Raw genomic sequence first — 43,816 nt, 5'->3', positions numbered from 1 at the left:
TCGTTTGAAGGATAAAAAAAGAATAGGGATTCAGCCTCAGGTTGAAACTTAATACGAGATCAAAGGGGTCAATTTTACTTTGCCATTTGTAAGGTAAAAGGGGTCAATTTTAGAATGCCGTTGACACTTAAGTGAATATCCATCTTTACAGGTAATTGTTAATGATTCAAAAGTGTTCATATGGAGAATATGGAATAAGTATATATGGTAACTACTGTAGCCAAGTTCTAAAAAGAAACTTGTATAATTCATGACTTTAAAGTCAAAATAACGATCTAAAAATAAGGATATAAATGCATGGAAGCGGAAAATTTAACACAGGCTGTAGCTTGGGCCGTGTTGTTTAGTGGTGTTTTTCTTTGGGTGGGTATGCTGACCGGGGTATGGAAATATTATCAGATTCATCATTCAGCACAGGCGCGGGCCCATTATTATGTTGATATTGCGCATAGAAGTAGCTTGCTCTATGCACCAGCCAGCCTGATTATTGCAATTCTAGCTTATTTTTCAGTTTGGAGTGATGGACTTAACTTTACTTTTGTATTGATCAATCTTTTCTTTTTTAGCTTTTCAATTTTAAGTTATGTGTTACATGGCTGGCTGAAAGATACGACCAATCAGTTTAAGCAACCTCATCAAATGGGACGTTGGCATTTGCCAAAATGGATACTAAGCAGTGCAATGATTTTTCTGATCATTGGAGAGTTGGTTGCTACAACAGGATTATTGCTTGGTACAATGATCGGCCTAGTGAAAGTTTTAACTTGATGATTGGTGATTTTGGTATAAGTTCTGGATGATTAATTATTATTAAGATGGGTGATAGTTCACCCATCTTTTATTCTGTAGAAGTATTTTGCTTCTGTTGACGGTATTTCTGATCGACCACAGCCCACACATAGAAAGCTACCGATACAATAAAAGCATACATAAAGAATTCAGGTTTTAAGTTGCCTTGAATTAAACCATGAATAATGAGTGTCACAATCAGAGCAACCGTAGTACTCAAGTAAGTGACCATATTCTTATTTGCTTTTAGAGCGTTAATGAAGATTTCTTTATTGAAATGTAATGATAACATCTCCACTCCTCCGGTTATATATTGACCTAAACCTAATTGTTTTAGTCAGATTAGTTTCTATTGTTGTACTTGGTATTTCGATTCATTTCAATAGTTGATGTCACTATTTTGTCATAAAAATATGTTAGACATAAGTTTATAGCCTGATTTTATTCAACATATAAATGCTGGATATTTCTTCTGAATATGCAATTATCCTCCTCATACATTCTTACTAGTTAAAAAGATGTCAAGATACTCAACAATAGTGAATATAAAAGAAGCAATATTGATGCCAGTCTAGAAGTGTATCAAGGTTTGGGACGGGATACGGCAGGATCAGTCTAATCGTGACTGATTGAATTTTATATGTTTAAGCAACCATGTTGGATTGATGAGGATGTAAACAATAAAACCCAGTTTGGGTAAAACATGATGTTTTATTGATCACGGTTAAAATCAGGTTTGGGTAAAACCAGATTTTAAGCACATCAACTCAGTTATTTTCTAACTTTATCGATGACGATAGCAATAATCAGCACAATAATAGATGGAATCAGCCATGCTAAATTTTGTGCATTTAACGGTAGATTTTGAATGAAACTAGGTAAGTAGGCTTCAAGTCCTGCAACTTTCAGGCCGTCAAAAATACCGAATAACAGGGCCACTGCAGTTACTGGTGCAACCACATAAGCAGGCCTGTTGAAAAATTTCCACAAGAAGCTCAGTAGAATCACTGCAATTGCTGGTGGATAAATGGCACTTAAAACAGGTACAGACACAGCAATCAGTTTGGTTAAACCGAGGTTTGAAATGATGAAAGCGAAACCAACCAGAACAAACACTAAAATTTTATAAGGAACTTTAGTCAGTTCAGAGAAGTATTCTGCACAAGCACAGGTTAAACCAATCGCTGTTACCATACAGGCCAGGAAAATCATGCCGGTCAAGAATACAGAACCAATATCACCAAAAGCATGCTGCACATAGGCATGCAGGATCACTGCACCATTTGCTGCATTTGGAGCGATTTCATGGCTGCCTAAACCGAGTTTAAACAGGCTTAAATAAACCAAGGTTAAACCTGCACCAGAAATCAGGCTGGCAATCACGGCATACTTGGTCACCAGTTTTTTATCTGTTACACCACGTGAATGAATTGCGTGAATAATAACAATACCAAATACCAATGCACCCAAAGTGTCCATAGTTAAGTAACCATTGACAAAACCTTCAGAAACTGGGGCAGTCGCATAGTTGTTAATTGCTGGTGAAATGAATCCAGCAGGAATGACAAATGCAGAGATACCTAATACTGCCAAAGAAATAATCTTTAAAGGTGCCAGGAAGTGGCCGACAGTATCGAGCAGTTTGTTGGGATATAAGGAAATAACAGTGACGACTGCAAAATAAATTGCACTATAAATCAGCAGACTGCTACTTGATGTACCAAAATAGGAAGAGAAACCGATTTCATAGGAAACTGTGGCTGTACGAGGTGTTGCAAATAGAGGACCAACAGCTAAGTAACATACAATGGTTAAAATCAGGCTGGCGATTTTACCCAGAGGTGAACTTAAATTCTGGATTGATCCTTCTACACGTGAAAGTGCCATAATGGTGATAACAGGCAGGCCAACTGCAGTAATAAGAAAACCTAAAGCAGCTAACCATACATGTTCACCCGCTTGTTGAGCGACAATTGGTGGAAAGATAATATTGCCCGCACCAATAAAAAGTGCAAAAGTCATAAAACCCAAGGCAATAATATCCCTTGTACGGAGATTCGTCATAAATGGGGAGAGGAATTAAAAAAAAAGCGATTTTAGAGGATATCCGAGCTTTTTTATAGTTGCTTTTATGCGACTTATAAATTTTAGTAATTTAATCCTCCACTAAAATGAGCAACTGGGAAAATTTAAGTCTATTTATATATTTGATTAATGGGTAAAAAATAAAAAAATATAAAATATTATTCTTTTTTAATTATTTAAGTAATTTTTTAATTTTCAGTTAGGGTTATTTAAATGTATATAAATTAATCACACAGTTGGCTAAAAAGGTTCAAAACTCCACTGTTTATCTACTCATATTAAACAAAATTAATGTAAAAGGACTATAATCATAAGCCTTATTCCTGAGGATGATGCAATGAAAGCTTCCACTATTACCATTAAAACTGAGCAAGATTTAGAGAAACTCCGTATTTCCGGACGTTTGGCTGCTCAGGTTTTGGAGATGATAGGGAAGTATGTCAAGCCTGGAGTAAGTACGGAATATCTGGATGATATCTGTAATGATTTTATTGTGAATACCTTAAAAGTGATTCCGGCCAATGTAGGTTATTATGGCTACACCAAAACCACCTGTATCTCTCCAAATGAAGTGGTGTGTCACGGTATCCCATCGCCAAACACCATTTTGCAGGATGGCGACATTATCAATATTGATGTGGCAATCATTAAAGATGGGTATTTTGGCGATACCAGCCGGATGTATTATGTCGGAAATGTAAAACCGGAAGCGAAAAAACTGGTTGAAACCACCTATGAAGCCATGGTAGCCGGCATTCATGCGGTGAAACCGGGCGCAACTTTAGGCGATATCGGTTTTGCCATTCAATCGGTGGCTCATCGTGAAGGTTATAGCATTGTCCGTGAGTACTGCGGTCATGGCATTGGCAAGGTCTATCATGAACAGCCGAATGTGCTGCATTATGGGCAGCCTGGTCAAGGTCTGATCCTTAAAAAGGGCATGGTTTTTACCATTGAACCGATGGTCAATGCAGGCAAGGCGCGTGTCAAAGAGCTTAAAGATGGTTGGACCGTAGTGACTGCTGACCGTTCATTAACCGCCCAATGGGAACACATGGTTGCTGTAACAGATACCGGTTTTGAGCTTTTATCTCCTTGGCCAGAAGGTACCGGTTCATATCCTGAAATTTAAACGAGAAAGATAAAATGAAATAGATTGTTTATACTTTGGTATAGAATTGTTGGTTTTATGTTCAAATTAAGTTTTAAAATCTATTAATTTTAATTTAAGTTGTTGATTTATATAATAAAATTATTTTTATTATTATTTTGTAATATATTTTATATATTAGATTTGTATATTTTTTCTTTGTATTATACAACTATAGATTCTAGCTGTAGTTTCTTATTTTTCCTTATTTAAAGTTTATAAGCTTATCCACCTCGGATAAGCTTTTTTTTGCCTAAAATTTTGTATTACTCAAGTGAATTTTACTTTTTTGTGATCAGTCTAGCCGTTTGTAGGGTGCAAGCAACAACTCAGAGGCATCGTCCGCTGGCTTGAAGATAAACCTGATTGTTTTTCCAAGCAGAGGCATAAGTATTAATACTTGCTGAGCTGTTCCACCAAATAGTCGATAAAGACACGGACCGCGGGGAGCAAGCCACGGCGTGAAGGATAGACTGCATGGAAAATACCATGCGGTGCTTTCCAGTCCGGCAGTACACGCACCAGTTCACCACTTTGAACATAGTCCTGAACAATGCTGTCAGGCAATAGCACAATGCCGCAATTTTGTCGTGCCAGTTGTGCCAGCATCATCAGGTCAGACCCCATCACCACGGGATTGACCTTGATTTTCTTCTGCTGTTTTTTATTATCGTGTACAACAATATACTGGTCTAAATGCTCATCCGACATGCTGAGAATCTGATGATCGCTTAAATCTTCCGGCTGTTTTAAGTCACCAAATTCATTCAGGTAGGCCTGGCTGGCAAACAGGTGCTGTTCGATATTTTCAAATTTGCGTAAAACCAGATTCGGGTCATCATCCAGATTGGAACGTACCCGGAGTGCCACATCAATGCCTTCATTGATAATATCGACACGGCGGTTACTGACAATGAGCTGTACCTTAATTTCAGGATAGGTTTTCAGGAATTTCGGTAAAATCTTGGCAATTTCATTTTGCGCAATTGAAACAGGCAGGCTGACCTTAATCACACCGCGTGGCTGAATGCTGAGATGGTCGACCAGATCGTGGGCCGCTTGTGCAGCATTCATCATGACTTGGGCATGGCGGTAAATATTCATGCCAATGTCGGTTACGGCAAAATGGCGGGAACTGCGCTGGATCAGCCGCACACCTAAATGTTCTTCCAGATTGTAAACGCGGCGGCTTAATTTTGATTTTGGAATATCGGTTGCGCGTTCTGCTGCACTAAACCCTCCATGTTCCACCACTAAGGCAAAGCAATAAAAATCATCAAGATCGGTCAGCATTTAAGAATTCCATTTATGCAACAATAAGCAGATTAAAAAATTATTGTTGCATTATGTCAATGGCTGCTGTGTCGTTTTGCTATTGAACAGAACAGTTTAGTGCTGTTGTCCTAACCATTCTTTTAGATGTTGCATGCCTTGAGTAGCAGTCATCACAATTTTCTGGAATTGTGGCGGGAGCCGCTGCCGGTCCGCCTTGGGGTCAATATAGTAAGCGCTACAATGCGCTGGAATTTCATAAATTAAACCTGCTACGGGATAAACCTGCAGGCTGGTGCCAATCACGATAAAAATATCCGCATCCTGTACGCAGTCTTGTGCATCGGCATAAGCAGGCACAGCCTCGCCAAACCACACCACATGTGGACGTAAAGGATAGCCATCCTTGCTGAAGTGTTTACTCAAATCCAGCTCAGAGCCTTCGACCGGATAGAATTCAGTGCTGTACTCAGCGTTTGGACCGGAGCTTTTCGCCAGCCGGATATTGCCATGCAGATGAATGACCTGGCTGCTTCCAGCGCGTTCATGCAGGTCGTCAATGTTTTGGGTAATGACATGCACATCAAAAAACTCTTCAAGTTCGGCAATCAGCAGATGGGCTGCATTGGGCTTGGCAGAGAGAATATTTTTGCGCCGTTGGTTATAGAAACGCTGGACCAGTTCCGGATCACGTTTCCAGGCTTCAGGTGTGGCGACGTCTTCGATTCGGTACTGCTCCCATAAGCCATCACTGTCCCGAAAAGTGTTGATGCCACTTTCGGCACTCATGCCAGCACCGGAAAAGACCACCAGTTTTTTCATTTTGGCTGCTGACTTGATTCAGCTGTTTAAGGTTGATGAGCTGCATTGGCTTTCAAGAATGCGCTCATTTCTCGAGCAAACTTTAGCGGTTCGCTAAGCAAGGGGGTATGTCCAGATTTTTCAAAACGGACTTGTTTGGCATGGGCAATGCTCTGTGCAATCAAGGTTTGACCTTTCACCGGATAAAGCCTAGATTGTGTGCCACTGAGAAAAGTTACCGGACATTGCAGCTTTTGCAGGGCTTCGCGGTAATCTTCCTGATGGTACAGATAGTTGTTGATATACCAGGCCATATAGTCGACCCGGTGAGAGGGCAGTAATAAGCTTTGCAATCGCGACTGGTTGAGTACCCATTCAAAGGCTTTTAAACTGTATCTATTGCTATTTTGCAGGCCAATAAACTCTAGCCAGAGCTTGGCAAGCTGTCCGCGGGCTTGGCTATTCAGGTCTTTTATATATTGAATGTCTTGATGCTGAGCCAGCAACTGCGACAGCTCGGTCAGAATAGAAATAAACAGCTGATGCTGTGGACCAAATAAGCCATAATCCCAGCTATCATCTACCGAAATTTTAGGGGTCTGGTCAATATGTAAATAGGCTGCGATCTGTTCGGAAAAGTTGCCATATTGCATGCCATGCATGGCCGTGGTTGCACCCATGGAATAGGCGATCACTACAAGATCATTTAAATGAAGCTGTTCAATCAGGCTGTCAATATCACGCCAGTGACTGGAAATCGCATCCAGTTCGGGAATGGCACACCCTTGTGAACCTCCAAAACCGCGCCAGTCCGGAATAATAAAGCGATGCGTTTTAGCATGCCGGTAAAGAAACGGAAGCCATTGCCAGCTTTGCATCCCCAGACCTGACAGGACCAAGACCGGTTGTCCTTGTCCAAACTCGCGGACAAACAGTTGTTCATTATCGGGCATCAGGTAATGTGGCATGCGTGTGTCCTTTTTTTAGTTCTTATGTTCAAATGCTTTTAACTGTGGAATCATGGTTTCTAGCCACTTGATCCAGCCCATTTCCAGGTCAATCCCCAGTTGCAGAATCATTTTATGAATAAACAGGGTCCGGTCCTGATCCTGTGCATGGGCAAAATCTTTGGCAAAAATCGTTTGGTAAATTTTCAAATTTTGTTGATGCAAGATCAGGTGCCTTTCCAGTTCAGGCAACACCGTATTGCCACCGAGTTGAGCTTCTGCACGCAAACGCACCATTAAGTCGTCACGCAATTGCGCAGGTGGACTTTGTTTGAGCATCCAGTCGGCCAGTTCGGCGCGCCCCAATGCTTCAACCTGATAGGTCTTTTTGCGGGTATTGGAACTGTGATCTTCAAGCGTGGAGATCCAGTTCTTTTGTTGCATGGCGCTGAGTTCACGGTAAATCTGCTGATGGGTCGCATTCCAGAAAAATCCCATGGAGCGGTCAAAGCGACGAGCCAAATCAATACCGGTACTGGGTTTTTCAATCAGGCTGGTCAATAAAACATGGGCTAAGGACATAAACGGCTCAGTCAATAAATCTTTACAGCTTCATTATGCAACATGTTGCATAAAAAACAAATCTGGAATATAAGTTATGCAACAAGTTGTATTAAAAGATATTTGCCAGCTGAGAAAGCACGCCAAGGAGATTGTATGTCTAATTACCCGCATTTATTAGCGCCTTTAGATTTAGGCTTTACCACACTTAAAAACCGCGTTCTGATGGGATCCATGCATGTCGGTCTGGAAGAGGCTCCACGTGGTTATGAGCGTATGGCGGCATTTTATGCAGAACGTGCACAAGGGGGTGTCGGGCTGATTGTGACGGGCGGGATTGCACCGAATGATGCAGGCCTGACTTTCGCGGGCGGAGCGAAATTAGACTCTATACAAGAAGCGGAAAAACATAAGGTGATTACCCAGGCGGTGCATGATGCCGGGGGTAAAATTGCCATGCAGATTTTACATACCGGACGTTATTCCTATCAGGCCGACCTGGTTGCACCATCTGCGATTCAGGCACCGATCAACCCGACTAAACCGCATGCCTTAACCAGCGCAGAAGTACAACAAACCATTGCTGACTTTGCCCACTGTGCAAAACTGGCACAGTACGCAGGTTACGACGGCGTAGAAATTATGGGTTCGGAAGGCTATCTGATTAATGAGTTTATTGCGGCACGGACCAACCATCGTGATGATGAATGGGGCGGCAGCTATGAAAACCGTATCCGTTTCCCGATTGAAATCGTACGCCGTACCCGTGAAGCAGTAGGTGAAAACTTTATCATCATCTACCGCTTATCCATGCTGGACCTGGTCGAGGGCGGATCTACTTTTGAAGAAGTGGTGCAACTGGCCAAGGAAATTGAAAAAGCCGGTGCCACCATTATCAATACCGGGATTGGCTGGCATGAAGCGCGCATTCCGACCATTGCCACCAAGGTCCCGCGAGCAGCATTTACCTGGGTCACAGAAAAACTCAAAGGATTGGTCAAGGTTCCTCTTATTACTTCAAACCGTATCAATACCCCGGAAATGGCAGAACATGTGTTGGCTTCGGGTCATGCCGACATGATTTCCATGGCGCGTCCCATGCTTGCCGATGCCTTCTTTGTGCAAAAAGCAGAACAGGGCCGCAGTGATGAAATCAATACCTGTATTGGCTGTAACCAGGCCTGTCTGGACCATATTTTCTCGATGAAAATTGCATCTTGTCTGGTCAATCCACGTGCCTGTTATGAAACGGAGCTGATTTTTAAGGAAACGACTCAGACTAAAAATATTGCAGTGATTGGCGCAGGACCAGCGGGTTTAAGTTTTGCCACTTATGCCGCTGAACGAGGACATCAGGTCACTATTTTCGAAGCAGCCAATCAAATTGGCGGTCAGTTCAATATTGCCAAGACCATTCCAGGCAAAGAAGAATTTTATGAAACCTTGCGTTACTTCAAACGTAAAATTGAATTACAGCCTAATATTAAACTGCTTTTAAATCATCCTGCGACCTATGAAGCATTAAGCCAGTCCGACTTTGACGAGATTGTGGTAGCGACAGGTGTCACTCCGCGTCATTTAGAGATTGAAGGGATTAATCATCCTAAAGTATTGAGCTATATCGAAGTATTAAAAGAACGTAAGCCAGTCGGTCAACGTGTCGCGATTATTGGGGCTGGCGGTATCGGCTTTGATACCGCAGAATATTTAACCCATGAAGGCGATAGCGCCAGCCTGAATCCGGAAAAATTCTATAATGAATGGGGTATTGATACGCGTTATGAAAATGTTGGTGGATTGAAGAACGCACAAGTAGAACAGTCCAATCGTGAAATTTATTTATTGCAACGTAAGGCAAGTTCAGTGGGTGCGGGCCTGGGTAAAACCACCGGCTGGATTCACCGTACTGGCTTGAAACACCGTGCAGTGAAAATGCTGGCAGGAGTCAGCTATGAAAAGATTGATGATCAGGGCTTGCATATTGTAGTGAATGGTCAGCCGACCGTTTTAGAAGTCGACAATATCGTGATTTGTGCCGGTCAGGAACCTTTCACCGCGATGTTCGATCAACTGAAAGCGGATGGTAAAAATGTGCATTTGATTGGTGGAGCCAAAGAAGCGGGTGAACTGGATGCCAAGCGTGCCATCCGTCAAGGGGCTGACTTAGCGGCTGTGATTTAAAAATATTGAAACCTACTTTTACAATTTTTGTTTACAAATCAGGATTTCTGGTGAAGTAGACAAATAGATATGTAATTTTTCCCTCTCCTTTATTAAAGGAGAGGGTTAGGGAGAGGATTTAATTATTTAATATTAAATAGATGAATCTCCCTAAATCTCCCTTTTTCAAAGGGGGACTCTTTTTATTTAAAATATAAAACAAAAAAAGGAAGCTAAAATGACAATCGAAACCACAAAACAGGCAATTGCGCGCTGGCATGAAATGCTGCAAACAGGCGACATGTCTATTCTGAATGAATTACTGGCTGAAGATGTGGTGTTTCGTTCACCGGTAGCATACAACCCTTATCCGGGCAAACAGGTGGTCTTTTTTATTCTGAGTAATGTGATCCAGATCTTTGAAAACTTTAGCTACCACCGCGAATTCTATACCGAAGATGGAATGAATGTGGTGCTGGAGTTTTCCGCCAATGTGGGTGAAAAAAAACTCAAGGGCATTGACATGATTCAGTTTAATGAACAAGGTCAAATTATTGATTTTGAAGTAATGCTGCGTCCGAAGAGTGGTCTGGAAGCATTGGCGGCACAGATGGGGCAGCGTATGGCTGCTTTTATGCCTAAAGCATAAAGCGTATAGTAAAGGTATGAACTGTTAATGGAATGACATGTACTAAGTATTTTGCGTTACATCATTTTTGAGGTAAACCGAATATGAAGTTTGTGGTCAATAAAATCGGTCAGTTGGTGCAAGAAATTGTCGATCAGATTACGGGTGCGGCATTGCCTACCCTGTACTATGATCCACAAGGTGAAGCAGGGCAAGTGCTTGAAGTTTTGCCCCAACTTAAACAGAAATACCGTCCAACGCCGTGGCTGTCAAATACACATCTGCATTTGATCTATTTTGATTTAATTAAAAAAAAAGCGGTGCAACTCCAATATGAGGTTATTGAACAGTTAAACATGTCTGATGGAGGGATTACGGCTATTGCTTGGTATGGACTTCATGTTGCTGAAGATACCCCAACTATTGTGTTGATGCCTACCTTGATGGGTACACCGGAAAGTATGGCCGAGCTGGTGCGTGACTTGCATCGACATACCGGATGGCGTGTAGCCTTATGTTTGCGCCGTGGCCATGCCAATTTACCTCTGCCTGTTCCAAAAATTTCCATGTTTGGTTCGACTGATGATTTACGTGAACAGATTCAATATATTGAAAGCAAATTTCCAGATTCGAGTCTCTATGCGGTTGGTTCATCTGCGGGCACAGGACTATTGGTCCGCTATTTAGGAGAACAAGGCGAGCAAACACCGTTTAAGGCAGCATTTGCCTTGTGTCCAGGGTATGACACTGAACTGGGTTTTCAAAATGTACATCCTTTCTATAGTAAAGTGATGACGAAAAAGCTATTTGAATCCTTTATTCATCCTTATAGCGAAACATGGCAACAAACCGCCTCCTTGCCCAAAGTGCTTGCTGCCAGGAATTTATTGGAGTTTCAATCTTATTATTTTGAACTGGCAGGCTATAGCAGCTTTGAAGACTATAATCAGGCCACCAATCCGATTCATGTATTTGAAAATGTCAAAATTCCGTTGATGATTTTAAATGCGGAAGATGATCCTGTGTGTCATATCCGGAATCTGGAGCCTTATAAGGAAACCCTTCAGAAGATGCCAAATATTGTGGTTGTGACCACTAAAAAGGGCAGCCACTGTATTTTTTATGAGGGCCTTAAACAGCCTGAATCTTGGGCAGCACGTTTGATTGCAGATTATTTGCGGGTATACCAGTAAAGTAATTTTCTACATGTAAGGATCGATAGGGTAAAAACCTGAAATCTTTTAATACAATTGTAATTTGTAACACTGATATATTAATGAGACTTAAATCAGTATTTCTGTTATAATAGCTTCAACAATAAAACTGACATGAAAATGTTCTCGTTCAAAATTGGTATACGAGAAATCTCCTCTCATTCGAGTGATCCCAAGTTAAGGTTGTTATTTTGAAATGCCAATGGTGGCTTTTCTATCGGTATTAAAAAATTGGTGTAAATGTTGAATAAAACTGAAAATTTAGTTGCAAAATCGGTAAATGGTCGTGAAATTGTTGTGTCGTTAATTCCTTTTAAAAAAATGCAAAATACCCGTGATGGGTTTACATGGGTTGAAGTAGGCAAAAAAGTCTTGCTTGAATCCGGTATTGAAATTGATTTGAATCTTGATGGCCGCAGTTTCTATACGGGTGTAAATGAAATGTTCCGGCTTAATGCGCATGTAAATGCGGTGTAAGGGTTAGAGCAATACGAAAACCGTCTTTAAGGCGGTTTTTTAATGCTTGAAAATTTTACTTAAGCGTGTCTGTTGAACAAGTTAGGAAATATTTTCTCTATGGATCTCTAGACAGCAGTCAGTGAAGAAGAGAGCAAGTCGACAAATTGTAAAAAAAATTGAATCTGAGTCCATGGAACCCCCTAAAAATAGGTAGTAAAAATTAACAGGAAAGTTCAATCATATATTATGACCTGAATATTTAAATGTAAGTAAAAAGTTAAAGACTTAAGATTTAAATTGTTGAAAAATAAATAAATATTAAAATAAAGGAAATGTTTTAAAAACAAGCGACATATTTTGCAATGAATTGTTGTATTTGTAATGAGAGAAAGTGTAGATTTTAAAATGTGATATTTATATGTTTAGTATTTTTTGATACATTTATGTCAATAATTGTTATTGTCTGACAAAAAATATCTGTGTATAAAGAGAGTTCCACAATAAGGAAGTGAGAGTGGGTTATGAAAACAATAGAACTCCTTGTAACTTCATCATCTGCACTGATGCTGATGTTTGTGATTTATGCATTTGGGCAAATGTTTAATTAATCAGAAAAAGATATTTCATAAAAAAGCACCCGAGGGTGCTTTTTTCGTGAGTAGGATTTTAAATGAAAATTTTCATTTCTTTATATTCTGTCCCATGCATCTTTTACAGCATGTTTCGCTTGTTGCCACTTTAAGCGAGAGTTCGCCTTAAACTGTTCCCATTTGCTTTCAAGATCATTTTCCGAGTCTTCAAAACGGGTATTTTCGCCGTATTCAGAACGTGAATTTCTTCCAAATTTATAAGCAGAGGATAAATCCTTGTCATAATCAATATCGGGAATATCACGCTGTAAATCTTGATAATAAGGTCGACTGGTATAATTTTCACGCCAATACCGATCAGACTCATTATTTGACGTACGGTTTTGATTTTCTAAAGTGGGATCCGTCATTTTGTGTAGCTCCTAATTTTCGGAATCAATAGAATAGCCAAGCAATGAAATACGATTTCACAGTTTAAAATGTGAAATTCAATGTTCAATCAATGCATTATTGCTGTTGATTATTTTGGTCATTCTGATTTTGTCGAAAATCTTGCTGTTGACCAGTTTGCTGACGTTGCTGATCATTTTGCTGCTGTTGTTGCGGGTTACCTTGTTGCTGACCAGTTTGCTGGCGCTGTGGGTCATTTTGCTGTTGATTAGGTTGTTGTTGCTGACCAGACTGTTGACGTTGCTGGTCATTTTGTTGCTGCTGACCCGGCTGTTGATGTTGCTGATCATTTTGTTGCTGTTGTTGAGGCATATTGCCTTGCTGTTGGCCAGGCTGTTGACGTTGTTGGTCGTTCTGTTGCTGCTGTTGGCGTTGTTGATCATTTTGTTGTTGGGGTTGATTTTGATTAGTCATCTCTACACCTCATATATAATATATATTTTTAATAAAATCTGTTTAACCAGATACAATTATTATTAGCATGAATATTTCATTAAAAAATAAAATGGATGTTACATAATGTTTTAAATGTAATTATAATAATTACATCATATATTATATCTATGAAATATATCGGTTATTAGGTGTATTGATATTTACAAATTTAAATTTTAATTATTATTTTATTAAATTTTTTTAATAATTTTAATGAGGCTTTTACATATTTGTTGAATCAGTTTATTTAATTTTTCTGTTTTCTTTCCTTTACACAAACATCGGTAATTATATATTTTGTTTTTGTATAAAATTGAATAAAAAAAAGTTCCCTCAGGTTGTTCTGAAGTTTCAGAACCGCCAGGTTTGAGTAATCCTGTACATCCTACATAAATATCTGAGGTAAACATATTCTTTGCTTTTTTTACCAATTCTTCAGTAATTTCAATAGATTCAGGTGTATATTTTGCTATCAGTTTTGGAGAGATTTTCAGTATTTTTTCTTTAACTTTCAGGTCATAACACACTAAACCTCCAATTAGAATTTTGCCAGAGAATGGAGTCAGGGAAAATAGGTAAGCTAAATAACCTGCGGAAGCGCTTTTAATGAAAGTCACTTTTAATTTTTCTTTAGCCAATAATTCACAACATTGAGTCATCATATTTTTTTCGCTTTATTTTAATTTCCTATTCATATTCTAAAAAATAAATAAAATATAAACAATAAAATATTTTTTAAAAGGTGACTGGTTTCTCATTTTTTTGGGAGCATGAATATTTTAAATATTTGATATATAAAACCTGATTATTTTTTGATTCAACATAAATTAAACGAATAATAACAATTATAGGCTTTTTCCATGAAACCCAAGTGAATTAAGTTTATATGCTAATTACCGCTTGGAGAATAAAAAATGCCAGTAGCAGTAAAAAAGCAATTACTAGAATGGGTTGATAAAAATCATCAAAATTATTTTGATTTGGTTACTTTTTTTCTCAATGGTGAGGTTTCTATTCAAGAAAAGGAAAGAAAAGCTTCATATTTTTTAAAAAAAGAAATCCAAAGCTTAACTTATAACTCCATCGATTTTCCCCCTGATATCAGTAAAATCCAGGACTGGATTCTAGAAAATAATAAGTTTCAATGTGCTGAATATCAGGCTTATTTAGAAAAAAGAAATAGGGGGGCAGGGCGAGAATATTTTAAAAATGTGGGTCAGGCATTCGAATTTCTGATTAAGGTTGCGCCGGTAAAGCGGGTAGACGGTTCATGGTTGTTTAGTATTGTCCATTACTGGAATGATCCAGTGTTCAGAGACTTAATCCAGATTTATCTGGAAGAACTCGGTTTGGGACTCGCCACATCTAATCATGTATGCTTATTTGATGATCTTATCTTAAATTTGGGGCTGGAACATTTTGTACTGGATCTGGAAGATGAATATTATCATCAACCTGCCATTCAACTCGCGCTGGCTTATGCACCCCCCGAGTTCATTCCGGAAATCATCGGTTTTAATCTGGCCTATGAGCAACTTCCGTTACATCTGCTGATCACCAACTATGAGCTACAAGAATTAGGAATAGATTCAAAATATTTCAATCTGCATATCACCATCGACAATATTGATAATGGTCATGCACATTTATCCATTAAAGCTTTTGAAAAAATATATAGTAAATTCAATGATAAAAAGTCTTTTATAGAGAAAATGAAGATTGGCTTCGCTTTGAACGATAAAGGCTTGTCCTCCAGGCAAATTATTAAAAATCTCAATTTAGACGCCTTGGTAATTAAAATTTTAAAACGAAAAGCCTTGATCGGTAATGTCATTCACAATGACAAATGCAAGTTTAATAACAAAACGATTAATTCGTGGCTTGCATCACCAGACTCGGTAGAAGAGTTTGTTGAGGTACTCATTGATAAAAAATGGATCAAGCTGGGTTACGATCCTGAAGAAAGCCGCTTCTGGAAGCTGATTAATCAGGAAGAAGGGAAAATGTTTGGCGTATTTACTGCTACTGAAAAGCAGATCATTTATGACTGGATTGCAGGTGAATCTGCTCAATATGCCAATTTGAACGCTCGAAGAATCAAATTGGAACATAAAGATAAAAATAATTATATGTTCAGTTTTTTATCCGATGGGGAGCTTGAAGATATTCAGCATCAGATTTATGAAACTGGCAACCTTGCTATGAAGATCAATAAACTGCTGCCTTATTTAGCTCCTCATGCCCATCATCGTGAAACAGGACTCTGGTGTACCCAACGTTTGGTCGACTTCCTGTTTCCCTTTTTAAGCAATCAGAAATTCACCAATTGATGTCAGCCATAACATCCACGCATTCACGTTATCGAACCCATGTTTATATAATAGAAAAGAGGCGCAAGATGAATCATAAAGCCAAGCAAAGTGAAGTAGCAGGCACTTGTACTGTAGACAAAAAAAATGAAAGTGCAAAAACACAGCAGTTAGATGCTTCACGCAGTGATGCTACAGATCATGCACTGACCACCAATCAAGGCGTAAAGATTGCAGATAATCAAAACAGTTTAAAGGCAGGTGTAAGAGGTTCGACCTTACTGGAAGATTTTATCCTAAGGGAAAAAATCACCCATTTTGATCATGAGCGCATTCCTGAGCGGATTGTGCATGCACGTGGTGTAGGGGCACATGGATATTTCCAGGCTTATCCGGGCAATGAACAATATACCAAAGCGGGCTTTTTGACAGACTCCAGCATACAGACGCCCATTTTTGTGCGTTTTTCTACGGTACAAGGACCCCGCGGTTCTGCCGATACCGTACGGGATATTCGCGGTTTTGCCATCAAGTTTTACACTCAGGAAGGCAATTACGATTTGGTCGGCAATAATGTTCCGGTTTTCTTTGTGCAGGATGGCATTAAGTTTCCGGACTTTGTACATGCCGTAAAGCCTGAACCACATACGGAAATACCAACCGGAGGATCAGCCCATGATACTTTCTGGGATTTTGTCTCCCTGGTACCGGAGTCTGCTCATACCGTGATGTGGGCAATGTCGGATCGAGCCATTCCCCGTAATTTACGTTCGATTCAAGGTTTTGGCGTCCATACCTTCCGTATGATCAATGCCGACGGAAAAGCCATATTTGTCAAATTTCACTGGACACCGAAACAAGGTTTAAGTCAGCTGGTTTGGGATGAGGCACAAAAACTGGCAGGTAAAGACCCGGATTTTCACCGTCGGGATTTATATGAAGCGATTGAGTCGGGGAATTATCCGGAATGGGAGCTCGGTATTCAGATTGTCGCTGAAGAAGATGAAATGAAGTTTGATTTCGATTTACTCGATCCGACAAAAATCATTCCCGAGGAATTGGTTCCGGTCACGCCAATTGGTAAGTTTGTTCTTAATCGGAATGTTGATAATTTCTTTGCAGAAATTGAACAGGTGGCATTTTGCCCGGCCCATATTGTACCGGGTATAGATTTCACCAATGATCCTTTGTTACAAGCACGTTTATTTTCTTATACAGATACTCAGTTGAGCCGCTTGGGTGGCCCAAACTTTCATCAGTTGCCCATTAATAAACCGGTTTGTCCTTTTCATAACAACCAGCGTGATGCCATGCATCAAACTTATGTTCATCGCGGTCAGGCCTCTTATCAACCGAATTCGATTGATAACAACTGGCCAGTCGAAACACCACCCGCTGCACAGGATGGCGGTTTTGAGAGTTATCAGGAAAGAATTGATGATAAAAAAATTCGCCAGCGCAGTGAGTCTTTTTCAGACCATTTTTCTCTAGCGCGACTGTATTACCAGAGCTTGGCACCGCATGAACAAAAACATGTGGTGGATGCCTATACTTTCGAATTAAGTAAGGTACAACGCCCGCATATCCGTCAACGTGAAGTGCAAGAAATATTGGCCAATATAGATCTGGATCTGGCCCAACAGGTCGGTAAAAATTTGGGTATAGAGGTCACAGCTGCACAAAATCCGGCAAAAGCGTCATCAGTCGAAAAATCGGCACGTCTTTCCATGACAGCATTTGTTCCTGACGATATCAAAGCTAAAAAAATAGCCGTGCTGGTACATGATGGAGTGAGCCAAGCGAATATCGATGCGATTCAGCAATGGGCTATGGCTGAAAAAGCAGTTGCTCATATATTGACGCCAACGCCGGGCCCTGTGATGAATCAACAGCAGTCTGCAGTTGTATCGGATGGTATGCAAAAAGCAGAGCCTTCGATTGCTTATGATGCTGTGGTGATTGTGGATGGTGATAATTACCAGCAAGCGTTAAAAGACGGCGTGACAAAACATTATCTTTTGGAAGCCTACAAGCACCTGAAGCCGATTGTATTGTTAGGAGATAAGCAAGAACTTTTGCATGAGCTTAAATTACCCCATGATGATGGAACGCTAAGTACAGATAATTTTTCCTCTGTACAGGAACAGTTTAAAACCCTGATTCGTTATCATCGGGTCTGGTCACGCGAAGCGATTGCCGACGCCGTTCCAGCTTAAATTTCGATATTTTCGCGACTATTTCTTAAAAACACCCATCTTCATGATGGGTGTTTTTCGAATGAATAATGTTAATTTTCTAAAATGCACTTGCAAGTTGGTGTAGCTATTGTTGAGTTGCACATACGATTTGAGGCTAAGCACTTAAATTATCGTTCGATTTAAATTTCGATAGCTTATTGATGAGTTGAATCAGAAGACTGACTTTTAATATATATTAGACTTCTTTCATAAGTCCTTTTTACTTCTGTCTATGAGATAAAAATAAAGAAGCTAGCAATAATTATGAAGAAGTCTATTGTATTAAAAATCATAAGCTTTACTTTGGAGCCATTTGATAAATATGGGAGATTTATTTATATGTATTATTTATGTATTCATGTTATTTTAAATTTTGTGAAATAAGTATTATTTTAAGATGATGATAAATTATCATAATTAACATATGTATAAGAATTATCATTATTTTTTTATTTAAAAAGTTCTATTAATAATTTATTTATTTGCTGTGTTTAATATTGTTTCAGTAAGAATATTGAGTTCTACAGTTATATTTTTATTGCAATATTATATTTTGATACATCATGATTGTTTTTGTTCGGTTAACTTGAGTATATGATTAATATTGTCATTAATAATCAGGCTATTGGTTGTCATTAAGTAATGGTAATAAAAATAGCATAAGGAATAGTGTTATGTCTAAGTCTCAACCTCAAAATCAAACAGATATGAATCAAAGGAATCAACCGATTAAACAGCCACATCATTTACCACAGCAAGACCATAAACATAATCAGCAAAAAGAGTCTGGGAAACAGTCTCAAAATGAAAAATAAAGCAGGATTGAATAGGGTGGTCAGTAGGAAGTTTGAAGGGGGAAAGCCCCTTTAAGCAGGACAGGAGTTAAGTATGAATATCAGACCTGTAAAAGCCCATAAAATGAATGAGGATTTTGATACAACACCCACCGTAATTTATACCGGTGAATATGATGAAGAAAATCATTTGCTCAATGTATATGACTCATCACAAGAACAATTAACAAAGATTATGGGCACTAATCAATGGATTTTGAACTCTACGGGAGAGGTATTCTTTATTGAAGAGGATGTACCTTATTTTGCTAATTAACAAGGTCAGGTAAAATGAATAATACAGTAACCACATATCCACAGAAACTCGTTACATTTTATAAACTTGATAGCCCGGACATTCAGCGAGGCGTATGGGCGAATTATGACAAGAATGGGAATTTTCTCAATCTGACCAATTATTATGGTCATAGATTAGACCTGATTGGGCCGGATCGGGTACGTATAGAGGGGGAGGTTTGGGTATGTAAAGAGAATTTCAAATAAATAGAGGTTTATGCTTTGATAAAATCTGCATTTAAAGATAAAAATATAGAAAGATTAATTTAATTAAAATAAAGTCATCAGAAAAAATTAAAATGAAAAGTCTTTAATATTTCAAGCTTTGATATAATGCGAATGGAATTTTAAGCTCAGGTTTGAGTTAGTACATTTAAGGCTATTAAGCTTAAATAAGCCCTCCAAGCGAAGAAAGGGCTTATATCAATGTTGTAATATGCTTAAGCAGCCACCCAATGACTTTTAACTTCTTCAGCATCTACATTCAGCATTACTTGATTTTCTTTAATTTCACTTACCCATGAAAGTGGAATAAGATGATGACTACCTTCTTCATTTCTTGTTAACTTAATTTGATCTGTACCTTGAAGATGATCTACTGTTCCTACTGTTTGACCATCTGAAGCAATTACCTCTGCATGTTTGCTAATGTCATTTGCATTGATCGTAGCCATTTCATAGCTCTCCTTATAGTGCTCATTTTGTATCCCCTAATTTAAGACATTCTCCGATATTGCGCGCCCTATATATGCAAAAGGGAACAAATCTTTAAGCAACTTTACCTTAGTGTATAAATATCATGCTTTAGAAAGTAAATTTTGCGTCTAATTAAAATGTGTAGCTCAATTTAATATTTAATAATCTATGTTCTTTATAATTTTAAGTTTATAGAAATGACGATCAAGAAAAAAATTAAATCCAATAGCTTGGATTTTTATCATTTTCGATTAGCATTTAAAATGATTGCAAGGATGAGTGACAGATAAGATAAATAGTGGATATTAACGTCATGTCGTTGCTGCACGATTTTTGGGAACAGCAAGATATTCATCCTGCATTTCGAAGAAGAACTGGTTTGCTTCATCATATTTGCAATTTAACCAGTCCATTCTCGCATTTTCAGGAATAACAATGACCGAACGCTTTTCATCTTTTGGCGTGTGAAATTGCCGCATAAAGGGATGATGGTCAGCATTGATGGTGAGCAGGCTCATGGAACGAACATGCTTGTTTTCAATCACGGCATTTTCATAAATGGCGGCAAGGGTAAAAGGGAGTTCATCTTTTCGAAAAATGGCGTACCAGTGCGGTTTGCCATCTATATATTGGGGTTCATAAATGGCTTCGACAGGCACAAGGGCAAACTGATTTTTATGCCAGGCGTGGCGAAAACTGGGCTTATTAGACACGGTTTCAGTTCTGGCATTATAGGTGTGACGACCATATTTTAATTCTTTTGCCCAAGAAGGAATCAGACCAAACTTGGCAAGGTCCCATTCTGGCTGGTCTGCACCATGGATTAAAATCGGGGCATCATATAAGAGATAAATATGATCAGGATATTGGAACTGTGGTTCGGAAAGACCGAGAAGAAATGCTCTATTTCTTTTAATTGCTTCAAAATTTGCGCACATGGAACAATCCCTAATTTTTATTTATCCTCAATTACAGCAAAAAAAGTGGGCTGGCATCATGAATCTTACAAATTTAGCACTATTCGTACTCAAACCAATAATAAGCAGTTGATGGCGATTTTAGCTGCTGGGCTGTCTTGTAAGGCATACCCAGCTCACTAAATAAAATTGTCGGGCTGGTAATAGATTTGAGTTAAATTAAGTTAATCATATTCATATCTATACAAGTTTATTTCCTCCAGGATAAAAGACTCTCCGTAATGGGTAGTTAGAAAAACTTCTGCTTCAGTTTGGGTTATAAAAATTTTGGCTACATTTTTATCGGTCGTCCAGTACCATGGGCTGGCTAAGGCTAAATCCAGGTCGGACATTTGCCAATTATGGCAGTCATCAAATTGATCTCGATAAGCGAGAAAGCTTTGATTCTTTTTTATGCAATAGAGTGTCATCACTATTCACCCCTGTGACGGGTAAACTAAGATTTTAACGGTGTTGATTCATTTGAACCTTTAAAAATTGTGAATAATGTCAGCATATATTTTATAAACTAAGAATAATCATGCTGTTAGAGTGTTTTTGTAATTACACCATCCGATAAGCGGTAAAATTGCTGGCTTATAGGCAGATCAATCAAATAGGCATGATGAGTTCCTCTCTAAATTTACTGCTTTATTCATTTAAGCAAAGAAAAAATTAATGATGGGTAATAATATGTCAATGTTTGGTGCGGGATTTGATTCATCATGATTCAAATTATTTTCACAGGCACTCAAGCTTTAAATAAAATTTCAACTGGTGATTTTAAATACTTTAACCATTAATAATTGTGCCTCCATTCACATGAATGACTTGTCCGGATATATAACTTGCTTCATCCGAGGCAAGAAACAAGTATGCAGGCGCCACTTCACTGGGTTGTCCCATTCTTCCCATCGGCGTTTTTTTACCAAAATCTTTTAACTGTTCTGCATCAAAATTACTCGGAATTAATGGAGTCCAGATAGGGCCAGGCGCTACTGCATTCACTTGAATCCCGGTCTTATTTTTCAATAAATTTGTAGATAAACTCCGGGTGAATGAGGTAATTGAACCTTTGGTACTTGCATAATCTATGAGTAGATCATGGCCATGATAACTGGCGATACTGCTGGTATTGATAATTGAATCACCTGGTTTCATATAGGGAATCACCATTTGGGTCAGATAAAACATAGCCAGTATATTGATTTCAAAGGTTTTAAAAAGTTACTCGATATTGATATCGGTAATGTATTTTTGTGGGTAGTGAATGCTGGCATTGTTGATTAAAATATTGATGGCTTGGAATTTTTGAAGGGTTCTTTCAACTAGCTTGCTTATTCCATCGTGATGTTGCAAATCGTATTTCAACGCTAGGGCAGCGGCGGCCTTCTTTTTCCACCATTTTTCTGGTTTCTTCGGCATCTTCATCTTATCACCACCAGTGATCAAGGCAATCTTGTCTTTTAATTTATTGCTTCCCTGATAGTTGGGTTTGATGACTTCGAGTTGTGGATGCATTTGAGATTGAATACCCGGTTGATGGGTTTGGACTTCTATTGATGGACTTTTGGGATATTTATTCATATTTTGCTTCACTATTCTTTAAATGCTTAAAACATATTAGAAGCTTTAAAAAATAAATTTAGTGAGGCAAACATTAAATAACAGAATGTATGAAAAAGTTATCAAAGATTCATTTATATATTTCTTTTTATTTTTTCAGTTTTATAAACCAAAAAGCTAAACCAGTTTACATTCAAACTAACAAATTAATTCACAGCTTAAGCTCTAATTTCTTATGATAGAGATCAAAATATACATGAAGATAAATCCTTATGATCAAAATTAGAAACCCTAATTCAGGCGAAGAGCGAATGATTAACAAGGTTTTAGGCGATGAAGTCACTCTGGTTCAGGCGCAAGATCACGCTGGTTATTATGATATGGATAATCATCAGTTTATTCCTAAGCTCAATGAAAATGATGAGGTGATAGGTTTCATTGAAACAGCAGAAAATTCTGTCTTATGGAAAATTGTGACCTGAATTTTATGGTTTATAAAAGCTGTAAATAAAAAATTGAATAAATAAGCTGTTTTTACATTTATGCTGCAAAAACTGAACCGTGTAAGTAAGTATCTCTTCTATTCTTAATTTTTAAAAGATTTAAGGATCGACCATGAAAAAACTTGCATTTGTAGGATTGCTGATGATGCTGGGCCTAAGTGCATGTCAAAAACAGGATAGTGATACTTCACAGCAAGATAAAACCACCACTCCTCATTCCATGGATAAAGATCAGTAAAATCAAAATTGCTGAATTATTTTATTATTTTGGTCTGAATTTTTTATCTTACTGTTTGAAAGTGATGCTGTTTATACCCATATTATTAAGTATAAATACTTTTCCTAAGCCGGTAGGTGAGGTGAAAAATATGCTTAATATATTTCGTAAACTGTTTTGTATTCATGTTTATGAGTTCAATTGGGATCATAAGCATGGGTACGTCCAGGAATGTCGCAAATGTGGTAAAAATGACTAAGCCATTTTATCGATTAAATAAAACTATAACGACATTTCCGAAGGGTTTATGCTGCTTCAATTTTATTTGAAGGGGATGGATTTGGTCTCAGATAAAAGGGTCACATAATAAAAATGTTAAGAGCGATAAAAAGGCTTTATTGCGGATCAATCATATAGATGCATCAAAATTACATTGAATGAAATTGATACAAAGTTAAGATTGGATAAAAAATATTAAATAGTAGATTAACTCATGTATAGATTCTAAATAGATAGAGGAAGGAAATTAAAATGGCTAATCAACACCCCCTACAAATGAGCCAACATAATCAAGAGCATGATCGTGATAAACACAAGCAGCAACAAGAGAATCAACAAGGTCATCAGCAAAATCAACATTCGAATGTACAGCAGCAACCTAATCAACACAATAATCCGCAAAAACAACATAAATAACATGTTGTTTTGTATTTAAATTAAATGTGTTTTGAATGATTCAGGTGATATGAGTAATCCATACAAGCCCTCTCATGAGGGCTAAATGATCTCTATGTTCTATTTAAGATTGTTAAATTTAAGCACCATGCGATGATTGTTATCGAATAACTTTAATTCACTATCGGTTGCATCATAGCTGGCCACTTGGCTTAAGGCTTGGGAAAATTTTTGCGGTAAATCGGTAGGATTTAAACAGGCTTTTTCGGTAGTGACTAAATTGGAAAATTTAATCTGGGTGCCTTTTACTGCATAACCGCCCATAAATTGGTTACAGCCATCACTACCGCTGAGGTGGCTATGACCAAAGCTAAGTATTGGAACTGCAGATAAAGTAGGTGAGGCTTTATAACTAACCTGATTAATTTCGGTCATCACCCAATTTTTGTTTTGCAATTTTGCTAAATTTTTTTCCGTAGAAGAGTTAAGCATTGAGGGTATACAGCCGACTAACACCACAGAGGCAGCGATGCTACTTGCTATCATCATTTTATTTAACATTTGCTTTCTCCCATTGATTTCCCTTAAAGGCAATTGTGAGGCAAATAACACATAATAATTTTATAAAACTTTTCTCAATTCATTTGATTATTAACGAATAATCCACATAAATCGATCAAAAAATGAACATGGGTTGTGTCAAATGGGCAGCATCAATTTTTTTCTTATCATGATTATTTTATTTCAGTGCAATTGATCTTGATCATGGACATATTAACGCTATGTTATACATGGTCTAAATGTAAGTCATGGACTGGATTGATAAAGAAGCTCATAGAAAAGTGGATTTTTTTCTTTTTGATAAAATTTCGATCAATTCATTTTATAGGTGATTCAGTTTGAAATTTTAGTATGTCAGAATGTATCCTCCAAACAGAGGGTAAATACAGATGTCTGATATAGAACTAAAAAAATTAGATGAATTGCTTGAAGCAGCTGCCAAAAAAGGCAAAAAAGTTGAGAAAATCTTGCTAGGATATAAAGCTTATGTTTGCTTAATGGGGGATACATCATTTCATGATGAGGTGATGAATTCAGCTATAAATCCGAACAAACGTAAATATAAAAAGCATAAAATTAAGGTTACCCAAGATGAGTACCAGTTTGAGTTAAAATATGTATAGCTCATAATTTTAGAAAACAGGCCTATAGAAATATGGGCTTTTTATTTCCTGAAAAAAGCAAGTTTTCATGCTAGTCGTCCGCTTAGATACCTCACATTAAGCAGGCTTTTTCATATTGTATAAATCATTAATTAAGACTTGTTAATAATGTGATTTAATTATCATTATTTTATTTTTTGGTATGTTTTGCCACTGAAAAATATTTGAATAGTGTACAAAATAACCATCAGAAACTGCTGTAGTTTCTGAATGACCTCCCAAGGTCCTTAGTTTATAAGCCCACATCGTCTTTCCATGAGTGGGCTTTTTTTTGTATAGGGAAAAGCTGTATACTTTATTTAATTCCACTTCATACTGGTACTGTGTAGACATAGGTTGTGAGTGGTGTTTAGGGAATTCAGTTAAAAAAATGGTGGGATATGATTAAGAAAATTATTAAATCTATTTTTTGCAAGCATGGTTACAAACTGATTCGAACTATTCATGGTGATCAGATTAATCACTTAAATGCTCGTAGTGAGTGGCAATGTGACAAGTGTAAATGGATCACATATGGTCGATATTTAGATCGAATTAAATAAATCCTGTTTCACCATAATTAAAATATCCTAAGATACATCCATAGGTGATGGGACAATATTGTTGAGAGTAATAATATGCTCAAATTCCTAATGGCACGACAGAAATCGATTACACAATTGATGATGAAGAAATCAAAGTGTGTCGGGATTGTTTGAAAGACGTGAAATAGTTTATCTATGACTGTTTCTATTCAGATTTAGGGGGGGAATTTAATGTCACGTGATAAATACGATAATTTGTTAAAGTTTCTTAAATGAATAAAAAGCCAAAGAATTAAATTTAAGAGCTCATCGAAAGGTGTGATTTTTATTTGTCACACTCATTTGCTATTCTTTAGAAAAATACCGAGCTGGTGTTATGAGTAGTGTATTAACTAAAGATGAATTACAGTTATTCTTGGCAATGGTGATGCGAGAGAATGAAGAATTAAAGGAAGAAAACCGAAAGTTATTGTTAATTGTTGCTGATTCTACTGAGCAAATAAAGAAAGCTACTTATATCACTGAAGAGTATCAGCGGATGTTTAATGAGATTACTGAAGCGCTTAGGACTCGTTATGCTGCAGAGTTTACAGTTGTTGAAGATATTCCAAAACACCTAAGTTAGTTCACATAGCAACCAAAGCTCTGGTATAGATCAGGCTTTTAGTGGATAAGTAACATAGAATTAACTTAATAATTCTACAACTCAACAATTTATCTATATTTTCTATACCTTATGATCAAATTTTCAGTGCTATTTTAATTTTGCAACCACAAGAAAATGAAGAAAATAACTGTAGCGCAGGCCCGCTTATTTGAAGGAGTAAGTGGGTTTTTAATTGTGAGGAGAAAAATCATGCTTAAGTTTCTGTATTGTTTACTTGGACTACATGGTGCGACAGAAATCGATTACACGATTGATGATGAAGAAATCCAGCTGTGTCGGGATTGTTTAAGGGAAAAATAGTTCTCCATTGCCGGATGGATGTATTACGGTATATAAGACCCCGCTCAATATGCATTATTGGCGGGGGTTTTCTTTTTTAAATTTATTAAATTTTGTTACTTTTTAAATAACCTATTTAATTCATTGATTTAGTATTTTTAATTAATATAATTATATTAATTCAATAACTTAGATTAATTTTTATATTGAGTCTAGCTTGTTTGGTGGGCATTATTGCTTCGTTACTTTATAGAAATAACGGAGTTTTAAAATGAAAGTATCAACATTTACGACAACATTTGAAGAGTTGTTAGGTTATTCATTCCGTAGGTTGAATGCACCAGAAGATGGCATTGTTAAGATAGAGGTGTGCGTATCTTCATTAGTCGGAAACGCTTTAAATAGATTTTTAGATTATTGCTCCAAGCATGAATATAAACATGGCGTTGAGGAGATCAAAGATAATTTGATTTTGCTTACTGTTTACTTGAAGTGATTGGATTGAACCAGAAACCCCTCTTGCTTTAGTAATGAGGAGGTTTTCTTTTCTTATTGGTAGTGCTTATGACAGACAAAGTACAAGCGAAACAAGACTTAGAATTTTGCAGTGCTGAGCTGTTTAAGTATCAGAGTCTAAGTTGTTCAATGTTAGGTTAGAACACGCCACGCAGCTCTGATACAGATTACGATTAATAAAATGACTATGTATAAAAGAAATCCACCAATTCCAGATGCTTGATCAAGTCTGTAATGGTAAGCAATAAAGAGCAGAAACAGAATTCCAAGGATATAAGGCATTGTGGTTCTTAATTTTTTAATAACTATTGGCAACATGATAAGTATTGAGGTGAGGAAATGCAAAAAGCCGTGTTTCCTATCAATTCCTATTCAGATGACTGAATATTTGAATGGCGGGCATGATTTCACTGTGGCGAAATTTGATATTCATTTGCTTGGGCTTCATTGGTCGCCGTAGCAAAAAAAGCGTATGGTACTGGGTCTCAATGTGAAAAGGTCATGTTTAACCAAGGTGGATGGAAGAAAGTATGCCAGGAATAGCACTACAAACTCACTTCCATACCCATACTCACCATCAAAAAAACTATCCCAAACAGTTCAGCCTAATTCTCTCTAGATTTTTTATGTCAATTGAATATTTTTTAAAACAAACAGCTCAATAAAGAAAGTCCCTATAAAATATATTTATATCCATTTTATAAATTTTTACTCTAAAATCAGTAAGGTTAGGGCTACTTAATAGGAGTCTACAAAAAATGAAAAAATATTTATTTTAATTTTTGTAGACGGATTTGTAGACTATTGAAGTGCAATTAGTGGCAAAACCATGCAATGTGATGCAACTATTAAATGTTTTAAGTTATTGAAAATACAATGGAATGCAACTAAATGCTAAGCTTGCCAATCCAGCACAAACTGTCAGGATTCTACTTCTTCTACTATTCCATCGTTGGTACGTTCATGCCTTTTTGGAATTTGTATCTGGAAGATCAAGGCTTTAATTATCAAGAGATTGGATTGTTATCTTCAATCGCAATCATTACCCGCTTTTTCGCGCCGTTCATTTGGGGATGGATTGCCGATAAATCGGGCAAAAGAATGCTATTGGTCCGTATAGCTACATGGATGGAATCCTGTATCTGGTTCATGATTTTTTTGATCCCAAATACCTTTCAGTCTGTTGCATTGCTTATGCTGATTTTTAGTTTTTTTCAGAATGCCATCTTAGCGCAGTTTGAAGGGGTCACATTGTTCTGGTTGGGGGATAAGCGCAATCAGCTGTATGGGAAAATCAGAAAATGGGGCTCGGTGGGTTTTATTGTAGGCGTTTTTGGTATTGGTGCTTTACTTGAAATTGTCGCTATTTCCATGCTCCCGCTGATGTTGCTGTGTATCGCATTTTTGGCTTTTCTTTGGTCTTTTAGCATTAAAGAACCCAGCACAGCCCCACAATCGCAACAACAATTAGAACCATTATTGCCGATATTAAAACGGCCTGTGGTGGCTGCTTTTTTTGCTATTGAATTTGTTTTGTTATTTTCCCATGCGCCATTTTATAGTTTCTATAGTAATTACTTGCATCAAGCTGGTTTTTCGACGACTGAAATTGGCCTGTTGTGGTCCGTCGGGGTGGTTGCAGAAATTATCATGTTTGCTTTTGCCCATATTTTCTTGACCCGGTTTTCGTGGCGCAGTCTTGTCAGTTGCTGTCTGGTCCTGACCGGTGTACGGTGGATTGTTGTTGGACTATTGCCTCATCTCTTGGTGGCACAGTTTTTAGCCCAAAGCATTCATGCCTTTAGTTTTGGCCTGTTTCATATGATTGCCATGCGCATTATCTTTCAAAACTTTTCCGCAGGTCAGCAAGGCCGCGGTCAGGCCATGTACAGTACCATGTGGGGCTTAGGTGTCGCTTTAGGAAGTATTCTGGCTGGAAGATATTGGCAAGTCATCTCAGGAGAGATGATTTTTGTTCTTGCCGGGTTTTCAACAGTTGTGGGTTTGCTATTTGTGCGCTGGCTACCGAAATATATTCAACATGGCTAAAAATTTTTAAAAAAAGTCAGTATTTTACATTTATGACCAAGATTGCCGCTGTGTGGTCTTTATTATACAGCTGCATCAGTACGAAAAACTACTGATTCTTTCGGCTTGATAGACCAATTTTTTGTGCAAATTCAACCTGAAATTATATTGTTGTAATATGGTGATAAATACTGGTTTTTCATAAAAATATGCTAAGTTATAACAAAGGATTTTTAGCACTGAATTGATGTATGAAAAAAACATATTTTACAATTTTACTTACATTGTGCTCATCTGTTGCGATGGCAAATGACAATCAAGCTGTAGTCGCAACAGAAGAAAATGATCGAGCTGAAAATTCGAATACCATTCGTATTGTGACTCGTCCAGAAATTGTTGGTCTATGGGGGATGCAAGTTGCCAACAATAATAAATGCATTGAATATTATAATTTTAAATCGAATAACAATGTCATTATTAAAAGTGGCCAGGAGTGGTCATCTGGAATTTATGATTTTCAACCAGCTCAAGAGGAACGTTCCTTATTATCTGCACTGGTTTTACAAGTAAAGTATGACAATAATGAAAGGGATTGTTCAGGTCTGCAAGAAGACCAGACTGGCGAGATTTCCCAATATTTCGTGCAGTGGAAAAACGCATCAACAATAAATTTCTGCAGTAATGAGAAAGCTGAACAGTGTTTTGCCACCTTGCGCCGTGTTTTGCCTTAATGATTGTTCATGATTTTATAAATATATCGTTATACAGATAAAAAAACCGCTCATAAAGAGCGGTTTTTTATCTCGGTTTATTTAAGACGCTTCTTGATAAGCTTCCAGCTTTTTCAATAAGTGTTTTTCCAGATAGTGAATATCCATCGCTTCTTTACAGAAGTTTTCATCTTCCAGAATCAAATCTCTATGTAAAGGAATGTTGGTTTTTACTCCGGTCAGGATCGTTTCTTCTAATGCCTGTTTCATACGTGCAATAGTCGTATCACGATCTTTACCATGGGCAATGAGTTTTGCAATCATTGAGTCATAATAAGGCGGAATGCTGTAGCCTGGGTAAATATGCGAATCCATACGGATACCTGCACCACCTGGAGCATAATAATTTTCAATTTTGCCCGGAGATGGTAGGAATGTGGTTGGATCTTCCGCATTGATACGGCATTCAATGGCATGACCACGTATTTCCACTTGATCTTGTTGAATCTCAAGGCCAAGTCCGCCAGCAATACGCAATTGCTGCTCAATAATATCAATACCAGTGACCATTTCGGTAACAGGGTGTTCAACCTGGACACGGGTGTTCATTTCAATGAAGAAGAACTCACCATCTTCAAACAGGAACTCGAATGTACCAGCACCACGGTATTGCATAAGCTTACATGCATTGACACAGGCTTCTAAAATTTCAGCGCGAGCTTCTTCTGGTAAACCTGGAGCAGGTGCTTCTTCCAATACTTTTTGATGGCGACGCTGTAAAGAACAGTCACGATCATACAAGTGAATGGCATGACCATTACCATCTGCCAAAACCTGAACTTCGACGTGACGCGGTTTTTGCAGGAAGCGTTCCATATAAACTGTGTCATCACCAAACCACATTTCAGCATCACGCTGTGCAGCCTGAACCGATTCAAGCAGGGTATCGACACGTTCAACAATACGCATACCACGACCACCACCACCAGAAGCAGCTTTAACGATCAGCGGGAAACCAATTTCTTTGGCTTCTGCAAGGGCATTGTGAATAGTCACTGCATGATCACAGCCTGGTACTGTTGGTACACCGGCTTTCTTCATGGCAATAATGGCAGAAACCTTGTTACCCATCAGACGGATGTGTTCCGGACGTGGACCAATAAAGATAAAGCCAGAATTTTCAACAATTTCTGCAAATTCGGCATTTTCAGACAAGAAACCATAACCTGGGTGAATGGCATCTGCACCGGTAATTTCAGCAGCCGTAATAATTGCCGGGATGTTTAAATAGCTTTCGCTACTTGCACCCGGACCAATACATACCGCTTCATCACAAAAGCGTAAATGCATCAGGTCTTTATCGGCATCGGAATAAATACCTACGGTTTTAATTCCTAAAGTTCTGCAAGCTCGGGTGATGCGTAAAGCAATTTCACCCCGGTTTGCAATTAAAACTTTTTGCAACATTGTGAATCCCCGTGGTCTTAGGCGCGATAGCGGAACAATGGTTGACCGAATTGAATCACTTCGCCATTTTTCACCAGAATTTCTTCAATCACGCCACTTTGAGTTGCTTCAATCGGGTTCATGATTTTCATGGCTTCAATAATACCCAGTGTTTCACCTGCAGAAACGGTTTGGCCCACTTTCACGAATGGTGCTTCACCCGGGTTTGGTGCTGCATAGAACACACCAACCATAGGCGATGTTTCAACTGCACCGCGTGGTGTTTTTGCAGCAGGTGCTGCAGCTGCAGTAGCTACAGGCATTGCAGGAACAGCTGCTGCTACCACAGGATTGCGACGGGTGAGGGCGATGGATTGGTCACCCTCTTTAACTTCGATCGCTTGTAAGTCAGATTCAATCATCAGGTCGATGAGTTTCTTGATTTTACGGATATCCATGAGACAGTATTCCTAATTATGATTGCTTAGAAGGTTGAATTTTATCGATGGCGAATTCCAGTGCAGCGCTATAACCTTTTGCACCTAAACCACAAATCACGCCAACGGCTTTATCGGATAAATATGAATGATGTCGGAATGCTTCACGTGCGTGTACATTAGACAAGTGAACTTCAATAAACGGAATGGCAACACCAAGAAGCGCATCACGTACTGCAACAGACGTATGCGTCAACGCCGCAGGATTGATAATGATGAATTGAACGCCTTCTTTTTGTGCCTGATGAATTCGGTCGACAATTGCACCTTCCCAATTGCTTTGAAAAGTATTTAGGGAAACAGATGCATTTTGAGCTTGAGCGATGAGCTTTTGATTTATATCGTCTAGGGTAAGGTGTCCATAAACTTCAGGTTCACGCATACCGAGTAAATTTAGATTCGGTCCATGAATAACCAAAATGGTTGAGCCCATTCAGCTTGCTCCAATTATAAGTTTGCAAATATACCTTGCAAGATGTCAGCAAAGTTTGCGTATTATGGCAAATAATTCCGTATTTCTATTATAATTTGTTTAAATTGATACGGAAGCTATGTGTCAAAACTGAGCTATATAATGAGAACTTTGCAGGGAATTGGCAATGTTAAAAAATGACATTTTTTATAATTATTACTCGTTCTTATATTGTAAGCTAAATTGACCAAAACAGTTCATTTATTTTGTGTAACAGTCACGGTAGAGTCATGAATAGGCAGCAGTTCCCTCCACCAGATGGTATCGCGTGGGGAGCGGTGTTGCTGTTTCATCTACCAGAGACCGAATTGGCAGAATGATAAACCACCTGTATACAATCCGATCCATAGCATTGTTGCATTTTCAACAAGGTGTTCATTAAATTATCCCGTTGTTGAATCAAGGCTAAAGGTTGCCCTAAGCCATGAATATAGTGCTGTTTAACAGATAATGCACTAAAAATGACTTCCACATTTCCACTTTCAAATATTTATAATTTATTTAAATAAAACATCTATTTGCTTTAATGATATACCATTTAAAGCCAGCAAGTCATCGCTTGTATATTCAAGACTTAGCGCATAATACAGCCTATTTTTATAGGATGGGCCAGATACCTTTTCATAGCGTGAACTATGGACACAGCTATACAATTGCTGCCGGTTTAAGTGTTTATGAGCACGGCTGACATGAAAAATCACTACATGTTTGATAATTGATTTTTTGGTCAATACTGTAGCAAAACTGCATGATGAAAGAATGCTTTTTGCTGGTGTTACAGGATCATTGAATGTAGTACATGATTGACCTTTTAATTCAGGAATTGTCCGTGCAATCATCACCGAAAATTGTTTGCCGAGATGATATTTATTGGCAAAAGTTAAGTCATAGCAACTATAAATTTTATAGTCTTGAAACTGTTTGCCGTTTTTACGACCAATACCCAAATTTCGATGACCAGTATTTCTACGAGCAGGCTTTCATAACTGCATAAGTCTAAATGTGGTAAATAGCATAGAGACTTAAAACAAAGACTTATTTTGACAAAATAACTGGCCTGTTTGGCTTGGGTCTTAGTAATGCCACTCTTATGCAGCATAGTAAACCCAGTGATTGCTCAATGAGCTGGATTAAGACTCGACAATATTTTTCTAGAATTATTCTAGATCAAAATATTTTGCATAACTGCTGTGCTGGATAAAACAATTATCAATTTAAGGGGGAGTTTAGGTTCTAAATCATCAGATGGAAATGCTGTTCCAGAATCCCAAAAAGTGCCGTGACATATCTGTGTATAAAGCGTAGTTACTGAAAGATACTTTGACTCCTAACAGGCCAAGTCTATTGTTCAATTTTATAAAAATATAAGTACATTATTGGAAAGTATATATAACCACAGGTTGGCCATTTAAATGAGGATTAAATCTCCGTTCACAGCTTACATAGCAGTTAATATCAATTAAGGCAAAGAGTTGGTTAGCCATTTTTCTTATTTTGAAATTGTAACGTTTTCAAGGTGAGGAAAATAAAATCGTTTATAAATTTCAATTTTTAAAAATTCGAATAATCAAGAGATCATTCGATAAAGAGCTTGAGCAGCATGTAAGGTTCAGTGTAATTAGCGTTAATAGCGTAAAGATGAGATTCAGTGATAGACTAAAAATCAGTAAATTAATATTTTGATCATTACAATGAATTAAGTCGAAACAGTTTGCAGGTTGGTTAATCAGAAATATCCGCTAGATTAATAAGAGTCGTAATTACATACGGCATATCCCTAGTAATCAGGGCTAGTAATCAATCGAAAGGATGAATATGAAAATGGCTAATCAACAACAATCGAATCCGCAAAGCGAAAATCAAAAGCATCAACAGCAACAGCAGCAACAAGACAATCAACGTCAGCAAAACCAAGGCAATCAACGCCAACAGCAGCAAAAAAACCCTCAACAGCAAAAATAATCCTAAAACTTGCTTAGGATTTACCATAAGCCTCAAGTTTACTTGGGGCTTTTATCTATCTTATCTGCGTATGTTAAAAGTAAAATTTTGATCAGTGCCGGCTATATATCAACTCATTAAATTTATTAGCGCAATTTTTTTAAAATACAGGTCACTACACCCCAGATCGTCAACTGTTCTTCACTGCGCAAATAAATATCCGGATATTCTGGGTTTTCTGCTTTTAACCAGATTTTCACTTCTCTATTTTTCTGTTTTTCTATCATTAATCGTTTAACGGTAAACTCATTATTAATTAAAGCCAAAACAATATCGCCATGTTCTGCGTTCAAGCTACGGTCAACTAAAATCTGGTCATCAATGTCTATACCAGCATTCTTCATTGACAACGAATTTATCCGTAATACAAAGGTACTGGAGGCGTTGTGTACGAGATATTGATTTAAGTCGATAACGTCTTCAGCGTAATCCTGACTCAGAGAGGAAAAACCTGCCTCAACCGATTCCATAGGATAAGGAATATCGAGTTGGGTCTGAATCTGTATTGAATGCAGTTCAATCTTCTGACTACGGTCATCTGCGGGTTTGGGTTTTAACCAGGACTTAATTTCAGATACTTTAGACTCTGGTACGCGCATCACCACAGTTTTTTCCTGATACTGGGTTTTGCGGCCAGCATTTTTGCGTTTGCCGCCGTGACCATATTGAGGGCTTATTGTAGATTCTGTCGCATTTTGTGGTTTCATTTACATTTTTTTTGATTTTGTAACTTTTTCAAGTTTAACAAAAAATCCTGCAAATAAAAAGTTTAGCCATGCTAAATCGTTCTAAGTTAAACTGTCGTTATTCGGTTTTATATGCCAGAGAAATGCAATGTCAAAAAAATCCCCACAACTTTCACCCTTAGAAGAACTGATTGCAGAACAAAAGTTATTGTGTGAAGAATTTGATTCTGCCTATATCCAGGTCAGTGGTGATGATGTTGTCGCCGTTGCAGTTCAAACTTTAAATAAAGAACCCATTGTCGGGATTCGTAAAAAGCCTGAAACAGATGAAAACATTGGCTGGTTTATTTACGGTGGCGAGCTGGAAGAAGGAGAAGACTTTTTCCAGACCATGACAGTTCGAGAGTTACAGGATATTTTACCTGAAGTGCTGCCATACTTGGCTTTGGCTGAGGGTTTCCGCTTTATGATTGATCGTGAAGATTATGAAGATGTGTGGAAGGAAGACCAATAATGCATGAGCCACGGAATTTGTGGCTTTAATTAACTTCACTGCAAAGCGTTACATTTCTATGTTGGTGTATTTATAGACAATTATTGCGGCTATGTTAATATAATAAGCAAATACACCTTGTGTAACGGGAGTTGTTCCATGACAGCTTATACCATCATGAAAGCAGGCAAATATGAGGATGAGATGATTCCTAAACTTGCCATACATGCTTTCCGTCATGCCTTTAACAAAGCATGTACGGTAGCAACGGTCGTGTATGCAAAAGAACAGCAACTGTTACAACGCGAAGTAAATGGACAGGAAACCGTGATTGCGGACTTGCATCAGGCATATACAAATGTGAATGATCTTCCTAAAGTTTTAAAACGCAAGAGAAAACAAGAGGCAGCTGTATAACTTAATGCCTCAACCAAGAATAAGGATGTTTGCCGGTCCGAATGGGTCTGGAAAGAGCACAGTCAAGGAATATTTATTGCCCCATCATATTGGGGCTTATTTAAATGCCGATGAACTGGAACAGAATCTTCGCTTGAGTCAACGCCTGGATTTAAAGACCTATCATCCCGCATTAACGGCCCAAGCTTTGATTGCTTTCCTTAAGCAGAAAAAACGCCCTCAATCTGGGCAACTCATTCCTTTACTGCAACAAGAGCCTGGTGTAGTTGATGAATCGAATATCCAGTTTCATGAATCCGAAATCGATTCTTATCTTTGTGCACGGATTATTGACTATATCCGCCTGGAATTTTTGCGCTTAAAAATCAGTTTTACCTTTGAAACGGTAATGTCGCATATCTCTAAGGTTGAGTTTTTACAACAAGCTCAGCGGCAGGGTTTTAAAACCTATTTATATTATGTTTCTACGGTTGACCCACGAATTAATATTGCGCGGGTGAAATACCGGGTGAGTGTGGGTGGACATCCTGTTCCAGAGCAAAAGATTGTGGAGCGTTATTACCGCAGTATGGATTTGCTTATGCAGGCGATTGATGCCAGTGATCGTACCTATTTGTTTGATAACTCTTCTAACGGTGAAAAAGCGGCTTTTATTGCTGAAATTGAATCGGCCGAAACATTGAAAATGAATCCGGAAGTTCAACAGTTACCGTGGTGGTTTGCAGAAAAAGTACTTAGAGAGTTTAGCGAATAATTCTTTATTTCAAGATCTGTGAGATTAGAAAACGGAAAAAATCAAACTAGATTTAACACCTAGTAGATATCATCTACGTCGCGAAAGAAAGAGAATAACTTATTGAACAAGCATCATATGAGTTTTTTCTCATTTGAAGTATCCATACACTAATATTTAAATCATTGGCATTATGGTTTTAGGGAGTTATTTGTGGTGACCTGACTGACAATTCGCCGTCCACATCGACTATATTTATTAAAATAGCCTAAGCAATAATAACTTCTTCAAGTTTATTTTCATACCAATCCTTCTGTGATTCTCCTAAAAGGGCAGTGCAGTTACTTAACTCAATTCCATTCAAAAATGTTATGCGTTGGATAATCAAATTCAGGTTTTTCTTTATCATATTGTCATGATTATTAACCCGAAGATAGAAAAGAAGATCACTATATAAGAAATATTCTCCTGAATGAAACTACAACAAAAGTAGATTTTGTTGAAATGCGTAACCGCCGTGATGCAACATTATCTATGCCTAAACTGATTTTACCTGCAATTCAGGTCAATATCGATGGAGGATAGTTCCTGGAAGCTGAGGTCAATGGTGGCATCTACTATTTAAATTCCTCTGAATTATTTTTAATAATTAAATCTAAAGTAAAAACAGGCTAAAAATAGGATATTGAGCCTAATTCTTTCATCTTAAGAACTCCCAGTTTTATACTCTTTTAAATATCTCTCAAAACAGAACAATTCACCAAATTTTGCCTATACCCACATAAATAGCCTAAGCAAAAAAATATTTTAAAAAATTAACAATTGATTAAATACCTAATTTACTCAAAAATAATTTCATCTAAAAAGTAATGAAAGCACTCCATGATTTTAAATCACCAAATACATATTAATGAAACTGCTACAGCAAAAAATACGCTGATATTTATTCATGGCCTTTTTGGCAGTTTAAGTAATCTAGGTATGCTGGCACGTGCATACTATGAATCTCATTCAGTCATTCAAATAGACATCCGTAATCATGGCCATTCAGCACATGCAACAGAAATGAATTATGCTGTCATGGCAGCAGATATTCTGGAAACATTAGATAGTTTAAATATTCAAAAATTCTCTGCTATTGGTCATTCCATGGGGGGGAAAATTGCCATGCAATTGGCAAATCAGGCAGGGCAGAGATTAGAACAATTGGTGGTTTTGGATATGGCACCATTTGCATACCAGGAAAGCCATCATAAACAAATTTTTAAAGCTTTGTTTGCAGTCAAAAATGCACAGATTGAAAGTCGGCAGCAGGCGACCCAGATTATGCGTGAATATTTAAATGAAGAAATGGTGATCCAGTTTTTAATGAAGTCTTTTAATAAAGGCCAATGGTTATTTAATGTCGATGCTTTATTTAATCATTACTCAGAAATCCTGGATTGGAAGATGATCCAGCCTTGGCAAAAAGAGGCACTGTTTATTCGTGGTGGTAAATCTGCCTATATTAGTAAGGATGAACATTTCAGTGCCATCAAACAGCAATTTCCGCATGCTAAAATTCAGGTTATTGATGATGCTGGACATTGGCTGCATGCTGAAAAAACGCAATCAGTTCTGGATGAAATGAATCGATATCTAAACTTAGTTTAGATATCGAATAGGTTCCCTGTTATTCAACAGCTTCATTGATAGAATCGGCTAACAGTTGATCTTCATTTGTGGCATCGTATGCGCTAATACTGGAGAAAGCAGAACGTCATACTGGTTAAAAATGTCTTGATACTGTTGTTGCATTCTTTTTAAACGATACAAAAATAGCGGCGTTTTGTAAAAATTCTTCTTATAGAGTCCGGCAAGTCCTACCGTTAAATTATCCAGCTGTTTGGCATTAAATCCAGCACCAAAAGCCTTTTTGCCAAAAGTTTGCAGCATAAAGGATAAAAAACCCCAATATTCACTAAAATCATCAACAAAGCTAATCGAGATAGGTAACAGAAACTCTTCAACATGATGACCCAAATCTACAAGTAATTTCGCAGTCTGGTTGAGGGTGGATGATGTTTCCTGATCAATTTGGCCTGTGATGGATTGAGTAACCAGACCAATGCGTAAACGGCGCTGGATCGGCTGTTCGATTAGGCCTATTTTAGGCAGTTTTTTATTATAAAATCTTTGTTCCATACCCGCATAAAAATAAGCTGTATCCCGGACACTACGAGTGACTACACCTTCACTAATGATATTGATGGGTAAAGAACGTGCTGCATCACTATCAAAAGTACGACCGCGACTGGGTTTGAGACCAATCAGACCACAGCAGGCAGCGGGAATGCGAATTGAACCGCCACCATCATTGGCATGGGCAATAGGCACGACACCTGAGGCAACCATTGCAGCAGAACCACCGGAAGATGCCCCGCAAGAATAGTCAGTATGCCATGGATTGAAAGTCGCACTGCCATCTTTAAACTCAGTGGTAGCGTTTAAACCGAATTCTGGCATGGTCGTTTTGCCTAATACGACAAAGCCCTGGTCTAAAAATTGTTGACTGATCTTGGGGTTAATTAATACAGTCTTGCCATTTACTGCTTTAGAACCATGACTGGTTGCAAGGCCCTGATAATCGGTATTGTCTTTAAAAAAGAAGGGCACACCTGCAAAAATTCCTGTTTGTTTGAAACGTGGTTTTGCTAAAGCACGCTCAAAACATTCAAGCTGAATTGCATTGAGATGCGGATTAACGCGTTGTGCACGTGCAATTGCCGCTGCGGTGACTTCCTGTACAGAAGCCTGTTTATCACGAATTAATTGTGCGATACCCACGGCATCCAGATCACTCATGACATCATTATCAAATGCATGAATACGTTTAGAGTTTTGCGATTCCATATTCTTATAGCCCCGTATTTCCCTATATTTTTGTTTTTCATTTGGTCTGATATGGATCAGCATAAGTGCACGCTACTGATCATTGAATCATTTTACAGCATAGCAAGACTATATTCGCTGTAAAAATTTAAACTAATCATCCACGATCATGCTTTGCAGCGTAGAAATAACCTTGTCCAATGAATGTTGAATTGAATCAGACCATGCAAATGAACAATTAATTCTTAAATAATGCTGTTTTTGTGCGGTGATGTTAAAAAGTTGACCAGGTGCAATGCCAATTTTCTGCTGGATGAGAGTTTCATAAATGCACATGCTATCTACATTTTTAGGCAGTTTAAGCCATAAAAAATAACCACTTGGATGATATTCAACTTTACATCTGGTTGGTAAATTCAACTCTAAATATCTATAAAATAACAATTTATTATGCTGTAAATTTTTACGTAAATTGCGCAGATGTTTTTCATAATGAAAATTGGATAAAAATTCCACTAAAGCGCTTTGCAGTAAGGAATTGACTGAAATCGTGCTCATTAATTGCAGGTGCTGAATATGCTGTGAGTATTTCCCGGCATGTACCCAACCCACCCGAAACGTCGCCCCTAGGGTTTTCGAAAAAGAAGAGCAGTGCAGGACTAAATTATTTTGATCATAATAGGTCATGGGTAACGGCTTTTTATGGCCAAAATACATTTCCTCATACACATCATCTTCAATCATATGAACTTGATTTTGATGTAATAATTTTGAAATTTGAAACTTTATATCCTCTGAAACGGTAAAACCTACCGGATTATGGCTATTTAGCATGAACCAGCAGAGTTTGACCGGATAGGTTTTTAAGATATGTTCAAAAGCTTCCAGGTCAAATCCATGTTTAGGATGTTCAGGAATAGTGACCACTTTTAGGCCTAATCGTTCAGCCGCTTGCCAGGCACCATAAAAAATATTTTGCTGCAGGATAATATAGTCACCAGGTTTGGCAATCGCTTGTAAGGCCAGGTTTAGTGCATCCAAAGCACCCGATGTAATGACAATGTCATCTGGATCAGTGGGTATGCCTTGCATACAATAGCGTTGGGCAATCAGTTTGCGTAATGAAAAATTTCCTGGGGGTAAACTATCAATAGCATCATAACTTTTTTTATTACGCGCGATTTGTCCCATAATTTGCGTTAGTTTTTTGGAATAGACCAAATCACTGTCTGGAAATGCCGAACCAAATGGAACGATGTGTTCGCCTTGAATGGATTTGAGATATTTAAAAATTAATGAATTAATCTCAATATTGGAATTGAGAGAAACAATTAAAGGTGCATTGTGTTCATGGTCTGCATATGTATTTGCAATGTAGTAGCCAGATTTTTCTTTCGCATAAATTAAACCTCTAGATTCAAGCTCTTGATAAGCATTCATCACGGTAATCAGGCTAAAACCGGAAAGCTGCACTTGTTCACGTAAAGAAGGGAGTTTTTCATGGGCTTTCAGTGAGCCACTTTCTATCAATTGTCTTAATTGATGAGCAAGCTGTTCTGACTTATACATATTAAAAGATGACTGATGAAAAGTGACTGTATATAAATATAGCGATATTTAATTAATACTAAAGTATTTTTATAACAGATTTTTTAAAAAATACTGATCTGTTATAAATTTTATAATTGATGTTGTATCTATTAAGTTTAAAAGAATTTGCGATACTGGCGAACACTTCATGCAAACGTGTGATGAAGGTAGATAAAATGTTGAAATGGAGTGACAAATGTTTGAAATATCGCAACTTAATTTGATCCATCAGTTGCTGTCAGGATACGAAATTTCTCCGCAGGTTAAAAGATTGCTTAAGCAAAAATATTTGAATGTTGAAGCCACAGTATTGAGAGCAAAAAAGCTCAGAGAGATAGAGAAAGCAGGGCAGATTGTGATCCTGCAAGATCCTATTACAGAGCATATTGAAGATTTAGCCTATTTATTCTCACCATTTATATTGTCGAATCTGAATCAGAAGGTGATTTATCATACAGTTAAAAATGAACAAAGTTTGAGCATTTTATCGCGCTATTATCAGGCGAACCAGAGCAACCTTAGCTTTAATTTTGATGAATTATTGGATAGTCTGGGGCTATCTATACAATTAAATGATGAAGAAATGAGCCCGAAAGATTCATTTTATTTAAATTTAATCAATGCTTTATGTAATTCAAAAGTATCTAGAATAATTTGTATTACGCGTTTAGATATCAATCTGGAGCTGATTAATCTAATCGCTCATTTTCTGCATGTACAGATTCAAATCATCACACTGGAAAATCAAACTGAATACATAGATATAAATAAAATCAATATGTTACAGCTATTATTTAAGAACAAAAATGATGAATATATACAACTTTGTACAAAGCTTTCTAAAATAAATGGTAAATTACTGAAAATATTAGATTTATATAGTCTTGATCAAGCACAATTACTGGTAGATGATATGTTTTATTCCGAGCATATTTTTGAAAAGCTTTCAGTCTATGGTGAATATATGCAAACTAAAATTCAATATCATTAAACTAAAAAAGCAGCATTTTTGATGAAAATATGCTGCTTGATCGTAGCTGTAGTTATGGTTGTGATTATGTAGCAATTAGGGAAGATATGAATTATCGGCGCCAACTACGAATGCGACACCGATACAGAATAACAAAGCATAAATTCCAAACCAAATAATGGCTCGCTTGAACGCTTTATCTGAAATTTCACTGTCAGCGTATTTTTGCTGTTTTTTTGGCTCTTGATCGTTCATCAGCTATCTCAATTTGGCTATCTGTCAGGTTAATTATTGACGATGTAACAGAGCATCTATAGATACAAAAAAGTGAAATATTTATATAACAGTTATAGATACCTGGATATCAAACCGTCTGCTTCGATAATCGTAAAGGTGCGTATTCTAAAAGCGGACATTTTTACTTTGGAGAAACCGGACATTTCTATTTTGGGCTTACAAAATTAATTTCGTATAATGTATATTATGTTAAATAAGATATCCGAGATTGCGCCCTACATAACTCAGCCGTTGGCGCAACTTCACTGGAGAGATTCACCAACATATTAATCTCTCCAGTGAAGTATCTTAATGAACATAATATACGTTATGCCGAAATCCGTGAGCCAAATTTATCCTGTAGACATAACTGCTATAACAAAGTAAGAAATGCTAAACATAAGAATAGAAATTTATGACTACAAAGCACATCAAGAATTGCTTCTTTCATTGATCTCTCCAGTAATCAGTTTCATAAAATGCTGTTAAAAAAAACCAAATAGCAAAACGACTAAATACAGTAAGAAATCCCTCATACTTGACGGATATTTTAATAAAAAAACTATTTTGATTCATTTTTAGTCAATCGTAACCCGCATGTTATAAGATGCTATAATCTTCCAATCGTATGATCTAACCTAATAAAAAGCACCTTTAATTGATCTATTTCGATGGAATAATCTTCATTAGATAACTGCATGTTTTTTTAAATGTTTTTCTAAGCATTGGCGAATAAAAATATAATCTTCTTTAAGTAAAACACCCTTATTTCGATTATAGCTGACTGTTCTATATAGATGTCTATTAATCATTCAGTGTAAAATCCGATTTTTATCACATACTTAGTTTTAAAATGCCAGAAAATCTATTTAATAAAAACAGATATATTTCAAACACAAATCTACTTTATAAAATTGCCAAAGATGCTTTGCTTGAAAAACATGTCATTAAACGAGGAAATCAAATTTTAGTATATGAAATCAGCAGCTTAAAACAACGAGGTAAATTCATTAAAAGCCTAGAAATAAATAAATTACCTATCACATTAAAATCAAAGCAATCAATCAAATATGCAAAAGTACCTAAACGCTCAGAAATCATTAAAGATTTTATTTAATCAGTTCGGGCGGAACACGCCCTCTGCTATGCCCTATTAGATTCATTCTCCCGGACTTTGTAATCAGAGAGAAGACGCTTCAGTATTTTGATTTTCCGGTTCACTCGTAGACACTCGTTCTGTAGATTTTTCACTAGAATTTGAATGGCTTGATGATGAATTATTCTGAGCAAAATAATTAAATGGTCTATAACCATCTAACCACCTTCTACAATCCTTTTCAGATACTGAAAGCATGTAATTGCCCTGCTGATCTACAGCAAAAGGTTTTGAAGGATCATAAACATACTTCTTCACTTGACCAGTAGAAGAAACAGACAAGCCACCTTTTGAAATATCTGAGCCGTACCGGGTTTGTCGGAGACTTTTTATTTAAGTTAGGCCACCTGACCTAACGGGTTAATCTTATCATAGTACATTGCTTCAAACTCAAAAGGCGATACATAACCGAGTGCACTATGTACACGCTT

At 37.4% G+C, this 43,816-nt stretch carries 48 protein-coding genes and 1 pseudogene; 25 read left to right on the top strand and 24 right to left on the bottom strand.

Annotated features, from left to right (window positions below; all coding sequences use genetic code 11):
- Positions 1-297: 297 nt before the first annotated feature.
- Positions 298-768 carry a hypothetical protein gene (locus FTT87_RS10650; protein WP_180043743.1) on the top strand — a complete coding sequence of 157 codons (471 nt, stop codon included), beginning with the start codon at positions 298-300 and terminating at the stop codon, positions 766-768.
- A 70-nt stretch (positions 769-838) separates the two neighbouring features.
- On the opposite strand, the gene FTT87_RS10645 is transcribed toward FTT87_RS10650, so the two are convergent.
- Both FTT87_RS10645 and brnQ read right to left on the bottom strand, forming a co-directional pair.
- Positions 839-1,081 (bottom strand): hypothetical protein, encoded by a 243-nt coding sequence (locus FTT87_RS10645; protein ID WP_086197385.1) that lies wholly within the window; start codon positions 1,079-1,081, stop codon positions 839-841.
- 479 nt (positions 1,082-1,560) lie between these two features.
- The gene (brnQ, locus tag FTT87_RS10640; RefSeq protein WP_180043741.1) at positions 1,561-2,853 is read right to left on the bottom strand and encodes a branched-chain amino acid transport system II carrier protein; all 1,293 of its coding nucleotides are present in this window, start codon (positions 2,851-2,853) and stop codon (positions 1,561-1,563) included.
- Between the two features lie 358 nt (positions 2,854-3,211).
- Here brnQ and map point away from each other — a divergent pair, with 358 nt between their 5' ends.
- Positions 3,212-4,006 (top strand): type I methionyl aminopeptidase, encoded by a 795-nt coding sequence (gene map / locus FTT87_RS10635; protein WP_180043739.1) that lies wholly within the window; start codon positions 3,212-3,214, stop codon positions 4,004-4,006.
- A gap of 411 nt (positions 4,007-4,417) precedes the next feature.
- On the opposite strand, the gene FTT87_RS10630 is transcribed toward map, so the two are convergent.
- The 4 genes from FTT87_RS10630 to FTT87_RS10615 form a co-directional block, all read right to left on the bottom strand.
- Positions 4,418-5,317, bottom strand: coding sequence for a LysR substrate-binding domain-containing protein (locus tag FTT87_RS10630; RefSeq protein ID WP_180043737.1), 900 nt, complete (start codon positions 5,315-5,317; stop codon positions 4,418-4,420).
- A 96-nt stretch (positions 5,318-5,413) separates the two neighbouring features.
- Complete coding sequence (locus tag FTT87_RS10625) at positions 5,414-6,118, bottom strand: Sir2 family NAD-dependent protein deacetylase (RefSeq protein ID WP_180043735.1); 705 nt, start codon at positions 6,116-6,118, stop codon at positions 5,414-5,416.
- A gap of 26 nt (positions 6,119-6,144) precedes the next feature.
- Entirely contained in the window at positions 6,145-7,065 is a 921-nt protein-coding gene (locus FTT87_RS10620; protein ID WP_180043733.1) for an alpha/beta fold hydrolase, read from the bottom strand.
- Positions 7,066-7,080: 15 nt separating this feature from the next.
- The gene (locus FTT87_RS10615; RefSeq protein WP_092818157.1) at positions 7,081-7,626 is read right to left on the bottom strand and encodes a PadR family transcriptional regulator; all 546 of its coding nucleotides are present in this window, start codon (positions 7,624-7,626) and stop codon (positions 7,081-7,083) included.
- A 135-nt stretch (positions 7,627-7,761) separates the two neighbouring features.
- Between FTT87_RS10615 and FTT87_RS10610 the strand changes: the two genes are divergently transcribed.
- From FTT87_RS10610 to FTT87_RS10595, 4 genes are all read left to right on the top strand, one after another.
- Complete coding sequence (locus FTT87_RS10610; RefSeq protein ID WP_180043731.1) at positions 7,762-9,786, top strand: FAD-dependent oxidoreductase; 2,025 nt, start codon at positions 7,762-7,764, stop codon at positions 9,784-9,786.
- A 217-nt stretch (positions 9,787-10,003) separates the two neighbouring features.
- Positions 10,004-10,414 carry a nuclear transport factor 2 family protein gene (locus FTT87_RS10605; RefSeq protein WP_180043729.1) on the top strand — a complete coding sequence of 137 codons (411 nt, stop codon included), beginning with the start codon at positions 10,004-10,006 and terminating at the stop codon, positions 10,412-10,414.
- Between the two features lie 83 nt (positions 10,415-10,497).
- On the top strand, positions 10,498-11,586 hold the full coding sequence (locus FTT87_RS10600) for a YheT family hydrolase (RefSeq protein ID WP_180043727.1): 1,089 nt from the start codon (positions 10,498-10,500) through the stop codon (positions 11,584-11,586).
- A gap of 261 nt (positions 11,587-11,847) precedes the next feature.
- A complete protein-coding gene (locus tag FTT87_RS10595; RefSeq protein ID WP_373423517.1) occupies positions 11,848-12,084 on the top strand; it encodes a hypothetical protein in 237 nt (78 codons plus the stop codon).
- 670 nt (positions 12,085-12,754) lie between these two features.
- Here the strand turns inward: FTT87_RS10595 and FTT87_RS10590 are convergent.
- From FTT87_RS10590 to FTT87_RS10580, 3 genes are all read right to left on the bottom strand, one after another.
- Entirely contained in the window at positions 12,755-13,066 is a 312-nt protein-coding gene (locus FTT87_RS10590; RefSeq protein WP_180043725.1) for a hypothetical protein, read from the bottom strand.
- Positions 13,067-13,163: 97 nt separating this feature from the next.
- On the bottom strand, positions 13,164-13,520 hold the full coding sequence (locus tag FTT87_RS10585; protein ID WP_180043722.1) for a hypothetical protein: 357 nt from the start codon (positions 13,518-13,520) through the stop codon (positions 13,164-13,166).
- Between the two features lie 212 nt (positions 13,521-13,732).
- The gene (locus tag FTT87_RS10580) at positions 13,733-14,203 is read right to left on the bottom strand and encodes a CinA family protein (protein WP_180174835.1); all 471 of its coding nucleotides are present in this window, start codon (positions 14,201-14,203) and stop codon (positions 13,733-13,735) included.
- A gap of 252 nt (positions 14,204-14,455) precedes the next feature.
- On the opposite strand from FTT87_RS10580, the gene FTT87_RS10575 reads away from it, so the two are divergent.
- From FTT87_RS10575 to FTT87_RS10560, 4 genes are all read left to right on the top strand, one after another.
- A complete protein-coding gene (locus FTT87_RS10575; RefSeq protein ID WP_180174834.1) occupies positions 14,456-15,871 on the top strand; it encodes an iron-containing redox enzyme family protein in 1,416 nt (471 codons plus the stop codon).
- A gap of 68 nt (positions 15,872-15,939) precedes the next feature.
- A complete protein-coding gene (katE, locus tag FTT87_RS10570) occupies positions 15,940-18,066 on the top strand; it encodes a catalase HPII (RefSeq protein ID WP_180174833.1) in 2,127 nt (708 codons plus the stop codon).
- Positions 18,067-18,761: 695 nt separating this feature from the next.
- A complete protein-coding gene (locus FTT87_RS10565) occupies positions 18,762-18,902 on the top strand; it encodes a hypothetical protein (protein WP_166169909.1) in 141 nt (46 codons plus the stop codon).
- A gap of 73 nt (positions 18,903-18,975) precedes the next feature.
- Positions 18,976-19,197 (top strand): hypothetical protein, encoded by a 222-nt coding sequence (locus FTT87_RS10560; protein ID WP_086197372.1) that lies wholly within the window; start codon positions 18,976-18,978, stop codon positions 19,195-19,197.
- A 460-nt stretch (positions 19,198-19,657) separates the two neighbouring features.
- Here FTT87_RS10560 and FTT87_RS10555 read toward each other — a convergent pair whose 3' ends face one another.
- From FTT87_RS10555 to FTT87_RS10540, 4 genes and pseudogenes are all read right to left on the bottom strand, one after another.
- On the bottom strand, positions 19,658-19,891 hold the full coding sequence (locus FTT87_RS10555; RefSeq protein ID WP_086197370.1) for a DUF2171 domain-containing protein: 234 nt from the start codon (positions 19,889-19,891) through the stop codon (positions 19,658-19,660).
- 333 nt (positions 19,892-20,224) lie between these two features.
- Positions 20,225-20,851, bottom strand: a complete 627-nt coding sequence (locus FTT87_RS10550; protein WP_180044615.1) for an SOS response-associated peptidase family protein — start codon at positions 20,849-20,851, stop codon at positions 20,225-20,227.
- A 203-nt stretch (positions 20,852-21,054) separates the two neighbouring features.
- Positions 21,055-21,303 (bottom strand): hypothetical protein, encoded by a 249-nt coding sequence (locus tag FTT87_RS10545; protein WP_180044614.1) that lies wholly within the window; start codon positions 21,301-21,303, stop codon positions 21,055-21,057.
- A gap of 358 nt (positions 21,304-21,661) precedes the next feature.
- Positions 21,662-22,294, bottom strand: a pseudogene (locus FTT87_RS10540) (SDR family oxidoreductase).
- 413 nt (positions 22,295-22,707) lie between these two features.
- Between FTT87_RS10540 and FTT87_RS10535 the strand changes: the two are divergent.
- The 3 genes from FTT87_RS10535 to FTT87_RS10530 all read left to right on the top strand — a co-directional run bounded on the left by FTT87_RS10535 (position 22,708) and on the right by FTT87_RS10530 (position 23,851).
- Positions 22,708-22,917: a hypothetical protein gene (locus tag FTT87_RS10535; RefSeq protein ID WP_180044162.1), complete on the top strand. Its 210-nt coding sequence runs from the start codon at positions 22,708-22,710 to the stop codon at positions 22,915-22,917.
- A 133-nt stretch (positions 22,918-23,050) separates the two neighbouring features.
- Positions 23,051-23,176, top strand: a complete 126-nt coding sequence (locus FTT87_RS16040) for a hypothetical protein (RefSeq protein ID WP_240921614.1) — start codon at positions 23,051-23,053, stop codon at positions 23,174-23,176.
- Positions 23,177-23,686: 510 nt separating this feature from the next.
- Positions 23,687-23,851: a hypothetical protein gene (locus FTT87_RS10530; protein WP_180044160.1), complete on the top strand. Its 165-nt coding sequence runs from the start codon at positions 23,687-23,689 to the stop codon at positions 23,849-23,851.
- Positions 23,852-23,950: 99 nt separating this feature from the next.
- Here FTT87_RS10530 and FTT87_RS10525 read toward each other — a convergent pair whose 3' ends face one another.
- Entirely contained in the window at positions 23,951-24,391 is a 441-nt protein-coding gene (locus FTT87_RS10525; RefSeq protein ID WP_180044159.1) for an META domain-containing protein, read from the bottom strand.
- A gap of 389 nt (positions 24,392-24,780) precedes the next feature.
- On the opposite strand from FTT87_RS10525, the gene FTT87_RS10520 reads away from it, so the two are divergent.
- The 5 genes from FTT87_RS10520 (at position 24,781) to FTT87_RS10500 (ending at position 29,798) form a co-directional block, all read left to right on the top strand.
- The gene (locus tag FTT87_RS10520; RefSeq protein WP_086197365.1) at positions 24,781-25,014 is read left to right on the top strand and encodes a hypothetical protein; all 234 of its coding nucleotides are present in this window, start codon (positions 24,781-24,783) and stop codon (positions 25,012-25,014) included.
- A 939-nt stretch (positions 25,015-25,953) separates the two neighbouring features.
- Positions 25,954-26,202 (top strand): hypothetical protein, encoded by a 249-nt coding sequence (locus FTT87_RS10515; protein WP_180044157.1) that lies wholly within the window; start codon positions 25,954-25,956, stop codon positions 26,200-26,202.
- Positions 26,203-26,794: 592 nt separating this feature from the next.
- Positions 26,795-27,019 carry a hypothetical protein gene (locus FTT87_RS10510; RefSeq protein WP_180044155.1) on the top strand — a complete coding sequence of 75 codons (225 nt, stop codon included), beginning with the start codon at positions 26,795-26,797 and terminating at the stop codon, positions 27,017-27,019.
- A 911-nt stretch (positions 27,020-27,930) separates the two neighbouring features.
- Positions 27,931-29,088: an MFS transporter gene (locus FTT87_RS10505; protein ID WP_180044153.1), complete on the top strand. Its 1,158-nt coding sequence runs from the start codon at positions 27,931-27,933 to the stop codon at positions 29,086-29,088.
- A gap of 230 nt (positions 29,089-29,318) precedes the next feature.
- Positions 29,319-29,798 carry a hypothetical protein gene (locus FTT87_RS10500; protein WP_180044151.1) on the top strand — a complete coding sequence of 160 codons (480 nt, stop codon included), beginning with the start codon at positions 29,319-29,321 and terminating at the stop codon, positions 29,796-29,798.
- 81 nt (positions 29,799-29,879) lie between these two features.
- On the opposite strand, the gene accC is transcribed toward FTT87_RS10500, so the two are convergent.
- The 5 genes from accC to FTT87_RS16030 form a co-directional block, all read right to left on the bottom strand.
- Entirely contained in the window at positions 29,880-31,244 is a 1,365-nt protein-coding gene (gene accC / locus FTT87_RS10495; protein ID WP_180044149.1) for an acetyl-CoA carboxylase biotin carboxylase subunit, read from the bottom strand.
- A 17-nt stretch (positions 31,245-31,261) separates the two neighbouring features.
- Positions 31,262-31,681 carry an acetyl-CoA carboxylase biotin carboxyl carrier protein gene (gene accB / locus FTT87_RS10490; RefSeq protein WP_086197358.1) on the bottom strand — a complete coding sequence of 140 codons (420 nt, stop codon included), beginning with the start codon at positions 31,679-31,681 and terminating at the stop codon, positions 31,262-31,264.
- 16 nt (positions 31,682-31,697) lie between these two features.
- Positions 31,698-32,153, bottom strand: a complete 456-nt coding sequence (gene aroQ / locus FTT87_RS10485) for a type II 3-dehydroquinate dehydratase (RefSeq protein WP_180044147.1) — start codon at positions 32,151-32,153, stop codon at positions 31,698-31,700.
- Positions 32,154-32,481: 328 nt separating this feature from the next.
- Positions 32,482-32,664, bottom strand: coding sequence for a hypothetical protein (locus tag FTT87_RS16035; RefSeq protein ID WP_257224453.1), 183 nt, complete (start codon positions 32,662-32,664; stop codon positions 32,482-32,484).
- 25 nt (positions 32,665-32,689) lie between these two features.
- The gene (locus FTT87_RS16030; protein ID WP_257230578.1) at positions 32,690-33,139 is read right to left on the bottom strand and encodes a hypothetical protein; all 450 of its coding nucleotides are present in this window, start codon (positions 33,137-33,139) and stop codon (positions 32,690-32,692) included.
- Positions 33,140-34,013: 874 nt separating this feature from the next.
- Here FTT87_RS16030 and FTT87_RS10475 point away from each other — a divergent pair.
- The gene (locus tag FTT87_RS10475) at positions 34,014-34,154 is read left to right on the top strand and encodes a hypothetical protein (protein WP_166169875.1); all 141 of its coding nucleotides are present in this window, start codon (positions 34,014-34,016) and stop codon (positions 34,152-34,154) included.
- Positions 34,155-34,279: 125 nt separating this feature from the next.
- Here the strand turns inward: FTT87_RS10475 and FTT87_RS10470 are convergent, their stop codons facing one another.
- Entirely contained in the window at positions 34,280-34,900 is a 621-nt protein-coding gene (locus FTT87_RS10470; protein WP_180174832.1) for a LexA family transcriptional regulator, read from the bottom strand.
- Between the two features lie 127 nt (positions 34,901-35,027).
- On the opposite strand from FTT87_RS10470, the gene FTT87_RS10465 reads away from it, so the two are divergent.
- From FTT87_RS10465 to FTT87_RS10450, 4 genes are all read left to right on the top strand, one after another.
- Positions 35,028-35,393 carry a hypothetical protein gene (locus FTT87_RS10465; protein WP_180174831.1) on the top strand — a complete coding sequence of 122 codons (366 nt, stop codon included), beginning with the start codon at positions 35,028-35,030 and terminating at the stop codon, positions 35,391-35,393.
- A 138-nt stretch (positions 35,394-35,531) separates the two neighbouring features.
- On the top strand, positions 35,532-35,789 hold the full coding sequence (locus FTT87_RS10460; RefSeq protein ID WP_180174830.1) for a hypothetical protein: 258 nt from the start codon (positions 35,532-35,534) through the stop codon (positions 35,787-35,789).
- Between the two features lie 4 nt (positions 35,790-35,793).
- Positions 35,794-36,543, top strand: coding sequence for a zeta toxin (locus tag FTT87_RS10455; protein ID WP_180174829.1), 750 nt, complete (start codon positions 35,794-35,796; stop codon positions 36,541-36,543).
- 861 nt (positions 36,544-37,404) lie between these two features.
- The gene (locus FTT87_RS10450) at positions 37,405-38,175 is read left to right on the top strand and encodes an alpha/beta fold hydrolase (RefSeq protein WP_180174828.1); all 771 of its coding nucleotides are present in this window, start codon (positions 37,405-37,407) and stop codon (positions 38,173-38,175) included.
- Between the two features lie 48 nt (positions 38,176-38,223).
- Here FTT87_RS10450 and FTT87_RS10445 read toward each other — a convergent pair whose 3' ends face one another.
- On the bottom strand, positions 38,224-39,414 hold the full coding sequence (locus tag FTT87_RS10445) for an amidase (RefSeq protein WP_180174827.1): 1,191 nt from the start codon (positions 39,412-39,414) through the stop codon (positions 38,224-38,226).
- Between the two features lie 132 nt (positions 39,415-39,546).
- Positions 39,547-40,962 (bottom strand): PLP-dependent aminotransferase family protein, encoded by a 1,416-nt coding sequence (locus FTT87_RS10440; protein ID WP_180174826.1) that lies wholly within the window; start codon positions 40,960-40,962, stop codon positions 39,547-39,549.
- A 217-nt stretch (positions 40,963-41,179) separates the two neighbouring features.
- On the opposite strand from FTT87_RS10440, the gene FTT87_RS10435 reads away from it, so the two are divergent.
- Complete coding sequence (locus FTT87_RS10435; RefSeq protein WP_180174825.1) at positions 41,180-41,974, top strand: hypothetical protein; 795 nt, start codon at positions 41,180-41,182, stop codon at positions 41,972-41,974.
- A 75-nt stretch (positions 41,975-42,049) separates the two neighbouring features.
- On the opposite strand, the gene FTT87_RS10430 is transcribed toward FTT87_RS10435, so the two are convergent.
- Positions 42,050-42,208 carry a hypothetical protein gene (locus tag FTT87_RS10430; RefSeq protein WP_180042552.1) on the bottom strand — a complete coding sequence of 53 codons (159 nt, stop codon included), beginning with the start codon at positions 42,206-42,208 and terminating at the stop codon, positions 42,050-42,052.
- Positions 42,209-43,082: 874 nt separating this feature from the next.
- Here FTT87_RS10430 and FTT87_RS10425 point away from each other — a divergent pair.
- Positions 43,083-43,346, top strand: coding sequence for a hypothetical protein (locus FTT87_RS10425; RefSeq protein WP_180082328.1), 264 nt, complete (start codon positions 43,083-43,085; stop codon positions 43,344-43,346).
- 63 nt (positions 43,347-43,409) lie between these two features.
- On the opposite strand, the gene FTT87_RS10420 is transcribed toward FTT87_RS10425, so the two are convergent.
- A complete protein-coding gene (locus FTT87_RS10420; protein ID WP_180174824.1) occupies positions 43,410-43,667 on the bottom strand; it encodes a hypothetical protein in 258 nt (85 codons plus the stop codon).
- Positions 43,668-43,816: the final 149 nt, after the last annotated feature.

Source organism: Acinetobacter sp. YH01022 (genome assembly GCF_013420235.1).
Lineage (GTDB): Bacteria > Pseudomonadota > Gammaproteobacteria > Pseudomonadales > Moraxellaceae > Acinetobacter.
The sequence above is the reverse complement of the archived record's forward strand: the minus strand, read 5'-3'. Positions and strand labels throughout refer to the sequence as shown.

Bases quoted from the DNA above. Each gene is read 5' to 3' on its own strand.
- FTT87_RS10650 (WP_180043743.1), top strand. From the start codon at position 298: ATGGAAGCGGAAAATTTAACACAGGCTGTAGCTTGGGCCGTGTTGTTT.
- FTT87_RS10645 (WP_086197385.1), bottom strand. From the start codon at position 1,081: ATGTTATCATTACATTTCAATAAAGAAATCTTCATTAACGCTCTAAAA.
- brnQ (WP_180043741.1), bottom strand. From the start codon at position 2,853: ATGACGAATCTCCGTACAAGGGATATTATTGCCTTGGGTTTTATGACT.
- map (WP_180043739.1), top strand. From the start codon at position 3,212: ATGAAAGCTTCCACTATTACCATTAAAACTGAGCAAGATTTAGAGAAA.
- FTT87_RS10630 (WP_180043737.1), bottom strand. From the start codon at position 5,317: ATGCTGACCGATCTTGATGATTTTTATTGCTTTGCCTTAGTGGTGGAA.
- FTT87_RS10625 (WP_180043735.1), bottom strand. From the start codon at position 6,118: ATGAAAAAACTGGTGGTCTTTTCCGGTGCTGGCATGAGTGCCGAAAGT.
- FTT87_RS10620 (WP_180043733.1), bottom strand. From the start codon at position 7,065: ATGCCACATTACCTGATGCCCGATAATGAACAACTGTTTGTCCGCGAG.
- FTT87_RS10615 (WP_092818157.1), bottom strand. From the start codon at position 7,626: ATGTCCTTAGCCCATGTTTTATTGACCAGCCTGATTGAAAAACCCAGT.
- FTT87_RS10610 (WP_180043731.1), top strand. From the start codon at position 7,762: ATGTCTAATTACCCGCATTTATTAGCGCCTTTAGATTTAGGCTTTACC.
- FTT87_RS10605 (WP_180043729.1), top strand. From the start codon at position 10,004: ATGACAATCGAAACCACAAAACAGGCAATTGCGCGCTGGCATGAAATG.
- FTT87_RS10600 (WP_180043727.1), top strand. From the start codon at position 10,498: ATGAAGTTTGTGGTCAATAAAATCGGTCAGTTGGTGCAAGAAATTGTC.
- FTT87_RS10595 (WP_373423517.1), top strand. From the start codon at position 11,848: ATGTTGAATAAAACTGAAAATTTAGTTGCAAAATCGGTAAATGGTCGT.
- FTT87_RS10590 (WP_180043725.1), bottom strand. From the start codon at position 13,066: ATGACGGATCCCACTTTAGAAAATCAAAACCGTACGTCAAATAATGAG.
- FTT87_RS10585 (WP_180043722.1), bottom strand. From the start codon at position 13,520: ATGACTAATCAAAATCAACCCCAACAACAAAATGATCAACAACGCCAA.
- FTT87_RS10580 (WP_180174835.1), bottom strand. From the start codon at position 14,203: ATGATGACTCAATGTTGTGAATTATTGGCTAAAGAAAAATTAAAAGTG.
- FTT87_RS10575 (WP_180174834.1), top strand. From the start codon at position 14,456: ATGCCAGTAGCAGTAAAAAAGCAATTACTAGAATGGGTTGATAAAAAT.
- katE (WP_180174833.1), top strand. From the start codon at position 15,940: ATGAATCATAAAGCCAAGCAAAGTGAAGTAGCAGGCACTTGTACTGTA.
- FTT87_RS10565 (WP_166169909.1), top strand. From the start codon at position 18,762: ATGTCTAAGTCTCAACCTCAAAATCAAACAGATATGAATCAAAGGAAT.
- FTT87_RS10560 (WP_086197372.1), top strand. From the start codon at position 18,976: ATGAATATCAGACCTGTAAAAGCCCATAAAATGAATGAGGATTTTGAT.
- FTT87_RS10555 (WP_086197370.1), bottom strand. From the start codon at position 19,891: ATGGCTACGATCAATGCAAATGACATTAGCAAACATGCAGAGGTAATT.
- FTT87_RS10550 (WP_180044615.1), bottom strand. From the start codon at position 20,851: ATGTGCGCAAATTTTGAAGCAATTAAAAGAAATAGAGCATTTCTTCTC.
- FTT87_RS10535 (WP_180044162.1), top strand. From the start codon at position 22,708: ATGATCAAAATTAGAAACCCTAATTCAGGCGAAGAGCGAATGATTAAC.
- FTT87_RS16040 (WP_240921614.1), top strand. From the start codon at position 23,051: ATGAAAAAACTTGCATTTGTAGGATTGCTGATGATGCTGGGCCTAAGT.
- FTT87_RS10530 (WP_180044160.1), top strand. From the start codon at position 23,687: ATGGCTAATCAACACCCCCTACAAATGAGCCAACATAATCAAGAGCAT.
- FTT87_RS10525 (WP_180044159.1), bottom strand. From the start codon at position 24,391: ATGTTAAATAAAATGATGATAGCAAGTAGCATCGCTGCCTCTGTGGTG.
- FTT87_RS10520 (WP_086197365.1), top strand. From the start codon at position 24,781: ATGTCTGATATAGAACTAAAAAAATTAGATGAATTGCTTGAAGCAGCT.
- FTT87_RS10515 (WP_180044157.1), top strand. From the start codon at position 25,954: ATGAGTAGTGTATTAACTAAAGATGAATTACAGTTATTCTTGGCAATG.
- FTT87_RS10510 (WP_180044155.1), top strand. From the start codon at position 26,795: ATGAAAGTATCAACATTTACGACAACATTTGAAGAGTTGTTAGGTTAT.
- FTT87_RS10505 (WP_180044153.1), top strand. From the start codon at position 27,931: ATGCTAAGCTTGCCAATCCAGCACAAACTGTCAGGATTCTACTTCTTC.
- FTT87_RS10500 (WP_180044151.1), top strand. From the start codon at position 29,319: ATGAAAAAAACATATTTTACAATTTTACTTACATTGTGCTCATCTGTT.
- accC (WP_180044149.1), bottom strand. From the start codon at position 31,244: ATGTTGCAAAAAGTTTTAATTGCAAACCGGGGTGAAATTGCTTTACGC.
- accB (WP_086197358.1), bottom strand. From the start codon at position 31,681: ATGGATATCCGTAAAATCAAGAAACTCATCGACCTGATGATTGAATCT.
- aroQ (WP_180044147.1), bottom strand. From the start codon at position 32,153: ATGGGCTCAACCATTTTGGTTATTCATGGACCGAATCTAAATTTACTC.
- FTT87_RS10475 (WP_166169875.1), top strand. From the start codon at position 34,014: ATGGCTAATCAACAACAATCGAATCCGCAAAGCGAAAATCAAAAGCAT.
- FTT87_RS10470 (WP_180174832.1), bottom strand. From the start codon at position 34,900: ATGAAACCACAAAATGCGACAGAATCTACAATAAGCCCTCAATATGGT.
- FTT87_RS10465 (WP_180174831.1), top strand. From the start codon at position 35,028: ATGTCAAAAAAATCCCCACAACTTTCACCCTTAGAAGAACTGATTGCA.
- FTT87_RS10460 (WP_180174830.1), top strand. From the start codon at position 35,532: ATGACAGCTTATACCATCATGAAAGCAGGCAAATATGAGGATGAGATG.
- FTT87_RS10455 (WP_180174829.1), top strand. From the start codon at position 35,794: ATGCCTCAACCAAGAATAAGGATGTTTGCCGGTCCGAATGGGTCTGGA.
- FTT87_RS10450 (WP_180174828.1), top strand. From the start codon at position 37,405: ATGATTTTAAATCACCAAATACATATTAATGAAACTGCTACAGCAAAA.
- FTT87_RS10445 (WP_180174827.1), bottom strand. From the start codon at position 39,414: ATGGAATCGCAAAACTCTAAACGTATTCATGCATTTGATAATGATGTC.
- FTT87_RS10440 (WP_180174826.1), bottom strand. From the start codon at position 40,962: ATGTATAAGTCAGAACAGCTTGCTCATCAATTAAGACAATTGATAGAA.
- FTT87_RS10435 (WP_180174825.1), top strand. From the start codon at position 41,180: ATGTTTGAAATATCGCAACTTAATTTGATCCATCAGTTGCTGTCAGGA.
- FTT87_RS10430 (WP_180042552.1), bottom strand. From the start codon at position 42,208: ATGAACGATCAAGAGCCAAAAAAACAGCAAAAATACGCTGACAGTGAA.
- FTT87_RS10425 (WP_180082328.1), top strand. From the start codon at position 43,083: ATGCCAGAAAATCTATTTAATAAAAACAGATATATTTCAAACACAAAT.